This window comes from Methylobacterium dankookense, assembly GCF_902141855.1.
GTDB lineage: Bacteria > Pseudomonadota > Alphaproteobacteria > Rhizobiales > Beijerinckiaceae > Methylobacterium > Methylobacterium dankookense.
Genome location: NZ_CABFVH010000012.1, coordinates 56,956 through 110,960, shown reverse-complemented (window position 1 = coordinate 110,960; position 54,005 = coordinate 56,956). Strand labels below are relative to the sequence as shown.

Below are 54,005 nucleotides of genomic sequence, written 5' to 3'. Positions count from 1 at the left end.
CGCCTGCTGCTGCCCAGGGCACGCTGTCGGCACCGGAACCGGCGCCGCGCATCGTCTACGGGGACGGAGCCCGCGCTCCGGCGATCGTGGTCGATCCGGAGACCGCGGGCACGCCCGGCATGGTCGACGAGAGCGCGCTGCGCTACTACGCCTCCCAGAAGCAGACCGCCCGGATGAAGGCCGAGATCGCGCGCCTGAAGCGGCTCTATCCGGGCTGGACCGAGCCGGCCGACCTCGACAGCCTGCAGCCGAGCCCGCCCGAGGAGGCGCCCCTGTGGGACCTCTTCACGGCCGGCCGCTTCCAGGACCTGCGCGCTGCGATCGCGGCGCGGCGCTCGCTCGAGCCCTCTTGGCAGCCTTCCGAGGAGCTTGCGCGCAAGCTGCGTCGGGCAGAGTTCCGCAGCAGCGTCAGGACCTCCGCGGCTAAGAGCCCGGAGGAGGTCGTCGCCCTCTACCGTGCCGATCCGAGCGCCCTCGATCCGGCGGATGTGGAGAGCATCTGGTCGATCGCGGACGCCCTCGCGGCCGCTGGAGCGTCCGAGGACGCCTTCGCCCTCTACAAGTCCGTCCTCGACGGCAGCAGCGATTCCGGCGCACGGCTCGCGACGATCCAGAAGGCGATGGCCCATCTCAAGATGGATCAGGCCGAGCGCCTCATCGCCATGGGCCGCAAGGAGCCCCAGGGGGGCTCGGAATTCGAGGCGATCCGACTCGACATCACCCGCGCCCGCATCGCCGCCTTTCTCCACGACGAGCCGGCCGAAACGCCGACGCTGGCGGATCTCACGGCCTTCCAGGCCTATGCCCGCAAGATCGGTGACCCGAGCCAGACGGGCCTGCTCGGCTGGTACGCCTACAAGCGCCGCCAGTTCCGCGAGGCTCTGGAGTGGTTCAAGCTGGCGATCGCCCGTGGCGGCGACGCGATGGTCGCACACGGCCTCGCCCACACCCTGCGTGAACTCAACATGCTGCGCGAGGCCGAAGAGGTCGCCTATGCCTGGCGGGACCGCTTCGTGGGCAACGAGCTTCTCTTCATCGACATCCTTGAGCGCAAGCTGACGCTCGCGACGCCGCCCTTCATCGAGCCGGCCCGGATCGAGCGCTACGCCATGGTCGTGATCGCGAGCACGTCCGGCGAGGGTGCCCAGGGTCTGGCGTGGTACGCCTACAATTCCTGCCAGTTCGATACCGCGCTCGAATGGTTCCAGCGCGCGGTCGCCTGGATGCCGAGCGAAACCACGGTGTTCGGCTACGCGCTCACCCTGCAGCGGCTGAAGCGGCAGCGCCCCTATCTCGAGGTGATCAACCGCTACGACGGATTGTTCCCCAAGGTCGTCGACCTTCTGTTCCGCGAGGATCCCGGTGGCCCTCCGCTGCCCTGCGCGCAGCAGGCCGCACCGGCTCGCGCGGCCGCCACCGCGGCGGCCCGGCCCGAGCCGAAGCCCGAGGCCCCCGCCTATGGCCGCGTGCCACGGCCGGACGCGACCAGCATCGGCGCGAAGGCCGAGGTGAAGCCGCCATCCGTGCAGCGCAACGAGTTCCCCCTGGCCGTGCCCCTCGACAATCCCCTGCGGTATCCGCCGGCGTCGGTCCAGCGGGCGCTCGCGGAGGCTGCCGCCGGCGGAGCCTACGCGCGCGATGCCGCGACCGCGCGTCCGCCCCTCGTGGCGCGGCGCGTGCCGGGCGCCGGTGCGATGCCCTACGAGCGGTACGGCTACGCCTTGCTCCCGGGCTACAATGGGCTCGACAAGCCCGAGAGCCTCGGCTCGCCCCCCCAGGGAACGCTTTGGCAGGATCAGCAAGCCGAGCGCGGGCGCGGCACTGCGCCGGAGAGCGACCGCTTCTCCGTTCCGGGGCGCCTCTCCGGTGGCTCCAGCGAGAAGGGCGCGCCGTGATCCGGGATGTAGGGCCCGGCCTGCGCGCCGATACCCTGATCGGCGCCCTTGGATTCCTGGTCGCCTCCCTGGCCGCCACCCAAGCGATGGCCCAGCCCGTGCCGGTCCTGCGTCTTCCCGGAGCGGGGCCGGTCGGCGGCGTGGTGGAGACGCGCCTGCGCGACGGCTTCGACCAGCGCATCCGGTTCGAAGGCGGCGACGGTCGCAACCACGCCGAGATCGCGTTGCGCAACGAGACCGGCGATCTCCTGCTCGCCTTCCCTCCACGGCTCGCCAAGCCGAGCCAGTTCGGGATCGAGGGTGAGATCGCGGTCCGCTTCCCCGGCCAGATTCTGCGCGTCGTTCTCGCTCCGCGGCGAAACGCGTACGGTCCGGTCGGCATGGCGGTCGGCGCGGATTGCCTCTACGCATGGCAATGGTTCGAGCGGCCGAGCGCCGGTCAGCGCTCGGCGGACGGCCCGGGTGCGTTCGGCCCGCTGGTCCAGCCCACCCCCGGTCGTCGCGCGATGTCCCTGCGGATCCGGCTGTGCCGAACGGCCCTGGCGAGCCTCGATGATCTCATTGCGGCGGTCGAGCGCCTGACCATCAGCCTGCCCGACGCGGTGGTGATTCAGCGCCCCAACCGCCCGGTGGTCCGGCGGACGCCCTCTCCCCCCATGCGCGCAGCGAAGCGTCCCGCTCCGACCGAGGCAGAGCCGAAGCCGGCCGCGCAGCAGAAGCCGGCGCCCCTGCCGCCATCCGCGCCGCCGCCGCCCGCGCAACCGGCCCCGCCCAACACGCCGCCGACAACGGCCAATCCCGACGTCTCGGGCCGCCGCTACATCGCCCCGTCGGAGCCCCCCGAGATCGCGCCCTCCGAGCCGTCGGCATCGGGTCGGGCGCAACGCTTCATCACGGATGAGCATCGTTCAGCCGACCCGCCGAGTCGTGCGCTGATGCCGAATCCCGCCTCCGGTCGCGCGACAGGCGAGAGCCTGTCGCGCGACCTGCCGCCAGAAGCCTACAAGCCTCCTCCGGATCGGCGTGGCCGCTAGCTATTTGATCCCATGGTGTGGTGGTACGTTTGACCACCCTGCTGCGAGGGATGCGCTACGGGCCAAACTCTCCACGGCAGCGCCCGCACGACGGAGGCAGTTCGTCGCGCAATACAGCTACGTCAAGAGAGCGTGAGAGCGGCCACCAAGCGCTACGGCGTTAGCCCGACCACGATACATCCGGCCCCCTCTACAGCCGGCACATGCTCGATGTCGTGCTTGCCACGAGCACGACATCGAGCATCGCCTGACCAAGCCCAGCCATCCGTGGACCAACGGTCAAGTCGAGCGGACGAACCGCACCATCAAGGACGCGACAGTCAAGCGCTACCATTACGAGACCCACGAGCAGCTCCGGGCCCATCTCCAGCTGTTCGTGGACGCCTCCAACCACGCTCGTCGGCTGAAGACGCTTCGCGGCCTCACCCCATACGAGCATGGCCTTCAGGCCTGGACGAAAGAACCCGAACGCTTCAGGCTCGACCCGTCACACCACATCCCGGGACCATACACCGACCCAGTCTCGGAGGTTGGGCCGAACCCGACGGACCGGGTTTGATCCGGACACGATGCGGCACCTCGTCGTGGACGCCTGCGGCACGCCATCTGGTCTGCCGCTCACCGAGGCTGGACGGCTTTCTCGCTGCCGCCAAGTCGAGCGAGTACGTTACCTCAGCGACGCCCACCAGTCGGCGAAGATCGTGGATGCGTCTCCTCTGTCCAAATTCACAGCCAGTCCATCGAGGCGCGCCGATCGATAGTCTCCGGGTGTTATGCCGAATGCTGCCTTGAAGAGGCGTGTGCCGTGGCTATTGTTGGAAAATCCGCAATCATAGATCATCTCGGAGATCTTGCGCGTGTCATCGACGCGCCCCAGCACGCGCCGGAGCCTGGCGAGTCGCCGCGTTTGAATGAACTCCGCGATGCCGCCGACCGGCTCGAAAGCGCGATAGAGGCTTGACCGCGATCGGCCGACCGCACGCGCGACCTCGTCCGGCGTGACGCCGAGATGGGCGTCGATGAAGGCCTTGGCTCGAGATCGGCAAACGATGTCGGCCGAGGTTTCCGGCTGAGCTTGTTCGATGGACGATCGATCGGAGAGCGCGAGCCCGAGAAGATCGATCGCAACGCGTTCGATGCGGGGCGAGTCCGCGGGCCCAAGCAACGCCTCGTTGCGAAGACAGGATAGGATGAAATCCTTGAGCAGGACTGCCCGGCCGGGCGGCAGCACTGCGCCGTGGAGGCGCCTGGCTTCGCCCGTCGCGTCGAAGTGCTCGCGCGGCACGCTCAGCGTTATGATCTCGGCGTCGGGCGCATCCGTGCGCATCCACTGCGTCATGTCGATGAGCGCCAGCGCTCCGGGTTCGACCTCCCGCTCGCCATGCACGGTCGTGACCCAGAACGAGCCCCGGAGCGCCAGCTGTACGGTGAAGTGATCGAAGCCGTTGCGGGCCACGCGCTTCGGACTGCGCGCATGGCTGACACTCTTCAGCTTGCGATCGAAGGCCAGGATCTCGCCGAGCCGATGCGCCTCGACTGCAACCGAGAAGTCGTCACCGAGGCGGCTGACATCCGCAACGGGAGCGTAAAGGTCATGGTAGGCCGTGAACCTGGCTTCGCTGAGCTCGCGGCCGGTCGCCGTGGAGAAGGTGACGCGTTGTGCCATTGTTCCAGATGCAACCCTCTACCCGCCACCCTCCGGACCGAACGTCTCATACGACATCCGGGTGATCCCTTCGGATGGCGGATGTCGCCTTCGCTCAAGCGCCGCGCGGGGCTTGCTGCTACCGCGTCCGGTCTGATCAACCGGACGCGGTAGCAGCTGGAGGGGTCGTCAATCAGGCAAGGCCTGTTCCGCTGCTGTAGATCGCCCTAAAGCCGGTCTGTCGGTCCTGCATCTAGACATTTAATTTCGGTTTTGTTTTAAACGAGAAGTCCATTCCCACTTCGGCACATCCTGCCAGCAAGGGGCTACTCATCTGACCCGTCCGCCTTGAGCGTCCCCTTACGGCTTCTCACATCCTCCCAGCACTCTGAGGACGACATGTAGAGGCCGTTGCTGCTTGGGTTGCATTCCATCATTACGGCCGAAGGATGGTCAGAGGATCAGGATCGTGAACCGCATGCCGCGTTGGCACGAGCGCAGTGGCAGTCCCGCCAGCACGAAACCGACACTCGGTGCCGCCTGACTCGGGCGGCCGCAGCCGCCTCACCGTCATCAGTGCGCTGGGCATCGTGGAGATCTTTGCCTGGGGCACGTCGTTCCACCTGCTTGCCGTACTCGCCGGTCCGATCTCGCGAGACACCGGATGGCCTCTGACCTGGATCGTCGGCGGCTTCACCCTGGGCCTGATCGTTGCGGCGCTCGCCTCGCCGCAGGTCGGCGTGAAGATCGATCGCTATGGCGGGCGACCGGTGCTGGCATCGGCTGCGCTTCTCTTCGCATCCGGGCATATCGTGCTGGGTCTCGCGCCGTCCCTGCCCGTCTACCTCGCCGGCTGGCTGCTGCTCGGCCTCGGGATGGCTTGTGGCCTGTACGATTCGGCGTTTGCGGCCCTGGGTCAGCTGTACGGTGCACGGGCACGGATGGCGATCACCTACCTGACCCTCTGGGGCGGGTTCGCGACCACCGTCTGCTGGCCGCTATCGGGCTTTCTCGTCGATCAGCTCGGCTGGCGGGGCACCTGCTTCGCTTACGCCGGGCTGCATCTCGTGATCTCGCTGCCGCTGGTACTCGGGCTGATCCCTTCGGCTCCGGGGCGGGCGCATCGGGCCAGCGCGCCGAGGGCGATGACGGGGTCGCTTTCACCGCGAGAGCAGAGAACGTTCCTGCTTTTTGCGGCCGTCCTGATCCTCAGCGGCGCGATCCTGTCGATCGTCGCGGTGCATCTCCTGATCCTGCTCCAGGGGCACGGCATGCTGATGGCGTCAGCCATCGCCGCTGCGGCTGTGATCGGGCCGGCGAAGGTGGCGACGCGCGTGATGGAGATCGCTGGCAGAGGGCGGCATCATCCGCTCTGGACCCTGACGGCCGCGAGCGCGGCGATCGCTCTGGGTCTGCTTCTCCTCGCCGCCCGTGTCCCGGGCGTCGGAATATGGCTTGCGATCTACGGAGGCGGGAACGGCCTCTACTCGATCGCACGAAGCACAGTGCCTCTGGCCCTGTTCGGGCATGAGCATTACGCCGTGCTCAATGGCCGGCTCGCACGGCCCGCATGGATCGCGCAGGCGTTCTCCCCATCACTCGCGGCCTTCCTGTTGACCCAGGCAGGTCCCGATGCCCTGTGGCGGGTACTGTTCATCCTGGCTTTGACGAATGCCTGCCTCGTCGGCGCGCTCTGGTGGATCCGGAAAGCGTAAGGCCTTGTCGGCGCGCCGTTGCGATCGTGGTTTCGGCCCTGATCCGTCTCTCAGGCCGTCATGCAGCTTCCGAGGCCGGCGATGATCGGCAATTCTTTCGGACGCTCAGGCAAGTCTGCGCACGGCCGAGGCTTGCCTTCGCCATCATCCGCAATCCGGGAATGGGCTGCCCGGTGGCAGGCGCTTCTGATGTCCGCCGGGGGTCAGGAATTCGCGGCAGCCTGCGGTGCAGCCTCGTCGGAGAGGCCGACCTTGACCCAGACGTAGAGCGCGAGCAGCGCCACCGGCAGGCCGATCAGGGACGTCCAGACGAAGAACCAGGTGAAGCCCGTCCGCTCGACGACGAAGCCCGACAGGCCGGCGAGCACGCTGCCCGGGAACGCGCAGAGGGAGGTCAGAAGTCCGAACTGGCTCGCCGCATGCTCGGTCGAGGCGAGCGTCGACATGTAGGTGATGAGCACGACGGAGGCGAAGGCATAGGCGAACCCGTCGATGCCGACGGTGATTGCGAAGGTCCAGAAGGCCGCCCCGCCGTCGCCTCCATGGGCCGCGAGATAGGCGAGGCTCAGGTGAGAGGCCGAGCCCGCCACGGTGCCGATGAGGAGGCTCGGCAACATGCCGATCCGCGGGATCAGAGCGCCGGCCAGGAAGGTCCCGCCGAGCCCGATCCAGAAGCCGAAGAGCTTGGTGACGGTGGCGATGTCGGTGTTGGAGAAGCCCTGGTGCTTGAACAGCGGGATCGCCATAGCGCTCGCGACGTAGCCCGGCATGCGGAAGCCGGCGATGAGAAGCAGGATAGCGGGTGCCATCGGGCCGAGGCGGGTGAGGAGCTCCCGGATCGGGGCCCAGACCGTGTCGACGAAGCCGGCTCGGGGCTGATGGGGGCGCAGGTCCGACGGCGGCTCGGGCGCGAGCACGGCGGCGAGCATGCCGACGGACATCAGTGCGCCCATGCCGAGATAGGCGCCGCGCCAGCCGATCCGGTCGGCCAGGAACAGGGCGCCGGCACCGGCCGCGAGATTGCCGAGGCGCCAGCCGATCTCCGTCCAGGACGACAGCACGGCCTGCTTCTCGGGCGGCCGCACGCTGGTGATGCGCCAGCCGTCGATGACGAGGTCGAGGGTCGCGCCCGCGAAGCCGAGCGCCAGCGAGAAGGCGATCGTCCAGGCGAGCCAGTTCGCCGGATCGCCGAAGGCGATGCCGGCAAGCATCGCCATGACGCTCAACTGCGCCACGACGATCCAGCCGCGCCGTCGCCCGAGCGCCCGCCCGAACAGGGGCGGATCGTAGCGGTCCAGGAACGGCGCCCAGACGAACTTGAACTTGTAGGCGAGGGTCAACTCGCTGAGCAGCCCGATCGTGGCGATCGAGATGCCGATGTCGGACAGCCAAGCGGATTGCGTGGCGTAGACGAGCAGGAACGGGATCCCGGAGGTGAAGCCGAGCCCGACGGCCGGAGCGATCCGCCGGTCGGTGAACAGCGCCGACCAGAACGGCGTCCTCTCGGATCTGGCGACGGTCGGCGCGTTCATGCTCGCTCCATTCTGCTGCCGAGCCGCCCCGGGATGGCCCCGTCGGCGGAACAGGATCAGGGCCTTCGACAGCGTGATCCAGATGCCCCAGAGGATCGGGATGCCGACGATGACCCAGGCCAAGGCCGCGCCGAGGCTGAACCCGCCCCGCCCGATGCCCGCCCCGTCATGCGCGGCGCTGGACCACGATGCCGATCGAGAAGACGAGGACGAGGTCGCTGACGCGCCAGTCGCAGGTCGTGGTGAAGAGCGCCGTGACGAGGCCCATGTCCGGGCAGGTGGCCGGCGCCGGCTGACCCACGCCGAGGGCGCGGGAGAGCGACAGCCAGTCTGGAGCGGGACGCAGGCGCAGCGGATGCATCCGGGAAGCGAGCGGTCATCGGTCCTCCCATGGCGGTCTCGTCAGGGATCTCGGGAATCCGCTCTAAGCCTTTGTCGACAATGCGGCTAGCACGGGTGGGAGGCTCGCCTTAATCCATCCTCATCGCGAGAAATGTCGCCGGGCTTTGCGCTCAGCCCTGCGCGCGGGCCCGCGGGCGCGGGCGGGCGGCCGGGTCGGGCTCGGCCGACAGGCGCGCCAGGAAGGGGGCGGCCGCCGTCTCGGCGGCCTGCTCGATCGCGCGATAGGAGGCGACGACGTCCACGCCGAAGGGCGAGAGCCGCGCCCCGCCGCCGGCCTTGCCGCCGACCTGGGCCTCGACGAGCGGCTGGCCGAAGCCGGTGTTCAGGGCCTCGACCAGCAGCCAGGCCCGGCGATAGGACATGCCGAGCGCCCGGCCCGCGGCCGAGATCGAGCCGTGCGCCGCGATCATCTCGAGGAGCTGCACCTTGCCCGGGCCCAGACGGTTGTCGGGCCCGAGATCGATGCGGATGCTCAAGCGGGCCATTCTGCGCTCCTCCCGGATTATAGGGATTCTAGCCTTTCACCGCAGGGCCGACGAGACCCAGGGCCGGATCAGAAGCCGGGCGCGCGATCGAAGCGGATGATGGAGACCGGTTCGCCCGCCGCGGCAGGCGGCGCGTCGGCCGGGCGCAGCACCAGGGCGTCGGCTTCGGCCAGGCCCGAGAGCATGGCGTTGTCCTGGTCGGCGAGGACCGCGAAGACCGCACCCCCGGCGGGTCCCCGGTCGAGCCGCCCGCGCAGGAAGGTCGTGCGCGGGCCCGTCGCCGGCAGCGGCGTCGCGAGGATCGCCCGCTCCTCGGGAAGAGCCGCCCGTCCGGTCCCGGCCAGCAGCGACAGGGCCGGCCTGAGGAAGACGAGGGCGCTGACGAGTGCGGCCACCGCGTTCCCGGGCAAGCCCAGGACCGGCAGGCCGCCGAACTGTCCGAACAGGGTCGCCTTGCCGGGCCGCATCCGGACCTTGCGGAAGGCCGGCGCGAAGCCGAGCGCGGCAAGCGTCGGGCAGACGAGGTCGAAGTCGCCCACCGACGCGCCGCCCGAGGTCACCAGGAGATCGATGTCGCCGGCATCGAGCACCCGGGCCAGCGCGCTTGAAAGCGCATCCGGCTCGTCGGGCACGATGCCGAGATCGCGCGGCACGCCGCCCCAGGCCTGGACCAGCGCCTTCAGGGCCGGGCGGTTGGCGTCGAGGATCTGCGCGCCCCGATCCACCGCGAAGCGCTCCGACAGCTCGTTCCCGGTGGAGAGGATCGCGACGCGGGGCCGGCGGTGGACCGCGACCTCCGCGTGCCCGGCCGCAGCGAGGAGGCCGACATGGCGGGCCGTGAGGCGCGTCCCGGGGCGCAGGATCGGAGCACCCGTGCGAAGGTTGTCCCCGGCCGCCCGGATGTGCCGGTGCGGCTCGGCGCCGGGCAGGATGCGGACCCGGTCGCCCGCGGCCTCGGCCAGTTCCTGCACGACGACCGTGTCGGCCCCGGGCGGGACCGGCGCGCCGGTGAAGATCCGGAGGCAGGTGCCCGGCGAGACCGGCCCCCCGAGCGGATCCCCGGCCCGCGCCGTGCCGAGGCAGCGCAGGGGCGCACCGGCATCGGCCCAGCGCAGGGCGTAGCCGTCCATGGCGGCGACCGCGAAGGGCGGTGCGTCGAGGCGAGCGGCGAGGGACTCGGCGCAGACCCGGCCGGCGGCCTTGTCGAGGGCGACACGCTCCGTGCCGACCGCGGGCAGCATCCCTTCCATCCGGGAGAGCGCCTCCGCGATCTCCGGCATGTCGGCCCCCTTGGTCGATGCCCCCATATCCGCCTCCCCGGTGCGTTCTTGTCGTGGAGCCGCTCCCGATCGCGCTGCCACCGGGAAGGGCTCCAAGTCCTTGTTTCGACGCGCTCTCCTTCGCCGAGCCGGCTCAGGAGCGTTCCAGCCGCCGACCCAGGGCGAGCGGTCGACCGCTTCGGCAACGCGCGCTGGACGGTGGAAATAGCCCAAAGGCTCTGGTCTGGGATATAACTCACCGTATATAGCGCGGCCGGGGCAACCATCGCGGAGATGACACGCGCATGCTCACCTGCACGGGCTACGCCGCCGCCAGCGCCGAGACGCCGCTCGCGCCCTTCACCTTCGAGCGTCGCGACCCGGGCGCGAACGACGTCGAGATCGAGATCGTCTATTGCGGCGTCTGCCATTCGGACCTGCATCAGGCCCGCAACGAGTGGCGGAACACGCTCTACCCCTGCGTGCCCGGCCACGAGATCGTCGGCCGCGTCACTCGGGTCGGGGCCGAGGTCCGCGACTTCAAGCAGGGCGACCTCGCCGCGATCGGCTGCATGGTCGATTCCTGTCGCACCTGCACCGCCTGCCGCGAGGGGCTGGAGCAATATTGCGAGCCGGGCTTCACGGGCACCTATAACGGTCCCGAACAGGGCACCGGCGCCAACACCTTCGGCGGCTATTCGAGCCACATCGTCGTGGATCGGCACTTCGTGCTGCACGTGCCCGAGGGGCTCGACCTCGCCGGCGTCGCGCCGCTCCTCTGCGCGGGCATCACCACCTATTCCCCACTCCGGCGCTGGGAGGCGGGCCCCGGCAAGAAGGTCCGCATCGTCGGGCTCGGCGGCCTCGGCCATATGGGCGTGAAGCTCGCCCACGCCATGGGCGCCGAGGTCGTGCTGTTCACGACCTCGCCCGGCAAGGAGGCCGATGCCCGCCGTCTCGGCGCCGACGCGGTGGTGATCTCGAAGGATGCCGAGCAGATGGCCCGGCACGCCGAGAGCTTCGACCTGATCGTCGACACGGTCGCCGCCCAGCACGACATCAACGCCTATCTCGGCCTCCTGAAGCGCGACTGCACGCTGGTGCAGGTCGGCGCGCCGGAGAAGCCTCTCGATGTGAACGTGTTCAGCGTGATCTGGCGGCGGCGCAGCTTCGCCGGCTCCCTGATCGGCGGCATCGCGGAGACGCAGGAGATGCTCGACTTCTGCGGCAAGCACGGCATCACGGCCGATATCGAGATGATCCCGATCGATCAGATCGAGACCGCCTATGGCCGCATGCTGAAGTGCGACGTGAAGTACCGCTTCGTCATCGACATGGCGAGCCTGCCCAAAGCCGCCTAAAACCTGTCCTGCCGCATCACGAAGGATCGTTCCCGCATGCGCATGCTCACCCGCGCCGGTGTCCTGGCTGGCCTCGTCGCCTCCGCCCTGCTGGGGGCGGTCCCGACGCGGGCGGCGGAGGCGCCCACCGTCTTCGCCGCCGCGAGCCTGAAGAATGCCCTCGACGACATCGCCGGCTCCTATGCCAAGGAGGGCAAGCCGGCGCCGAAGATCTCCTATGCCGCCTCGAACACGCTGGCCAAGCAGATCGAGCAGGGCGCGCCGGCCGACCTGTTCTTCTCGGCCGACCTCGACTGGATGGACTACCTCGCCAAGAACAACCTCATCCGCCCCGACACGCGGGTGAGCCTGCTCGCCAACAGCATCGTGCTGATCGCCCCGAAGGATTCGAAGGCGGAAGTGAAGATGGGCCCCGGCCTCGACCTCGCGACCGCGCTCGGGCAGGGCAAGCTCGCCATGGGCAATGTCGATGCGGTGCCGGCCGGCAAGTACGGCAAGGCCGCGCTGGAGAAGCTCGGCGGCTGGGCCGGCGTGAAGGACAAGGTCGCCCAGGCCGAGAGCGTGCGCACGGCCCTGCTCCTCGTCTCCCGCGGCGAGGCGCCGCTCGGCATCGTCTACGCCACCGACGCGGCGGCCGACGCCAACGTGCGGATCGTCGCGACCTTCCCGGCCGACAGTCATCCGGCGATCGTCTATCCCGTGGCAATCACCAAGGATTCGGCCAATCCCGACGCGGCGGGCCTGCTCGCCTATCTGCGCGGGCCCACCGCCAAGGCCGCCTTCGAGAAGCAGGGCTTCACGGTGCTGAACCGCGCGGCCACCGCCCAGCAGTGACGGGCTGGCTCAGCCCGGAGGAGTGGCAGGCGCTGCGGCTCAGCCTGCTGGTGGCCACGACCGGCACGCTGGCGAGCCTGCCGCTCGGCCTCGGGGTGGCCTACCTCCTCGCCCGCGGCCGGTTCTGGGGCAAGACGCTCCTCGACATGGTGGTGCACCTGCCCCTGGTGCTGCCGCCCGTGGTGACCGGCTACCTGCTGCTGCTCGCCTTCGGGCGGCGCGGGCCGGTCGGCTCGGTGCTCGCGGAGGTCGGCATCGTCTTCGCCTTCCGCTGGACGGGGGCGGCGCTCGCCTGCGCGGTGATGGGCTTTCCCCTGCTGGTGCGCGCCATCCGCCTGTCGATCGAGGCGGTGGACGCCAAGCTCGAGCAGGCGGCGGGCACGCTGGGGGCGAACCCGCTCCAGGTCTTCGGCCTCGTCACCCTGCCGCTGATCCTGCCCGGCATCCTGGCAGGGCTGGTGCTCTGCTTCGCCAAGGCGATGGGCGAGTTCGGCGCCACCATCACCTTCGTCTCGAACATCCCCGGCGAGACCCAGACCCTGCCATCCGCCATCTACACCCTGACCCAGGTGCCCGGCGGCGAGGCCGGGGCGATGCGCCTGACCCTGATCTCGATCGCCGTCTCGATGGCGGCGCTCGTCCTCTCGGAGCTGCTCGCCCGCGGCGTCGCCCGGAAGCTCGCCGCATGATGGGTCATGCCGCATGATCGGTCATCCCGCATGAGCGGTCTCACGGTCGCGGTCGAGCACCGCCAGGGCGCCTTCCGGCTGGAGGCCGCCTTCGCGGCGGAGGGCGGCGTCACGGCGCTGTTCGGGCGCTCGGGCTCGGGCAAGACCACCCTGGTCAACGTCATCGGCGGGCTGGTGCGGCCGGATCGCGGCCGGGTCGTGCTGGACGGCGAGGCGCTGGTGGACACGGGTGCAAGGCGTTTCGTGCCGCCGCATCGCCGCCGCATCGGCTACGTCTTCCAGGAGAGCAGGCTGTTCCCGCATCTGAACGTCAGGGGCAACCTGCTGTTCGGGCGCCGCCTCGCGAAGGTCTCGGACGGGATCGGCTTCGACGAGGTGATCGACCTCCTCGGGATCGGGCATCTGCTCGGCCGGCGCCCAAACGGCCTGTCGGGGGGCGAGCGCCAGCGCGTGGCGATCGGCCGGGCGCTGCTGGCGCGGCCCCGCCTCCTCCTGATGGACGAGCCGCTGGCGGCTCTGGACGAGGCGCGCAAGGCCGAGATCCTGCCCTTCCTGGAGCGCCTGCGCGATCGCGGCGGCGTGCCGATCGTCTACGTCTCGCATGCCCTCGCCGAGGTGACGCGCCTCGCCGACCGGATGGTCGTGCTGGAGGAGGGCCGCGTCGTCGCGGCGGGGACGGTCGACGTGGTGACCGCGCGGCTCGACGTGGCCCCCCTGCGCGGCACCCGCGAGGCTGGCGCCGTGCTCGCGGCGCGGGTCGAGGCGCATGACCCGGCCTTCGCGCTGACGCGGCTGTCCACCGCCGCCGGCCCGCTGCACGTGCCGCTCCTCGACCGGCCGGTCGGCGCGTCCCTGCGCATCCTCGTCTCGGCCCGCGACGTGACCCTGAGCCTGTCGCGGCCGGAGGGGACGAGCGCGCTCAACGTGGTCGCCGGCACGGTGGCGGAGATCGGGGCGCAGGTGCCCGCCGATCCGACCGCCGAGCTGCGCCTCGATTGCGGCGACGCCCATCTCGTGGTGCGCCTGACTCGCCGCTCCCTCGTCGAGATGGGGCTGGCGCCGGGCCTGCCCGTCTTCGCTGCCGTGAAGACCGTCGCCCTGCTCGATTGATCCGCCGCGCGGCGCGGACGGGGATCAGGACGGCGGCACGCTCCGCGCCGCCGTCCGTCCTGCCTTTACTGCGCGAGCCCGACCTCGACGAGGTTGTCGCTGTAGGTCGGCGAGTGCCCCATCCCGCCATAGGTCGAGGCGCTGATCACGTTGACGGCGCCGTCGCGGTTGAGCGCGTGCCAGTAGCCGAGGGAGGCCACGACGAGGCCAGGCGGCACGTCCTCCGTGACCTTGGCCTGCCCGTGGAAGGCGCCGCGGTCGTTGAACACCCGCACGAGCGCCCCCTCCGTGATCTCCCGGGACTGGGCGTCGTGCGGGTTGATCAGGATCGCCTGGCCGCCCTGCTTGGCGATCTTGTGCTCCTCGTTCGCGTATTGCGAGTTCAGGAAGCCGTGGCTCTTCGGCGAGACGATGTTGAGCGGGTAGCGCTCGGCCTGGGCCGGGTTGGTCTCAGGCCGCTCGTTGGCCGGCACGTAGCCCGGCAGCGGATCGAGCGCCTCGCCCCCCTGCTTCTGCTCGTACATCTGCCGGAAGGGCGGGGCCACGAAGTTGCCGGTGGTCGCGGCGGTCTCCGAGAAGAACTCGCACTTGCCCGAGGGCGTCGGGAAGTTGCCCTCCGCGTGGGGGGTGCGGCTCTCGGGGTCGCCGAGGTTCAGCCGGTACCAGCCGTGCTCGCGGAAATGCTCCATGGTGATGCCGCCGAGCTTGGGGCTGTCCCAGTCGAGGTACCACTCCATCAGCTCGGTCTCGCTCATCGCGAATTGCGGCTCGGTGAAGCCGAACCGCGCTGCCATCCGCCGGAACAGCTCGGCGTTCGAGACCGTCTCGCCCGGCGGCTCGATCGCCTTCTGGTTGAGCGTGAAGAAGAAGTGCCCCCACGAGAACATCATGTCGTCGTGCTCGGCCGCCATGGTCGCAGGCAGCAGGATGTCGGCGTAGCGGGCCGTGTCGGTGACGAAGTGCTCGCTGACCACCGTGAACAGGTCCTCGCGGGCGAGCCCGCGCTTGATCTTGGCCGTCTCGGTGGCGTTGGAGACCGGGTTGGCGTTGTAGACCATCAGCGCGTGGATGCCGGGCTCGATGCCGGCCTCGCCGGTCAGGATCGCGCCGAGCTTGAGCACGTTGAGCGCGCGCGTGCCCTCCGGGATCAGGTCGGGCCGGCAGACCCGGTCCCAGTGCACCGGGAACTCCCAGAGCGGCATCTGGTAGACGCCGCCGCCCGGATCCTTCCACGAGCCGGTGAGCGCCGGCAGAGAGAAGATCGCCCGCAGGGCCTGCGCGCCGCCCGCGCTGCGCTCCACCGCGATGCCGGGCCGCAGCGCCGCGTTGCGCGTGGTGGCGTATTCCCGCGCCAGCCGGCGGATGTCCTCGGCGGGGATGCCGCAGATCTCGGCCGCGTATTCGGGGGTGAACGAGGCGGCGCGCTCCTTGAGCTGGTCGAAGCCGACCGTGTGCCGCGCGATGTAGTCGTCGTCGGTCAGGCCCTCCGCGATGATGACCTGGATCAGCGCCATGGCGAGCGCGCCGTCCGTGCCGGGCTTCGGCGCCAGGTGCCAGTCGGCCTCCTTCGCGGTGCGCGAGCGGTAGGGATCGATCACCACGACCTTCGCGCCGCTGCGCTGCGCCTCCTTCACGATGTGCCAGTGATGGAGGTTGGTCGAGACCGAGTTGCAGCCCCAGATCACGATGTACTTGGACTGCGAGAAGCTGAGCGGGTCGGTGCCGTTGGTCGGGCCTACCGTCAGCAGCCAGGCCGTGCACGAGCCGGAGCCGCAGAAGGTCTTCTCCGCGACCGTGGCGCCGAGCCGGTTGAAGAAGGCGTCGCCGACGGTGAGGCCCTGCACCGTGCCCTCGTTGCCGAGGTAGTTGTAGGGCAGGATGGCCTCGGCCCCGTGCGTCTCGATGATGGCGCTCCAGCGCCGGTGGATCTCGTCGAGCGCCTCCGTCCAGCTGATGCGCTCGAACAGGCCGCTGCCCTTCGGGCCGGAGCGCCGCATCGGGTAGAGGATGCGGTCGGGATTGTAGTGGTGCTTGTCGAAGTCCTTGACCTTCGCGCAGAGCGCGCCCCGGGTCATCGGATGGTCGGGATTGCCGCGGACGTCGGTCAGGTGGCCGTCCTCGACCGTATAGATCATCGAGCAGGTATCGGGGCAGTCGTGCGGGCAGGCCCCGAGCTTGGTGGTTGCCTCTTGCAGCATCGTCTCACTCCCATTTTGTGTTTCTCGTTGTTTATTTTCTTGTTCTTGTTGCTTTGGGTGCGCGCTACTGGAGCGCGCCCCGCAATTTGTCGAGACAGGTCGGCCAGTCCCGCGCGTAGGCGTCGGCGGCCTCCGCCGAGCCGATGCGCGCATGGGTGAGGCGCAGTTCCGTCGCGTCCGCCCCGGCGGGATCGAATGTGACGGTCAGCTGCGATTCCTCTCCGCAGAGGAGGCGGGCCGGCCCGTCATAGGTCCAGGTCATCACCAGCCGGCGGTTCGGAGAGACGTCAAGATAGCGCCCCGCGAAGACGTGCCGGACGCCGTCCCCATCTTCGAATTCGATGCGGAACCGCCCGCCGGTCCACGGATCCGCCTCCGCCGAGACGACGATCGTATTGCCGGGGGCGAGCCAGCGCCGCAGCGTTTCCGGGCGCGTCCAGGCCCGGAACAGCGTCGCGCAGGAGGCTTGGTAGACGCGCACGATCTCGACGGCCGCCGGCTCAGACATCGGCCGTCTCCGGGGTCTCGCCGATCAGGTCGTCCAGGGCGTCGAGCCGTTCGTGCCAGAACGTGCCGTAGGCGTCGAGCCAGTCCCGCGCGTCCCGCAGCCGGCCCGCCTCGAGGCCGCACAGATGGGTCCGGCCCCGGATCGACCGGCGGACGAGGCCGGCCTCCTCCAGGACCTTCACATGCTTCGACACCGCCCTGAAGGACATGTCGAAGGGCTCGGCGAGCTCGCTGATCGAGCGGTCGCGCTCGGACAGGCTGTGGAGGATCGCCCGCCGGGTCCGGTCCGAGAGGGCGTGGAACAGGCTGTCCAGACGGGCGTCTTTTTGCTGAACCATCCGGTTCAGTATGCATGGAAGCGGCGACGGCGCAATCGCCGCGCCCCGTGGGCTCGGCGCCCGCTCCGCTCAGGCCTGTCCCATGACGATGCGCAGCTTGTTCGCGAGCTCGTCGCGCCGGTAGGGCTTGCTGAGCAGCGGCAGGTCTGCCGGCACGCCCTGGCCGTCGAGGGCGGATCCGGTATAGCCGGAGGTCAGCAGCACCCTCAGGCCCTGCCGCAGGCGACGCGCCTCGACCGAGAGCTGCACGCCGTTCATGCCGCCGGGCATCACCACGTCCGAGAACAGGATGTCGACGCGGTCCGGGCCCTGCAGCCGTTCGAGGGCCTCGGAGGCCCGCGCGGCCGTCAGCGTCCGGTATCCGAGTTCGCGCAGGCTCTCGACCGCCATCTCGAGGACGGCCGGCTCGTCCTCCACCACCAGCACCACCTCGCCCACGGCCGCGCGCCGCAGCGGCATCGGCCCGTCCGGCCGGCGGTCCACGGCCCTGTCGCCCGAGCGCGGCAGGTAGAGCTCGACGCAGGTGCCCCGGCCGACCTCGCTTCGGATCCGCGCATGGCCGCCGGCCTGGAGGACGAAGCCGTAGACCTGGCTGAGGCCGAGCCCGGTGCCCCGGCCGACATCCTTCGTCGTGAAGAACGGCTCGAAGACGCGGGCGAGCGTTCCCGCATCCATGCCGTGGCCGGTATCCGAGACCTCCACCAGCACGTAGGGACCGGGCGCGAGGTCCGGCCGGTCCGCGATCTCGCCGGCTTCCAGGGCGGCGTTGCTGGTCCGCACGGTGAGGGCGCCGCCCCCCGGCATCGCGTCGCGCGCGTTGACGGCGAGGTTCAGCACCGCACTCTCGAACTGGCCGGGATCGAGCCGGACGGGGTCGAGGCTCGCCTCGAGATCGAACCGCACCTCGATGGTCTCGCCGACCGCCCGCTGCAGCAGGTCGCGGAAATCCTTGAGCAGCCGGTTCGGGTTGACCGTCTCCGGCCGCAGCACCTGGCGCCGCGAGAAGGCCAGCAGCTTCTCGGTCACCTCGGCGCCGCGGCGGGCGGCCTGCAGGCACGACATCGCCAACCGCGTCACGCGCCCCGAATCCTCGGGGCGGCGCACGATCATGTCGAGGTTGCCCACGATGATCGTCAGGAGATTGTTGAAGTCGTGCGCGACGCCGCCGGTGAGCTGACCGATGGCCTCCATCTTCTGCGCTTGGTTGAGGCGCTCCTCGGCCTCGTGCTGCTTCGTCGTGTCCATGACGATGCCCGCCACCGACAGCGCCCGGTCGTCCTCGCCACGATAGGCCCTGCCGCGTACCGCGATCCACCGGATCGCCCCGTCATCGGCCCGCCGGATGCGGCAGTGCAGGTCCAGGCGCTCCGTCCCGGTCAGGTCCGCGAGGGCCGCCCGCGCGGTCGCGCGGTCTTCGGGGACGACGTGGCGCAGGAAGGTCTCGGCGTCCCATGCGGCGACCGGCGCGTCGTAGCCGAAGATCGCGTCGTGGCGCGGGGTCCGGCGCGAGGCGCCGGTGCGCAGGTCGAGTTCCCAGTCGCCCATCTCCGCCGCCTCGAGCGCCAGGGCGAGGTTGTCGCGCGCGAGCTTCAGGGCCGCCCGCTGCGCCTCGCGCTCGTAGGCCGCGGCCTCGGCCCGGGCATAGAGGAAGTCGACCTCGCGCAGGTAGACCCCGAGCACGATCAGGCCGGCCACCAGCGCCTCCAGGCGGCCGGCGAACCAGCCGACCGTGCCGCGTGCCGCGCCCGGAAGCGTGATCAGGTTGTCGAACACGAGCAGCAGCAGGGAGACGGCGAGCCAGAGCTGGAGGACGGTCCGCAGGCGCGTGGTCCAGCACAGGACGGCGAGCGCCGCCACGGTGAGCGCGACGACGACCGGGCCGATCCCCGTGGTGGTGAGCAGCCAGTAATCGTCGCCCTCGACGCTCTTGGGCAGCAGGTGGACGTAGCGGGTCACCACCACGCAGGCGAGCGCGACCGCTGCCGTGACCACCGCCGCGGCGAGCCAGCCGACCGCCGCGGCGCGGCCAGGCGCGACCGAGCGGCGCCGCCCTTCCATGAGCGCGTAGGGCAGCGCGAAGAGCGGCGGCCCGACATGCCACAGCGTCCAGAGCCAGATCGTGGTGTCCGGCCCGCTGCCGAGCAGGCGCCCCCGCGCCAGCACGTCGGGGAAGGACAGCAACTGGGCGAGGACGATCAGCGCCACGTAGAGGCTGCCCGATCCGAGCACGAGCAGCGGGACCGACCGGGTCCGGCGGAACTGGGCGAAGAACAGGTAGGCGGTCAGGCCGTAGACCACGATGAGCGCCGATTGGTAGACGGGCACGAAGCCCGGCATCGGCGGGATCGGCCGGTCCGCGAAGGGCAGGAGCGCCAGCGTGACCGCGCCGAAGGCGAGGCAGACGAGGCCCGCGAGGAGGCGCTGCGTCCGGCCGGCTTCGGCGCTGACCAGGGTCGGAAGTGCCGCGTCCGGATTGACCGCGCGCATCCTGTGCTCCGTACCGAAGCGCGATATCCGGCCGCGCCGGGAAGCCGCTCGCGAAGGGCGAGGAGATAGCACGGCCCCGCTCGGCGTACCATTCGGCGGCTCGGCACGTCTCGGCGGCAGGCCGTTTCCCGAGAGGTCCGGATCTTGCTTGCCCGGCTGCCGACAGGCGTGCGGGCCGGCATTCCCGCGCCCGGCACGCCTGCTGCAAGCCGCGCAACGGCGCGCGGCCGGAGGGCAGGATCTTTCTCAGCCTCTCCGGCGGGCCTTGCAGGAGCTTCGAACCGAACGGGACACGATATGGCCTATCTCGCGCCTGCAGAATTCGCCACCAAGATGGTGGATGCCGGGGAATCCAAGATCTTCATGTCGACCCGCGACACGGTGATCCGCGCCTACATGGCCGGCGCGATCCTGGCGCTCGCGGCGGTCTTCGCCGTCTCCATCACGCAGCAGACCGGCATCCCGATCCTCGGCGCCGCCCTGTTCCCGGTCGGCTTCTGCATGCTCTACCTGCTGGGCTTCGACCTGCTCACCGGCGTGTTCGTGCTGGCGCCGCTGGCCCTCCTCGACGGCCGCCCGGGCGTCACCTGGGGCGGCGTGCTGCGCAACTGGGGCCTGGTCTTCCTCGGCAACTTCCTCGGCGCGCTGACGGTCGCCTTCATGATGGGCTTCGTCTTCACCTTCGGCTTCACCGGTCCCGCCGACAAGGTCGGCGAGTTCATCGCCCATATCGGCGAGCGCCGCACCGTCGGCTACGCCGCGCACGGCGTGGGCGGGTGGTTCACGATCTTCATCCGCGGCATGCTGTGCAACTGGATGGTCTCCACCGGCGTCGTCGGCGCGATGATCTCGACCACGGTCAGCGGCAAGGTGATCGCCATGTGGATGCCGATCATGGTGTTCTTCTACATGACTTTCGAGCATTCCGTGGTGAACATGTTCCTGTTCCCCTTCGGCCTGCTCATGGGCGGCCAGTTCTCGATCGCGGATTACTTCTTCTGGAACGAGATCCCGACCGTGCTGGGCAACCTCGTCGGCGGCCTCGCCTTCACCGGCCTGACCCTCTACACCACCCACGTCCGCACCGCCCCGAAGCGGAAGGTGATCGAGACGGAGCGCCGCCTCGCCGCCTGATCGCGGCTTGACCGGACGGGCCCCGCGCCGCAAGGCCGGGGTCCGCCCCGCCGGGACCCGCCGATGCCGTCGGACCTCACGCTCTCCCTCGGCCAGCACAGCGAGGCCGGCCGCAAGCCGACCAACCAGGATTTCCACGGCGCCCTCGTTCCGGAGCGCCCGGCCCTCGCGCTCAAGGGCGCGGCCATCGCCATCGCGGACGGGATCGGCAGCAGCGCCGTCAGCCACGTCGCCAGCGAGACGGCGGTCAAGAGCTTCCTCACCGACTACTACGACACGCCCGACACGTGGTCGGTGAAGACCGCGGCGCGGCGCGTGATCGGCGCCACGAATTCCTGGCTCCATGCCGAGACCCGGCGCAACCGGCACCTCCACGATCCGGAGGGCGGCCGCGACAGGGGCTACGTCACCACCTTCAGCGCCCTCATCCTCCGGTCGCGCACCGCCCACATCTTCCATGTGGGCGATGCCCGCATCGCGCGGGTCGTCGGGCGCTCGCTCGAGGACCTCACGGAGGACCACCGCGTCGTCGTCTCGGCCGGCGAATCCTATCTCGGCCGGGCGCTCGGGGCGGCGCCCCATGTGGAGATCGACCACCGCACGGTGGCGATCGAGCGCGGCGACGTCTTCGTCCTGACGACGGACGGGGTGCACGAGCATGTGCGGCCCGACGTCATCGTCGCGGCGATCGCCCGGAACGGCGACGATCTTGGGCAAGCTGCCCGCGACATCGCCCGCCGTGCCTACGAGAACGGCAGCAGCGACAACCTCACCGTCCAGATCGTGCGCATCGATGCCGTTCCGGCGGGCGACCCGTCCGAGCTCGCGGACCGGGTCGAGGACCTGCCGCCGGCCCCGCTGCTCGACCCACCTACGGATTTCGACGGCTACCGTGTCCTGCGCACGCTCCATGCGAGCCCGCGCAGCCACGTCTACCTCGCCCGCGACGCGGAGACCGGGGACACCGTCGCGCTCAAGGTGCCCTCGACGGAGCTGCGCGCCGATCCCGCTGCGCTCCGCCGGCTGGTGATGGAAGAATGGGTCGCCCGGCGCGTCGACAGCCCGCACCTCCTGAAGGCGCCGCCCCAGACGCGGCGGCGCAGCCATCTCTACGCGGTGATGGAGTATGTCGAGGGCCAGACCCTGGCGCAGTGGCTGCGCGACAATCCCGAGCCGGAGCCCGAGGCGGTGCGGCGCATCGTCGAGCAGATCGCCCGCGGCGTGCAGGCCCTGCACCGGCGCGAGATGGTGCATCAGGATCTGCGCCCACAGAACATCCTCATCGACGCGGCCGAGACGGTCCGCATCGTCGATTTCGGCTCGACCCGGGTCGCGGGCCTCGCGGAGGAGGGGGCGGCGGGAGAGCCGATGCTCGGCACGCTCCAGTACACCGCGCCGGAATGCCTGGCGGGCCATCCGGCGAGCCCGGCCTCGGACATCTTCTCGGTCGGCGTCATCGCCTACCAGATGCTCACCGGGCGCCTGCCCTACGGCGCCGAGGCGGCGCGGGCCTTCAGCGCGGCGCGCGGGCGGCGCCTGCACTACGTCTCCGTCGCCGCCGCGCGGCCGGGCCTGCCGCACTATGTCGATGCGGCCCTGCGCAAGGCGGTGCACCCGAACCCGGCCCTGCGCTACGACGCCCTCTCCGCCTTCGTCCACGACCTGCGCCACCCGAACCCGTCGCTGCCGGGGGTGCGCCGGGCCGCGCTCCTCGAGCGCAACCCGGTCCTGTTCTGGAAGCTCGTCTCGCTGGCGCTCGCCCTGACAATCCTCGCCCTGCTCCTCAGCCGGGCGGCCTGATCAGGCCGCAGAGCGCGAGGCGCGGGCCGGCTCGGCACGCTCGGCCACGGCCCCCGAGCGCCGGCCGGCCTTGCGGGCCGCGAGGTGCAGGAGGCCGGCGAGGCCCAGCATCACGCCGTCGAAGGCGAGACCCGACGGCCACCGGGCCTCCCCCGCGCCGAGAGCGGTCCCCAGGAGGCGCGGGCCGTCCGCGACGCAGACGATGGCGTAGAGGGCCGCGGCGGCGGAGAGCATCTCGGGCCAAGCCCGTTGCCGGGGCCGGAACGGGGCGATCAGGGCGACCGCGAGCCAGACGCCGAAGAAGGCCCGGACCTCCCAGGCCGCGCGGTCCGGCAGGCCGACCGGCAGGAGGCGGTTGGCCAGGAAGTAGGCGGCGATCGCCATCGGCAGGCCGGCGATGGTCGCGATGTTGAGCCCCTCGACGAGGCGCAGGTTCCGCGAGAGCCGCTGGCCGGGCTTCGGAAGGCGCGCGACCGTCCAGAGCAGCAGGCCCGTCGCGACCATGGCGCAGCCGCCGAGGCCGCAGAGGAAGAAGAGCAGCCGCAGGACGGGACCGGCGAAATGCGCTTCGTGCAGGCCTACCATCGTGGTGAAGGTCTTCGAGGCGGGTTTGAGGCCGCCCTTGCGGATCTCGCGGATAGCACCCGTGGTGCCGTCGAAGGCGACCTGCGGGTGCTCGTGGGAGAGCCCGTGCGGCTCCTCGAACACCGCGACGACCGAGGCGTGCGCGTCGCGCGGATTGACGATCGAGAGGCGCTCCAGCGGCTCCGGCACCGCCTCCATCGCCTGCCGCACCATCGGCCCGACCGGGGCCAGGGTGCCGGGCCGGCCGGCGGGCGGGCGCGGCGCGGTGATCTGGCCGGTCTCGGCGAAGAAGCGCTGCTGGTCGCCCTTGTAGGCGGTCTGCACGCCCCAGGGCATGTACATCAGCGCCAGCGTGACGAGGCCCGTATAGGTGATCATCAGGTGGAAGGGCAGCGCGAGCACGCCGGACACGTTGTGCGCGTCGAGCCAGCCGCGCTGGGCCGATTTGGCGTGGCGGCGGAAGGTGAAGAAGTCCGCGAAGATGCGCCGGTGCGTGACGATGCCCGAGACGAGCGCCACCATCATGATCAGGGCGCAGATGCCGACGACCCAGCGGCCCCAGAGCGGGGCCATGTGCAGCTCGAAGTGGAAGCGGTAGAGGAAGTCGCCGCCGCGCGTCTCGCGCACGGCGGCCGGATTTCCGGTCGCGGGATCGAGGAGGACCTGGTTCGGCGGCAGGCCGGGACCGTTCCGCCAGAACAGCCCCGTCAGCGGCTTCTCGGCGCTCGGCAGCGTGATGAACCACGCCCGCGCCTCCGGCGCGTGCTGCTGGAGGTAGGCGACGGCGCGGTCCGCCGCCGCCGCCATGGCCTCGGGACCGAGATCGCCGCCCTGCTGCAGCTCGGGCTGCATCCAGCGCGAGATCTCGGGCCGGTAGTAGCTCGCGGTGCCGGTGACGAAGACCGCGAACAGGACCCAGCCGACCACGAGCCCCGACCAGGCGTGCAGCCATGCCATGGACTGGCGGAAGCCGTTGCGCATGAGCCGCCTCCTACCAGCGGTAGCGCAGGGTGGCTAGGACCGTGCGCGGCAGGCCGTAATAGCAGCCGGAATAGCTGAAGCAGCCCGTCACGTAGCGCTCGTCGAGCAGGTTCTGCGCGTTCACCTGGAGCTGGAAGCCCTGCAGCGTCGGGTTGAGATACTTCAGGTCGTAGCTGAGGACCGCGTCGACGAGGACGCTCGGCGGCACCTTGAAGGTGTTGGCCGGATCGCCCCAGGAGGGGCCGAGATAGCGCACGCCGCCGCCGAGCCCGAGGCCGGCGAGCGCCCCCTCCGTGAAGCGGTAATCCACGAAGAGCGAGGCGGTGGTGTCCGGCACCAGCACGGGCCGTCGGCCGACGAGGGGGACCTGCTGGCCGGTCAGGTCGTTGCTGGTGGTGCCGATGTCGCGGGTGTTGCGGATGTCGAGGAAGGAGAAGCCGCCGACCAGCGAGAGGGACTCGGTGACGTTCGCCCGCGCCTCGAACTCGACGCCCTGCACGCCGACCTCGCCCGTCTGCAGGACGAAGCTGGGATTGGCCGGGTCGGTGTTGGTCGCGTTCGAGCGCCGGATGTCGAAGAAGGCGGTGGTGAGCAGGATGTCGGTGCCGGGCGGCTGATACTTGATGCCTGCCTCGTACTGGTTGCTGGTGATCGGGGCGGGGATGCGCCCGGCGGCGCCGAAGGCCGGATCGAAGATGCGGCCGGAGACGATCGGCTCGAAGGCCTCGCTGTAGGCGACGTAAGGCGCGATCCCGCTGTCGAACAGGTAGAGCAGGCTCGCGCGGCCCGTGAAGGCCTCGGCCGGCACGTCCTGGTTGGTGACGAGATTGGTGGTGAGGTTGCGGGTCGGCCCGGTCTGGCGCGCCCAGTCGTAGCGCCCGCCGAGGGTCAGGACGAGGCGGTCGAACTTGATCTGGTCCTGGAAGTAGATGCCGGTCTGCTCGGCGGTGATGCGCGCATCCGCCGTGAAGGGGACCTGCGGGATGTTCGTGAAGTAGTTGGGCGCGAGCGCGTTCAGGCTGGGCGCCGTCGGGAAGGGGCCCGACAGCGTGCGCGTCTCGATGGAGCGGTAATCCACACCGACGAGGGCCGTGTGCCCGAAGATGCCGGTATCGAAGTTCGCCACGACGTTGTTGTCGAAGGTCAAGGCATCGATGTCGACATTCGTGCCGCCGCGCGAACGGCTGATGATCGGCCCGCTGGTGAAGGGGCCGTTGGCGGTGTTGAAGGCGCTGTAGACGCTCCGGTAATCGCCCTGCGAGGTCAGCCAGCGCCCGGCCGAGTGGAAGCGTAAGGCTTCGTTGAAGCGGTGGTCGAACAGGTAGCTGACCGAGGCCTGCGTGCGGTCCGAGCGCTCGAAGTTGCGGTCGCCGTCGTAGAAGTCGACCGGCAGGCGGCCGACGATGCCGTTGCCGAAATTGCGCGGGAAGACCGTGCCGACGGCCGGGAAGCCGCCGTAGAAGCCCGAGAAGGGATCGCGCTGGTAGTTGCCGATCACGGTGAGCTGCGTGTCGGCCGACGGCCGCCAGGTCAGGCTCGGATTGATGAAGGCGCGCTCGACCCGGGTCGTCACGGCCGGCCCGTCGGCGTTCCAGCCGGAGGCGATCAGGCGGTAGGCGAACTGGTCGGCGAGCGGCCCGGCCTCGGCCGGGATCGGGCCGCCGACATCGACGCCGCCGCGCACGGTGTTGAAGTCGCCGCCCTGGATGAAGATCTCGCCGTGGCTGACGAATTGCGGAATCTTCGAGGTGAGGTTGACGATGCCGCCGGCCCCCGCCTGCCCGTAGAGCACCGAGGTCGGTCCCTTGATGATGTCGATGCGCTCCACCCGATAGGGATCGACCGTGGGGAAGGCGTCGCGGCTGCCGGGCAGCACCATCCCGTCGAGGAAGATCGGCGCCTGGAAGCCGCGGATGTAGAACTGCTCCAGCCGGGTCGAGCCCGCGCCGCCGCGCTGCTCGGTGGTGACGCTCGGCGTGTAGCGCAGGGCCTGGTTGATGCTGAGCGCGTTCTGGTCCTCGATCTGCCTGCGGCCGACCACCGAGATCGACTGCGCCGTCTCGATGATCGGCGTGTCGGTCTTGGTGGCGACGGTGCTGCGGCTCGCCACATAGCCCGGCACCGCGCCCGAGGCGCCGCCCGGCCCGTACAGGCTCCCGCCCAGGCTGCGCCCCTCGCCGGTGACGCTCAATTCCGACAGCTCGATCGCCGGCGCCGACGCGTCCTGGGCCCGGGTTGCGGCAACGAGGCTGAGGCTACAGGTCGTCGACAGAAGGGCGACGTACAAAGGTCCGCGAAAAAGGCATCCCAGCACATGCACCTTCGGTGTTGCGCAAGATAGTATCATTGTAAAGTGCCCTCAGCGCGGCATAGGACCGGCAGCTTATTTACGCTCTACATTCGCATCACGGCGATGTGATCGTGTTGATAGCGCGTTGCATGCAATTGCCAAGCACTATGTTATGTAATTATTCTAAGTTGAAGGACTTGCTTCTCGCCTCTTTCGGTTGTGCGACCAGCCGGCCGTAAGGCCGTGGCCGGCGCGTGCCGGGGTGGCTGGCGAGACGCCGCAGGTCCATCGCCTTGAACATCCCCGGTCGCTCGACTAATCGGGAAAGATGAAGCGCACCAATAGTTTAGTGTGATTATAAACTGCTGCCGCATCGGGCTCTCACGCCCTCCGGCCCGCTGCGGGCGCGCCGGAACGCGATCCCCAGGCATGCGATCCCCAGGCATGCGATCCCCAGGCATGCGATCCCAATGAGCGGATCCGCCGCCATCCGGCTCGGCGAGCGGGCCGGGGCCGCACTGACGGGCCTGCGCCCGCTGGCGCCGTTCTTCTGTCTCTATGTCACCTTCGGCGCGACGATCGGCTTCCTGGCCGGCGGCGCCCCGTTGATCCTGCGGGCGCGCGGCATGGTCCTCGCCGAGGTCGGCCTGCTGCAACTCATCAACCTGCCGGTCGGGCTCACCTTCCTGTGGGCGGCGGCGCTCGACCGCCTGCGCCTGCCGGTCCTCCCGCACCGGGTCGGCTGGATCGCGGCGGCGCAGGGGCTGACCGTCGCACTGCTCTGCGTCCTGAGCTTCGGCGAGCACTGGCCGCTGCCGGCGCTGCTGGCGCTGGCGATCGGGGCCTGCGCCTGCGTCGCGACGATGGACATCGCCCTCGAAGCTCTGGTGGTCGAGACGGTGCCGGCGGAGCGGCGCGCCTTCGTCGCCTCGGCCAAGCTCTGCGGCGCCTCGCTCGGCGGCATCCTCGGCGTCGGCGTCCTGGTTGGATCCTACGATGTCCTCGGATGGCGTCTCGCGGTCCTCGCCTGCGCCGGGCTCGACGCGCTCTGCCTGCTGCCGATCCTGGCCTATCCGGAACGGCGCCTGCGCGGGGCCGGCGGCGCGCCGGAGCGCTGGTCGGGCTCGTTCGCGCGCCTGCGCGCCCTGGTCTCGCGGATCCTGGTGCTCGGCGCCTATTTCGCCGCCGCCTACCTCCTGTCGGGGCCCAACACCCTGGCGCTGCTCGATCTCGGCGTGCCGCTGGGCCAGGTCGGGTTCCTGACGGGCAGCGTCCTGCCCGGGGTCAACCTCGTCATGGCGCTGGTGGCGGGCGCCCTCGCCGCGCGCTTCGGCACGGCCCTGCTGATCGTGCTGGGCGGGATCGGCGTCCTCGCCTCGGGCGGCCTCATGGCCGCCGCCTGCGCCGCCGGGGCCCCGGCCCCGGCCATCGTCGCCACCGTCATGAACTTCGTCTGCGGCGGTCTCATCGGCGTGCCGGTGTTCAACATGATCTACCGCTGGGCGCAGGGGCCGCGGCCGGCCACGGACTACGCGCTGCTGTTCGGGGCGGCCTTCTTCGCGGCGATGCCGCTGCGCGTGGCCGCGCCCGCGCTCGCCGGCTGGGCCGGCTGGCCGGCCTATTTCCTCGCCGCGATGCCGCTCTACGCCGCCGCGATCGCTTGGCTCGCGCTCGCGGTCTCCCGGACGCGGCGGACGGTTCCGGGGGGCGCGCGATGATCGCGGAGATCGCCTGCCGCGTGCCCGACTCGCTCGGCGCCTATCGCGGCGGCGTGGCCGCGGGTCCCGGCGGCCCGGCGGCGACCCGGCTGGTCGCCCTGCGCGACCCGGCCGTGTTCGACGCGGCGCTCTCGGCCTTCAGCGCAGGGCTCGGGGAGACCGGGGAGCCGCGCGACCGCCGCGCCCTCGTCTCCTACTGGAGCCAGTTCTACTTCGCCGTCCTCGCCACCCCCGCGCTGACCGCGCTCCTGCGCCTCGGGCGCCCCCTGCCGCTCGCCTTCGACCGGACGAGCCTCGAGCTCGACGCGGCGGGGCGCCCCGCCCGCCTGCTGGTGGAGCCCGACACGCGGGCGCCCTCCGCCGGCCCGCCGCCCGGCCTCGCGGGGCTGATCGAGGACCATCTGAACCCCTTCGTGGAGCTGTGCCACGCCCGCTGCGGCATCGCCCGCCGCGTCCTGTGGGGCAATGCCGCGGTGATCCTCGACTACGTCGCTCGCGAGTTCGGTGAGGCGGACGCGCCGGCCCGCGCGGAGGTCGCCGCCTGCCTCGGTTGGTGCGCGGGGCCGGCCTGCGCTACGAGAGGCCCCCTGGCGCAGGCCCTGTGCCCGGGCGCCTCCGGCTGCCGGCGGCGCACCTGCTGCCTGCGCCAACGCCTGCCGGGCGTTCCCTCCTGCGGAGCGCTCTGCCCCCTCGAATGTTCGACCGGTCGCTGTTCCGAATCCCGATGCTGAAGGCCTTCCTCGCCTATTACCGGCCGCACCGGACGCTGTTCCTGGTGGATTTCGGCTGCGCCGTGCTCTCGGGCCTGCTCGAACTCGGCTTCCCCGTCGCCGTGAAGGCCTTCGTCGACCGGCTGCTGCCGCAGCAGGATTGGGGCCTGATCGTGCTCGCCGCCGCCGGTCTCGCGGCTCTCTACGTCGCCAATGCCGGCCTGATGGTCGTCGTCACCTATTGGGGACACGTGCTCGGCATCAACATCGAGACCGCGATGCGGGCGCGCGCCTTCGACCACCTGCAGAAGCTCTCCTTCCGCTTCTACGACGGCCAGAAGACCGGGCACCTCGTCGCCCGCGTCACCAAGGATCTGGAGGAGATCGGCGAGGTCGCCCATCACGGGCCGGAGGACCTGTTCATCGCGGTGATGACGCTCTTCGGCGCCTTCGGCCTGATGATCTGGGTGCATCCGCCGCTCGCCCTGATGACGGCGGCGATCCTGCCGGTCATCGCCTTCGTGACCCTGCGCTACGGCGGCCGCATGACCCGCAACTGGCAGGCCCAGTACGGCCGCGTCGGCGCCTTCAACGCCCGCATCGAGGAGAATGTCGGCGGCGTGCGCGTGGTGCGCGCCTTCGCCAACGAGGCGCATGAGCGCGCGCTCTTCGCGGTCGACAACGCCCGCTACCGCGCCACCAAGCTCGAGGCCTACCGCATCATGGCGGCGAGCCTGTCGATCAACTATCTCGGCATGCGCCTCGTCCAGATCGTGGTGCTGCTGGGCGGCGCCGCCTTCGTGGTGCGCGGCGATCTCACGGCGGGCGGCTTCGTCGGCTTCCTGCTGCTGGTGGGCGTGTTCTACCGGCCGCTGGAGAAGATCGGCGCGGTGGTCGAGACCTATCCCAAGGGCATCGCCGGATTCCGGCGCTACATGGGCCTCCTCGGCACCGAGCCCGACATCGTGGACCGGCCGGACGCGGTGGCGGCAGGCAGCTTGCGCGGCGACATCCGCTTCGAGGACGTCTCCTTCGGCTACAGCCCGGACCGGCCCGTCCTCGCGGGCCTGAACCTCGCGGTGGGCGCGGGCGAGACGGTGGCGCTCGTCGGCCCCTCCGGCGCGGGCAAGACCACGCTGTGCTCGCTGATCCCGCGCTTCTACGAGGTCGGGGCCGGACGCATCACGATCGATGGGCGCGACATCCGCGACTACACGCTCGCCTCCCTGCGCGGTCAGATCGGCATCGTGCAGCAGGACGTGTTCCTGTTCGCAGGCACGATCCGCGAGAACGTCGCCTATGGCCGGCTCGATGCCGGCGAGGCCGAGATCCTGGAAGCGGCGCGGCGCGCCCGCCTCGGCGACCTGATCGCGGGGCTGCCGGACGGGCTCGACACCGTGGTCGGCGAGCGCGGCGTGAAGCTCTCCGGCGGGCAGAAGCAGCGCCTCGCCATCGCGCGGGTCTTCCTGAAGAACCCGCCGATCCTGATCCTCGACGAGGCGACCTCGGCCCTCGACACCGAGACCGAGCGGGAGATCCAGGCCGCGCTCGCCGAACTCGCTTCCGGCCGGACCACCCTGGTCATCGCGCATCGGCTCGCCACGGTCCGGCATGCCGACCGCATCGTGGTGGTGACGCAGAGCGGCATCGTCGAGGAGGGCCGGCACGAGGCGCTGCTGGCGGCGGGCGGATACTACCGGCGCCTGCACGCGGCCCAGTTCGCCGCGGCCGGGGCGGACGTGCCGCGGACCGCCGCCGAATAGGGGGCGGCTCCCGCGCTACCAGCCGTTGATGCGGGGCCACACCCCGGAGACGCGGCCGGCCTCGTCGAGAACGTGGTAGCATTCGTGCTGCGCGCCGGTGGCGCAGGCATGGTTCGGCAGGATGCGGATCCGCGATCCGACCGGCAGATCGGGCAGCCTGGCCCCCGATCCGCGCCGGAGCGCCACGATGCCGTGCTCCTGGTTCGCGTCGGCGACGAGGAGATCCGGGTAGGCCTGCCCCGCGAGGTCGCAGACCACGCCGTAGCCCTGGTCCACCGCCTGTTTCGCCGTGCCGCGGTCGCGCGAGAGCGCCATCCAGCCGGCATCCACGATGATCCAGCCCTTCGCCCGCTGATGGCCGATCACGGTGGCGAGCACCGACAGGGCGATGTCCGCCACCGCCACCGCGCCGGTGCCGGCCTGGTACAGGTCGCCGAACATGAACACGCCGGCGCGGACCTCGGTGACGCCGGTGAGGTCGCGGGCGAAGCGCGCGGTCGGGGTCGAGCCGATGCTGACCACGGGGCAGGGCAGGCCAGCGCCCCGCAGGGCGTCCGCTGCCCGAACCGCCGCGCGGCGCTCGGCCTCGGCGGCGTCCGCGAGCGCGGCGGGATCGCTGAGGGCGTAGCTGTCGCCCGCATGGAGCAGCACCCCGCGCAGGGCGGCACCGCCCTCCGTCAGGCGCCGGCCGATCGCCACGAGCGTCGCCGTGTCGTCCGGCGCGACGCCCGAGCGGTGGCCGTCGGCATCCACCTCGATCAGGACCGGCAGGGCGTCGCCGGCCGCCCGGGCCTGCGCGGCCACGGCGTCCGCCTGTTCGAGGCTGTCGAGGATGACGGCGAGATCGACCCCGCGCGCGCGGATGGCCGCGACGCGATCAAGCTTCGCCGGGGCGATGCCGACCCCGTAGATCATGTCGCGCACCCCGCCCTCGGCGAAATACTCCGCCTCGCGCAGGGTGGAGACCATGGCGGGGCCCTCGGGCGCCGTCATGGCGATGCGGGCCACGTCGAGGGACTTGGCGGTCTTCAGATGCGGCCGGAAGGCGACGCCGAGGCCGGTCAGATGCGCGCGCATCCGGTCCACGTTCGCCCGGACCTTCGCCGCGTCGAGGAGGAGGCAGGGCGTCTGCAGGCCGTCCCGTGCCGGATCGGCCGGCTGCGTCCGCTCTGCGTTGCCGGGTTCGTTGGACTGCATGGCGTGTCTCTCCGGCGCGGGTGCCGCCGCGCCAGAGATCACGGCCGGAGGCGGATGGCCACCGGCATCCGCCGCGCCCGGCCCGGAGAAGCCCCCGCTGTCAGCCCTCCCCGGCCGCCGCGCGCTCCAGGGCCGCGATGTCGAGCTTCACCATGCCCTGCATGGCGGTGAAGGCCCGGCCCGAGACGCCAGGATGCGGATCGGCGAGGAGGCGCAGCATGGCCTCGGGCACGATCTGCCACGGCACGCCCCAGCGGTCGCGCAGCCAGCCGCAGGCGATCTCCTGGCCGCCATCCGCGGTGAGGGCGGCCCAGAGCCTGTCCACCTCGGCCTGGTCGGCGCAGGAGATTGAGATCGAGGCCGCCGTCCCGTAATCGGCCGCCATGCCGCCATTGAGCGCCTGGTAGCTTTGCCCGCCCAGCGTGAAGGCGAGCAGGATCGCGTCGCCGGTCTCGCCGCCGGGCCACGGCCCCGGCGCGCGCTGGATGTGATCGATCCAGGAATCCGGCACGAGCGAGACGTAGAGGCGGACCGCCGCCTCGGCGTCCCGGTCGAACCAGAGGCAGGTGCTGACCTTCGGCATGTGTCGTTCCGTCCTGTTCGCGGAGGGGCGGGATCCGATCCCGTCAGAGGGTGGCGGCGAGTTCCGCGAGCTGGTCGGCGCAGCGGCCCCAGCCCTCGTGGAAGCCCATCGCCTCGTGCGCGGCGCGGTCCTCCGCCGTCCAGTGCAGCGCCCGCGCCGTGTAGCGGGTGCCGCCCTCCACCGGCTCGAAGGTGATGATGCCGGTGAAGAAGGGCTTGGCCGCCGGCTCCCAGGCGCGGGTATAGGCGTCGGTGAAGACGATGCGCGCGTTCTCCACCACGTCGAGATAGACGCCCGCGCTCGGGAACTCGGTGCCGTCCGGCCCGCGCATGACGATGCGGCTGGAGCCGCCGGGGCGCGGATCGGTCTCGGCCTCGGCCACCGACCAGGGCTTGGGGGCGAACCAGCGCTTCAGGAGCTCCGGCTCGGTCCAGGCCCGGTAGAGGGCGGCGGGGGAGGCGGGGATGATGCGCGTGAGGACGAGCTCGCGCGCGCTCGGATCGGTCATGGTCGGCCTCGTCGGGTTCGGGGAGGGGGCGTCTCAGCGCTTCTGCTGGTTCATCGCCCAGAGGATGCCGAACGGGTCGCGCAGCTGCCCGTAGCGGTCGCCCCAGAACATCTCGGTCGGCGGCATCACGGCAGTCGCCCCGGCCTCGACGGCGCGGGCGTAGCGGGCGTCGATCTCGTCCACCATCAGCGTCAGGTTGAAGCCCTGGGGATCCCGGAACGGGTGGCCGTGCTCCGGATAGGCGTCGCTCAGCATCAGCGAGGAGCCGTTCACATGGAGGTGAACATGCATCGTCCGGCCCTGCTCGTCGGCGGGCATGGCAGTGACGGTCTCGGCGCCGAAGGCACGGGCGTAGAACTCGGCGGCCTTCAGGGCGCCATCCACGGTCAGGTAGGCGACGACGCCGCCCTTCACGGGGGCCGGCGCGGTCTCGGAATTCTGGCTCATGCGGGTCCTCTCCTCCTCGGCCGCATCCCCTGGTGTTCCCTGCGGCCTCACCCCAAGGACGCGCGGGCCGGGCGGCCCCCGACACCCGCGCGGATCTTTTTTTTCAGATTCGTTCGGCGGCGTCCCGGCTCAGCCGGTCGAGCTGCATGCGGATATGCGCCGCCTCGGCCGCGGTGCCGGCGAGCGCGATCGCCCGGCCCATCGCCTCGCGCGCCTCGCCGTCCCGGCCGAGCTGCATCAGCAGGGCGCCGCGCAGGCCGTGGAAGTGGAAATAGCCGTCGAGCGGGCCGGCCAGCGGCTCGACGCGGGCGAGCCCCGCCGCCGGCCCGCCGACCTTGGCGGTCGCGACCGCGCGGTTGAGGCTGACCACCGGCGAGGGCTGCAGCCGCTCCAGCGTCGCGTAGAGCGTGTCGATCCCCGCCCAGTCGGTGTCCTGCGGGCACGCGGCGCGGGCGTGCAGGGCGGCGATGGCGGCCTGGACCTGGTAGGGACCCGGCGCGCGGTGGCGCATCGCCTTGTCCACGAGGGCGAGCCCCTCGGCGATCATCGGCCCGCGCCAGAGGCCGCGGTCCTGGTCGTCGAGGAGCACGATGTCGCCCTCGGCGTCGAAGCGGGCGGGCGTCCGGGCGTGCTGGAGGAGCATCAGGGCCACGAGCCCCATCACCTCCGGCTCGCTGCCGAACAGGCGCAGCAGCAGGCGCCCGAGGCGGATCGCTTCATCGCAGAGCGCCGCCCGCTCGGTGCCGGTCCCGGCGGAATAGCCGGCGTTGAAGACGAGGTAGACCATGGCCGAGACGGCCCCGAGCCGCTCCGCCCGCTCGGCCGGCCCCGGCGCCTCGTAGGGCACCGCGCTCCGGGCGATCCGCGCCTTGGCGCGGGTGATGCGCTGCTCCATCGCGGCCTCCGAGGCGAGGAAGGCGCGGGCGATGCGCGCGACGCTCAGGCCGGAGACGATGCGCAGCGCCAGCGCGACCTGCTGCGTCGCCGGAAGCTCCGGATGGCAGCAGATGAAGAGGAGCCGCAGGATGTCGTCGCGGTAGGCGGAGGCGTCGATCCGCTCCGCGAGCGGCGCCTCGGCGTCGTCGCGGTCGGACAGGGCCTCCTCCGGCGGCAGCGGCTCCTCCCGGGTGCGGCGGCGCTTGCCGTCGAGCGCGGCGTTGCGGCCGACGAGGATCAGCCAGGCGGCCACGTCCCGCGGCGGCCCGTTGCGCGGCCAGGTCCGCAGGGCGCGCAGGGCCGCCTCCTGATAGGCCTCCTCGGCCGTGTCGAGGTCGCGGAAGGCGCGCAGCAGGGCGGCGAGCACCCGCGGGCGGGACGCGGCGAGCGCCGCCGCGATCCAGGCGCTGTCGGGATCGGTGGCGCTCATCCGGCGGCCACGCGCGGATCGGGATTGTAGAGCAGCACCGGCCGCAGCTCGTAGGCGCCGCCGGGATTGGCGGCGGCGAGGTCGCGGGCGATGGCGAGCGCCTCGTCGAGGTCGGCGACGTCCACCACGTAGAAGCCGAGGAGCTGCTCCTTGGTCTCGGCGAAGGGGCCGTCGATCACCAGCGGCGGCTCGCCGCCCTTGCGCAGGGTGGTGGCGGCGGTGGTCGGCAGCAGGCGCAGCGACGGCCCGAGCTTGCCTTGCCGCGCGAGCGTCTCGTGGACCACGCCGAGCCGGGTCATGACGGCGGCGTCCTCCGCCTCGCTCCAGGCGGCGACGACGTCCTCGTCCTTGTAGCAGAGGATTGCGTAGAGCATGGCGTCTCCTTGACATGAGCGAGGACGCGGATCGCGGCCGGGATCCGACAGGGGCGGGACGGCTTTTTTGCGCGGCGGGCGCGATTCGTCACCGGGGAACGGGTCCGATCCGGACCTTTCGGATCTGCGGCTCTCCGGCGATGCTTCGGCCGGGGCCGAAGCGTCGGGGCGTGATCGGCCGGGCGCGGGGGCCTATGCTGCCGCGATGACGACCGCAGCAAGCCTTGCCGGAACCGCCGCGCTGGTCGGCGACCCCGCCCGCGCCGCCATGCTCGGCGCGCTCCTCGACGGGCGCGCGCTGACCGCGACGGAGCTCGCCTTCACCGCCGGGATCACGGCCCCGACCGCGAGCGGGCATCTCGGCCGGCTGGTCGCGGGCCGCCTGCTCGGGGTCGCCCGCCAGGGGCGCCACCGCTATTTCCGCCTCGCCTCGCCGGAGGTCGCGCGCATGCTGGAGAGCATCCTCGTGGCCGCGGCCGAGCCGGTGCCGGAGCCGCCGCGGGCGACGCCCAGGATCAGCCCGGCGCTGCGCGAGGCCCGCACCTGCTACGACCACCTCGCCGGGCGGCTCGGGGTCGGCCTCGCCGATGCGCTGGTGGCGCGCGGGCTGATCGTGCTCGGCGAGGAGGCCGGCGAGGCGACCGAGGCGGGCCGCGCCTGGCTCGATGCGTTCGGCCTGCCGACGGAGCCCGCGCGCACGCGGCGCCTGTTCTGCCGGCCCTGCCTCGACTGGAGCGAGCGGCGCCCGCACCTCGCCGGGCAGATCGGCGCCGCGCTCTGCCGCCGCTGCGAGGAACTCGGCTGGATCGCGCGGGTGCGGGACAGCCGGGCGGTCACGGTCACCCCGGCCGGCCGGCGCGGCTTCGCGGAGGCGTTCGGGCTGGTGCTGGCGGACGACCGGGACTCCGGAGGGACGGGGCTTTCCGGCGGGCTTCGGGGGCGATCCCAGGGCTCTGCCCTGGACCCGCCAAAGGCCTGAGGCCTTTGGAAACCCGGAGCGTCGTCGCTCAGGTCCCGCAGAAGGTCCGGTAGCCGATGCCCCGGTCCGCCGGCGGCTCGGCATAGGCGGCTTCCTCCGGCTGGTCGTCGTAGGGGCGGGCGAGGACGGCCAGCATCCGTTCGAAGGGAGCGAAATCCTCCCGCTCGACGGCCGCCTCGATCATCTCTTCGACCCGGTGGTTGCGCGGGATGAAGGCCGGGTTGACCGCGCGCATGGCGCGGGCCGTCTCGGTTCCGTCCCGCTGCTCCTTCCCGAGGCGCTCGCGCCAGCGCGCCGCCCAGTCGTCGTAGGCGGTGGGGTCGACGAAGAGGTCGCGCACCGCCCCGTCGGCCTCCGGCCGCTCGGCCGCGGCGCAGAGGTTGCGGAAGGTCAGGGTGAAGTCGGCCTGGTTCTCGGCCATGCGCTTGAGCAGGTCGCCCGCGAGCGCGGCGTCGTCCTCGCGCAAGTCCTCGCGCAAGCCGGAGAGACCGATCTTCCGGCCGAGGCCGCCGTGATAGGCGGCCTCGAAGCGCGCCCCGAATCCCTCCAGCACGCTCTCCGCCTCGGCCACCGCCTCGCCCTCGTCGGCGGAGAGCAGCGGCAGCAGGGTCTCGGCGAGGCGGGCGAGGTTCCACAGGGCGATGCGCGGCTGGTTGCCGTAGGCGTAGCGCCCGTGCTGGTCGATGGAGCTGAAGGCGGTGCGTGGGTCGTAGGTGTCGAGGAAGGCGCAGGGACCGTAATCGATCGTCTCGCCGGCGACCGACATGTTGTCGGTGTTCATCACGCCGTGGACGAAGCCGACGAGCAGCCAGCGCGCCACCAGCTCGGCCTGCCGCGCCACCACGCCCGCGAGGAGCGCGCGATAGGGTTTTTCGGCCCGCGCCGCCTCCGGGTCGTGCCGGGCGAGCACGTGGTCGGCGAGGGTGCGCAGGCCCTCGACGTCGCTGCGCGCGGCGAAGAACTGGAAGGTGCCGACCCGGATGTGGCTCGCCGCCACGCGGGTGAGGACCGCGCCGGGCAGGAACCGCTCGCGCGCCACGTGCTCGCCGGTCGAGACCGCCGCGAGCGCCCGGGTGGTGGGGATGCCCAGCGCCGCCATCGCCTCGCTGACGAGATATTCGCGCAGCACCGGGCCGAGCGCCGCCCGTCCGTCCGCGTGGCGGGAGAACGGTGTCGGCCCGGACCCCTTGAGCTGGATGTCGCGGCGTCCGTCGCGGCCGATCACCTCGCCGAGCAGGATCGCCCGCCCGTCCCCGAGCTGCGGCACGAAGTTGCCGAACTGATGCCCGGCATAGGCCGCGGCGAGCGGCTCGGAGCCCTCGATCACGCGGTTGCCGGCAAGCGCCGCGACGCCGTCCGGGCTCGCGAGCCAGTCGGGATCGAGGCCGAGATCGCGGGCGAGCGCCCGGTTGAGCCGGATCAGCCGCGGCCGCTCGACGGGGGTCGGCGCGAGCCGCGCGTGGAAGCGGGCCGGCAGGCGGGCATAGCTGTTGTCGAAGGCGATCGGTGCCGTCATGCGCGGGCGTGTTCCTCGGAATCGGTCTTGAGGCGAACGGATGCGGGCGCGTCCGGTTCACGCCTGCGGGATCTCGGGCTCGATCCGGCTACCGCGACCGGGCGGTCCGCGATAGGCTTCGCCCCTGCCGGACGGGGGAAGACGCCGTGCGACGCCTCATGAAGTTCCTCCACACGATGGGGGCCATCGGTTTGATGGGCGCGATGGCCGCGCTCCTCGTGCTGCTCAGCGTCGCGCCGCCGCCGTCGTCCCTCGCCGGCTACGCCCTGATCCGGGGCGCGATGGGCGCCATCGCCACCTGGATCTTCCTGCCCTCGCTCGCGCTCGTGCTGCTCGCCGGCCTGCTCGCCATCGCCGTGCATCGCGGCTTCCACAGCGCCGGCTGGGCCTGGGTGAAGCTCGCCACCGGCATCCTGATCTTCGAGGGCGGCTTCGTCGGGATCCAGGGGCCGATGCAGGAGGAGGCCAAGCGCAGCGCCGCGGCCCTCGCCGGCCAGGCCGATCCGGCGACGCTTGCCGCCTCGCTGGGCCCTGAGCGCAACACGCTCTGGGTCCTGCTCGCGGTGGCGACGGCCAATGTCGTGCTCGGCGTGTGGCGGCCGCGGATCGGCTTGCGGATCCGGTAGAGCCTTTTCCGTGATCCCTGGATCACGGGAAAAGGCTCTCTCTGATTGCGTGGGCCGCATTTTCTTTCGCGGAACCGGCAACCACGTCCGCGGAAAATGCTCTCGGGATTCAGCCGGCGAGCGCCGCCTGCTCCTGCACGAAGGCGTCCATGGCATCCGCGACGACGCGGCTCAGGATCGCGGCCCGCCGCTCGTGCTGCAGGATGCGCCGCGCCGCCGTGCGGGCGGTGGCCGCGCGCAGAGCCCCGTGGGGCATGCCGTCGCGGAGCGCCACCCAGGCGAGCGACCGGAGCTGCCGGGCATGCGCGATCGCCTGCCCGCGGCGCTCCCGCACGTCGTCGGCCTCGGTCCGGTTCTCGGGGAATGCAATGACGGCCATGGAAGCGCGCCTCCACGCTTGGCAGCCCAGTGTTTCACTATGAGACGGACACTGCCACGCTTTTGTCACTGTGGCAAGATTGCGGCCGAGATCGGGCGACGATTGGTGCGGGCGCCGTCGATGCAGGCGTCCCGGAACGAGGCATGTCCGGGGTGGACCCGGACCAAGCGCGGCCGGCCGCTTGTGTGATCCCTGAGCACGGGACAATCACCGCGCTCCCGTCCATCATGCGGCCAAGGTCCTGCCGTGGGATGGGCGGCAATTGCGGAGGAAGCGCATGACCGTCCTGAGAGCGATCGGCCTCGCAGGGCTCCTGCTCGCGGCCGGCGCCGCCTATCTCGGCTGGGCCTTGACCAGCGATGACGGCTATGCGGCCGGGGGCCGCGCCATCAAGGCGCGCTACGGCTTCCTCTCCATGCCCCATGTCGAGCGCCAGAGCCTGCGCAAGCTCGCGCTGATGAAGGCGGCGGCGACCTGCGAGTGGGAGCTCAACGAGGCGTACTGGGATCGGGTCTACGGCCTCTATGTCGGCGACGCGCATGGCGTGCGCGCGGCCGTGTTCGACACCCTGCTGGAGGAGCAGCAGCGCTACTTCCGGGCCGATCCCGACCACAGCCGCTGCCGGGCCGCATGGTCGCGCTTCGGCGCGCAGGGGGCCGATCTGCCGGGCATCCTGCACCTCTCCGGCGCCCTCGCGCCGGAGAAGGCCGTCTCGGTCGTCGTCGACGCCGAGGGCCGCTGAGAACGCGGCTCAGAACGAGGCGCGCACCCCGCCGAACACCGCCCGCCCGACGCCGGGATAGAACGCCACCGGCGCCGTCGCCGAGGCCGCCGCGTTGGCGAGCACCGAGATGTCGGAGACGTAGCGCGCATCCGTCAGGTTGCGGGCATCCACGAAGAGCGAGACGCCGTTGGCGAAATCGATCCCCGTCTGCAGGTTGAAGAGCGCGTAGCCCGGCACCTTCAGGGTGTTGGCGTGGTCGGCGAAGGCGCCTTGCGGCACCCAGTCCACCGAGGGGCTGATGTAGAAGCCGCTCGGATGGGTGTAGCTCACCACGGTCCGCAGCACGTCCTGCGGGATGCCGGCGATCCGGTTCGACCCGTAGACGGGGTCGCGCACGAAGCGGAAGTCGTTGTGCGTCCAGATCTGGGTGACGCTCAGGGTGTCGCCGATGCCGGAGAGGTCGCGGGCGATGTCGAGGCCGATCGCCGCCTCCACGCCCTGATGCAGGGTGCGCGGCGCGTTGAAGGTCGCGGCCGGCAGATTGATCGCCGCGCCCGACGCCGTGTTGAAGTTGATCAACTCGTCGCGGATCTCGGCCCGGTAGAGGGTCACGTCGAAGCTCAGGCGGTCGACGCGCCCGCGCGCGCCCGCCTCGTAGGTCCAGGCGCGCTGGGCTTGCAGCGGCACGAAGGTGGTGCGGAGCGTGTTCGTCTGCACGAGATCGGAGAAGTCCGGCACATCGCGCGAGCGGGTGATGTCGCCGAAGACCTGGATCTCAGGGAGCGGCTGCCAGAGCAGGCCGATCTTCGGGTTCACGCCCTCGTAGGTCGTGTTGGCGAACTGCACGTTCGGGCTCGCGGCGAGGCCGCCCTTGTTGCTGTAGGTGCGGTTCGAGGAGAACAGCTTCACGCCGGTCATCAGCGCGACCTCGGGCAGGAACCAGAAGCGGTTCTCGCCATAGGCCTCGAAATTCGCAGCACTCTGGAGCGCGTTCAGCGTCTGCGCGCCGCGGTTACCGGCGATGTTCACGAATTGCCGCGCCGCGTTCTGCCCGGCGAAGGCGCGCAGGCCCAGGATCGTGTCGTTGCGGAAGCCCCCGATGTCGAAGGTGCCGGCCCAGTGCGGGCTGATGCCGTAGGTCCAGCCGTCCTGGTCGATCACCTGGAAGATCGGGTGGTAGAGCGATTTGTGGATCGCCCAGCTGTCGATGTCGAGCTTGCCGACATCCAGCACGAAAGAGGTGCGGTTGGCGATGCGCTCGGCCTCGACCTGCCGGGACTGGTTCTGGGTGATCGCGGTCGGGTTCGCCCGGGTCGGGTTGCCGAAGACGTCGGTCAGGCTCAGCGTGCCGGGCAGCTTCTGGTCGGTGAGGAAGACGCCCGCGTAGAAGCGCGTCTCGACGCCCGGCGCGATTTTGTAGCCGAGATTGGCGTTGAAGTTCTGCGTGCGCTGGGTCTCGTGGGCCCGGTAGCTGTCCGAGTTGGTGATCGTGCCGTTGAGCAGCACGTCGACCGGCCCGGAGATCCGCGAGACCTGGAAGTTCTCGCGGATCGTGTTGAAGGCGCCGCCGTCGATGCGCAGGATGTTGGGCGCGAGCGCCGTGTAGGCGGTGGGCGTCACGAAGTTGACCGCGCCGCCCAGGGTGGTGGCGCCGAAGGTGAGCGCGTTGCCGCCCTTGTAGACCTCGACCGAGCGTAAGGAGAGCGGATCGATCTGGTAGAAGTCGCCGCTGCCGTCGGCGAGGTTCACCGGGATGCCGTCCTGCAGGAGCTCGAGGCCGCGCAGGTGGAAGCCGCGGCTGATGCCGGAGCCGCGGACCGAGAGGCGCAGCTCCTGCCCGTAGCGGCTCTGCACGAAGACGCCCGGCGTGTCCTTGAGGACGTCGCGCAGGGTGTTGGCGTAGCGGTTCTGGAAGCTCGCCGCATCGACGAAGGCGACCGAGCCCACCGTCGCATTCAAAGCGGTGCGCTGCTCGGCGACGCTCGGCACCGTGGCCGAGCCGCGCGGCGGCGCGCCGGCGCTCCCCGAGACGGAGAGTTCGGAGAGCTGGACCTCGGCGGCGGCGCCCTGCTGCGCGAAAGCGGGGGCGGGCAGGGCGAGGGAGGCCAGGAGGGCGGCGAGTGCCGGCGGGGCGCCGCGGGGCGGGAACGGCATGGGACGGACTCCGGACGGGCCACGGCTCATGGGCGGGCACGCGTCGACAGAGGGACGAGGAGCGCGCAGCGCAGAGCCGCGCGGCGAACGGGTCGGCGCGCCCGTCCGGACACCGCCCCGGCGGGGCGGCCCGGACGGCGCGGCGTCAGTGGTTGTGGTGGCCGCCGCCCGCGGCCCCCGCGGGGGCACCGGGGCCCGCCGCACCGATCGGGGCGACCGCGAAGGTCACCGGGACCGTGCCGGCGCGGGCGAAGGTGAGCGAGCCCTGCACGCTCTCGCCAGCCTTCGGGGCGCCCGTCAGACCCTCGAACATCAGATGGAACCCGCCGGGCTTCAGCTCGACCGTCTCGCCGGGCTTGATGGTCAGGCCCTCGGGGAGGGGGGCCATCTTCATCACGCCGTTCTCGGTCGACATGCTGTGGATGTCGCCGCGGCCCGCGAGCGGGATCGCGGCGGCCGTCAGCGTGTCGGGGCTGGTGCCGGTGTTGGTGATGCGGACATAGCCGCCCGCCACCTTGGCGCCGGCCGGCGTCGCGCGCAGCCACGGCGTCTCGATGGTGAGGTCGCCCGCCTTCACGGGGGCGGGCGCGGCCGCGGCCTTCTGGGCGGCAGCCACGATGCGCACGGACGGGGCCGGTGATTTCAGGTCGCGCGCGCTCCGGCCCTCGCCGGGGATCTCGCTCCAGCGATGGCCGCCCTGGGCGCAATCCTGCTCGACGGGGAAATAGGCGGTGGCGCCGGGCGCGAAGGCGTCGGTGACGCGCACGAAGAAGGTGAACTCGTCCACCTCGTCGTCGGACAACTCGCCGCCGCTCCAGGTGATGGTCTTCACCCCCTCCGACACGGTGCCGTGGAAGGATTGGTAGGGCCGGTCGTAGGCGCCGCGGGCGGTGGAGACCACCCAGCCCGGCTTCGGCATGGGCTTCGCGCCGATCATCCCCTCGGGGATCGTGACGCTGACGCGGGTGGTCGGCTTCCCGTCGCAGCCGTGCATGATCTGCACGACGCCGCGATAGCTCGATCCGGGCGCGGCTTCCTTGCGCTCGAGGACGGCGTGGGCGTGGGCGCTGGCGAGGCCGGAAAGCAGGAGCGCGGCGCTGAGGCCGGCGCGGAACAGGGTGGTCATCGAGGAGGTCCGTTGTCCGAGGGATCGAGGAAGGGCGACCGGCTCAGGCGACGGGAGGACCTCGCGGATGGGGCAGGGCGCGGGGCGGCGCCCGCGGGTTGAAATCGGCGGCCGCCGCCCAGGCGACGGAGGCTGCGGCCGGGCGGGGCCGCGCCAGCATGGCGGCGGGCTCCCGGCCCGGCAGGGCCGTGGCGACGGCCTGCGCCGCCACGCAGCAGGCGGCGTGGTCGTGGGAAGCCTTGTCCGGGGCCTGCCCGGCCGCCTCGATGGGCGCGCAGTGGACGCCGCCGGATCCGGCCAGGGGCATCAGGCCGCCGAGGAAGCCCTGCAAGACGAGCGCGTAGAGGGCGAGCACCGCGATCACCGCGCGTGCGCCTCTCCAGTTCTCGCGTGCGTCTCTCCGGCGCTGTGCCATGGAATGCCGTTATCCCAACGGAGGCGGGCGCGCCATATCTGCCACGGCCCCGCTTGGATTTCTGTCGCCGCCCGGCATCACCGCCGCGCGGCGTGCGCCCGCGCACCTCCGTGCCACATTCTGGCCCGGTCCACATGGGTTCTTAACGGCACCTCGACACCTTGGCGGTCACGAGGACCTGCGGCCGATCCGGGCCGCCGATCCGGTTATCGCCTCCAGAACAGACCAGAGCCACTTAAAGCCATGCTGAAACTGGCCAATTTGCGGGTCTCCGCGAGCCTCGCGCTCCTCGCCACCGCTGCCGCCGCCACCGGCGCCCTCGCTCGCGATTCGGGCGGCTTCGCCCAGGCGGAGTGGGCGCAGGACTACGCCTCGCCCGCCGCCATGCAGGTGCAGCGCTCGCTGACGCCGATCCTGTCGCCGCAGACGGTGGCCGCCACCGAGCAGATGGTGGAGCGCTACAAGGAGATCGTGTCCCGCGGCGGCTGGCGCCCGGTCAGCGGCGCCGACCGCCTGCGCGTCGGCGCCAAGGGCCCGGCGGTGGCCTCCGTCCGCCAGCGCCTGATCGTGACGGGCGATCTCGATCCGGCGGCCGGCACCTCCGGCGTGTTCGACTCCTACGTCGCGGCCGGCGTGAAGCGCTTCCAGGCCCGCCACGGCCTCAGCCAGACCGGCGCGATGAGCCTCGCCACGCAGCAGGCCATGAACGTGCCGGCCGACATCCGCCTGCGCCAGCTCGAAATCAACGCGATCCGCCTGCGCTCCTATTCGGGCGATCTCGGCCGCCGCTTCGTCATCACCAACATTCCGGCCGCCCTGGTGCAGACCGTGGAGAACGGCCAGGTCGTGACCCTGCACGCCGCGGGCGTCGGCAAGATCGACCGCCAGTCGCCGATCATGAACACCAAGGCGACGCAGATCAATTTCAACCCGACCTGGACGGTCCCGGCTTCGATCGTGAAGAAGGACCTCATCCCGAAGATGCAGAAGGATCCGAACTACCTCACCGACAACAAGATCCGCATCCTCTCCGGTGGCGGCGAGATCTCCCCGAAGTCGGTGAACTGGTTCTCGGACGAGGGCACCCGCTACACCTATCGCCAGGATTCGGGCGCCGACTTCAACTCGATGGGCATCGTGCGCATCAACATCCCGAACCCGTACGGGGTGTTCATGCACGACACGAACACCAAGGGCGTGTTCGGCGACGACTTCCGCTTCATCTCGTCGGGCTGCGTGCGCGTGCAGAACGTGCGCGAGTACATCACCTGGCTCCTGAAGGACACGCCCGGCTGGGGCCGCGAGCAGGTCGAGCAGGCGATCGAGAGCGGCAAGCGCGTCGACGCGACGCTCACCCAGCCGGTTCCGGTCTACTGGACCTACATCACGGCCTGGTCGACCCCGGACGGCCTCGTCCAGTTCCGCGACGACATCTACAAGCGCGACGGCGTGAACGTGCCCTCGACGATCAGCGCCCCGACCCCGGTGGCGAGCGCTGAATCGACCGTGCCCGAATCCTTCGAGCCGGGCGACGAGGAAGCCAACTAAGGTCTGCGGAGGTTCCAGTCCCCGGAACCTCCGCGGTCCGCCGCGCGCGCGGCGAACCGGTATCTCGATAGGGAAAAGGCCCGCACGCCACGGCGTGCGGGCCTTTCTCGTTTCCGGTGCGGAGATGTCAGGCCGCGAGCTGGCGCGGCTCGTGGCGGCCCTCCCGGACCTCCTCGATGATCTTGGCGCAGAAGGCGTCGAGGTCGCCGGGGTTGCGGCTGGTGATGATGCCGTGGTCGGTCACCACCGCCTTGTCGTGCCAGCGGCCGCCCGCATTGACCATGTCCGTCCGGATCGAGCTGAACGAGGTCACGTCGCGGTCCTTCACCGCGCCCGCCTCGATCAGCAGCCAGGGCGCGTGGCAGATCGCGGCCACCACCTTGCCGGAGGTGAGGAAGCCCTTGATCACCTCCAGCGCCTTCGCCTCGAGGCGCAGCTTATCCGGGTTGATCTGGCCGCCCGGCAGGACGAGCACGTCGTAGGCCGAAGGATCGATCTCCTCCAGATCGTGGTCGACCGCGACGTTCTTGCCCCAATCGGTCTTGTCCCAGCCGCGGATCGACGGCTTCGCCTCGCGCGATTTCGGGGCGACCACATGCACCGTGGCGCCGGCTTCCTTGAGCTTCGCCTGCGGCACGGTCAGCTCCGTCTCCTCGAAGCCGTCGGTGGCGAGGATGAGGACCTTGGCCTGTCTGATGTCGGGCATTCTGGCGTCTCCTGTCGGTCGTGTCCGGTGCAACGAGGCGGGACACGGCCCGTTCCGCCTGTTCCCGGCAGGCCTGCCCTGCAGAGGGGCGGACCCTGGAACCCCTCGGAGCGCCGATCCGTTGATTCGGCATCCCCCGACAGCCACGGAGATGCGCGCATGGCCAATCCCGGCCTTCCGACGCCCGATCCCACGCCCGGCGACCTGCCGCCCCCGCCCCAGCCCGACGAGCTGCCCGATATCGGGCCGACCGGGCCGCGCACGCCCTATCCGGTCAACGATCCCGGCATCGACGAGCCCGGCGGGCCCGGCTCCGAGCCCGACGTGTTCCCGGGCCAGCCGACCGATCCCGGCCCGCGGATGTAGCCAACCGGCCCTTTCCCCTCGGCGGGGAAGGGGCATTCGCCGTCAGTGGCCGCCGTGCGAGGCGCGCACGTCGCGCGGGGCGTTCAGGATCTCGGAGAGGCTCGTCGCGACGTGGCGGGCCTCTTCGTCCGTCAGGCGCAGCTGGAAGGGCGGCAGGGCGCCGGCCTGCAGCGCGACGACGGCCTGGCCCTGCTCGTCGGTGCCGACCTCGATTGCCGAGGAGGTGACGTCGAGCATGGCGACCTCCTCCTCGCTCAGGTCCTCGGGCAGGTCGGGTTCCTCGGTCTCGTCGATGGCGGTGAGAAGCTGGCCCACGGCGCGCACCAGCGCGCGGGCTGCCCGGGCATCCATCACCACCGCCGTCGCCTGATCGTCCTTCTGGAAGGAGAGCTGGATGTTGGCCCCTTCCAACGAAACCGAGATGCCTGCCATGGACCGCCTGAGAGATCGTCTAACTGCCTGAACGCGTGCCCCAATATGCACCGCGCCAGCGCCGATTCACAGGGCCGGGCGCCCCCGGGCGGCCGAAAGGCCGCAGCCGCGCCGGGAAATTGGATCGGGCCTTCGCCTTGTTGCAGCCGCAAGGAACGCCTAGATAAGGCTCCGGGGGGCCAAGCACCGAGACCGACGCTTCTGAAGGTTGAGCGTCTCGTGCCCCGCCAGCTCTGCAAGACTTTCTGAGGACGTCGAACCGCGCGCTCCCGGGCGAGCGAACGATCGTCTCATGGACGACACGAGGTACTATACGTGAATACTGGCACCGTGAAGTGGTTCAACGAGACCAAGGGCTTCGGCTTCATCCAGCCGGACGATGGCGGCAAGGACGTGTTCGTCCACATCTCCGCCGTCGAGCGCGCCGGGATGCGGAATCTCGTCGAGGGCCAGAAGATCTCTTACGAGATCGTGCCCGACAAGCGCAGCGGCAAGGACGCGGCCGGCAACCTCCAGGCTGCCTGAGCCTCCGGCCACTGAGGCGGGCCCCCTGGCGGGGCCCGACCCACGGCCTGAGCCAAGGCCGGCGCCACGCCACGAAAACCATCCGACGCTGCCGTCCTCCGGGACCGGTCGCGCCGGACGGCACATCAGATACAAAACGCTGACGTCGCAGGGTCCGGCCGCATGACGGCCCGGGTATCACCTGCGCCACACGAAAGAGAATCAAGAAAAGACATGTTGTTCGAGTTCACGCGCCGTCGCGGCGCGCGGTCGCCCGTCACCGACGCGCCGACCTTCCGGGTGCGCAGCCTCAACGAGGCGGCCCAGCCCGGTCATCGCAAGGCTGATCTCAGCCATCTCATCGACCGTTCCTACGACTACCACTCGCAGCGCGAGCTGCGCTGGCATCTGGCCGAGCGCCTCGGCCTCGCCCCCGCCGCGCTCACCTTGCGCGAGGCGGCCTGACGGTCGGTCTTCTTTCCGAAAAATCGGGAATCCGCGGCTCGCGGCGCCCTCAGGCGCCGCCGGCCCAGGCCGCCAGCGCCGGATCGCGCAAGGGGCCCGTCACCGCGACGAGCTCCCCGTGCACCGGATCCGGCTGGTTGTAGGCCGGCATGCGGCCGGCGAGGTCGCAGACGAAGCCGCCGGCCTCGCGCAGGATCAGGTCGGCCCCCGCGAGATCCCAGTCCCGGGCATTGGCGGTGACGAGCCCGACATCGATCGCGCCCTCGGCCACGCGCACGAGGCGCAGCGCCAGCGAGGGAATCCGCTCGATCAGGTGGAAATCGGCCGGCGCGCCGCCGCGGTCGACGCCGCGCTGCAGCCGGTCGAACATCGGCTTCGGCCCGGTCACGCGCGCGCCGTTCAGGCCCTCCCGCGCCGAGACTGCGATCGCCGCGCCGTTGCGCGTGGCGCCTTGCCCCCGCACCGCCTCGTAGGAGACCTGAAGCGCCGGCGCGTTGACGACGCCGAGCAGCGGCTCGCCCCGCGACAGCAGCGCCACGGCGATCGACCAGTCGGGATGGCCCGAGAGGAAGGCCCGCGTCCCGTCGATCGGGTCGACGATCCAGACGAGGTCCTGCCCGATCCGGGCGGGGTCGTCCTGCGTCTCCTCGGAGAGCCACGCGGCCTGCGGCACCAGCTCGCTCAGGCGGATCTTCAGGAAGGTGTCGACGGTGACGTCGGCCTCGGTCACCGGCGAGCCGCCGGCCTTCGACCAGACCCGGGCCGTGGTGTGGCCGCCCTCGCGGAAATAGGGCAGGGCCAGGTCGGCCGCCTCGCGGATCACGTCGCGCAGCGCCGGCATCAGGTCGGATACGGCGTCGGCGGGGAGCGGTTCGGTCATCGCGGTCCGTATCGTGTTCGAGGGCATCGGCGGCGACCTGACACGGAAGGCCGGGTCGACCGGTCGCCCGGCGCGGGGCCTGGAACGGGACGGGAATCCGGCGCTGCACCCGTTCTAAGGTGCGCTGCGAAGGGTCACAAGGATCGCGATGCCACACGCGGCCGCGGCACCGATGCCGCGCATCCGCCGGATCGGGGCAAGGAAGCGTTGAGCATTCCGCGCATCAAGCGCCAGTCCAGACTCGCTTAACTCTGGCTCTTAAGCCGCCCGGAGGAGATCTGAGGGCAATCTCCCCTGCATAACGGACGGCCCGACAGAGGTCGCCACTTGCAACAGGGCATCAGGCAGATGAACACTGAGCGCATGATCGACCGGAGCCGGCACGAACATCTCTGCCAGGACGGCGTCGTCGGTCCCCTCCCGGAGCTGACCGTGAGCCGCCTGCCGATCTTCGGCGGCGGGCAGGGCCCCAAGCCCGCCGGCATCGCCCTCGCCTTCGCCACGGAGGAGAGCGAGGAATGCGGCGAGGACCGCTTCGTCCTCCTCCTCACCGATGCGGAGGGCGCGACCTTCTCCGAGCTCGGGCCGTTCGGCGAGGACGAGGTCGTGGCCGTGTGGCGCGACGCCGCCGCCAAGGCCGGCCTCGTGCGGATGATCGTCCGCGAGGACGGCGCCCTGAGCCCGGTCTCGCAGCAGGTCGGCCGGCTCGCCCTCGGACGCACCCGCATGCGCCGCCGCCACGGCTCGCTCTGCGACCGCCGCCCGCGCTTCCTCGTGCGCCGCAAGACCGGCCGGTTGCCGGTGCGCCCGCTGATCCACCGCGGCGAGAAGGAGATCATCGCCCGGAACTGAGCCTCTTCGAGGCGGGGCCTACGGCATCCAGCCGCGGGCCAGCGTGTCGGCGGCGAGGCCTGCGAACAGGATCAGCCCCGCCCCGCGATTCGAGCGGAACAGCGTGAGCGCGCCCAGGCCGTCGCGCGGGCGCAGATGCCCGACCTGCCAGGCGAGATGCCCGGCGAAGGCGAGGGCACCCGCCCAGGCCAGTGCCCCGCCGCCCGCGGCGTGCACCGCCAGCGCCACGAGGAGCGCGGCAAGCCCGTAGCACAGGGCGACCATCGTCTTCAGGTGATCCCCGAACAGGCGGGCCGAGGAGCGGATCCCGGCGATCTCGTCGTCCTCGATGTCCTGCACCGCGTAGATCGTGTCGTAGCCGATCACCCAGGCGACGCTGCCCGCGTAGAGCAGCAGGGGCGCCGCATCGAGCCGGCCGAACACCGCCGCCCAGCCCATCAGCGCGCCCCAGGCGAAGGCGAGGCCGAGCACGGCCTGCGGCATCGACATCACCCGCTTCATGAACGGGTAGACCGCCACCGGCAGCAGCGAGCACAGGCCGATCAGGATCGCGCCCGCATTGAACTGCACCAGCACCGCGAGGCCGACGAGCGCCTGGGCGACCAGGAACAGCGCGGCGGCGCGCGGCCGCACCTGGCCCGAGGGCAGGGGCCGCGAGCGCGTGCGCTCGACCTGCGCGTCGAGGTCGCGGTCGGCGATGTCGTTGTAGGTCGAGCCCGCGCCCCGCATGGCCACGGCGCCGACGAGGAAGAGCAGCAGGTGCCAGGGGTCCGGCCAGGGCCGGCCGGCATGGGTCGCCGCGAGCGCCGCGGACCACCAGCAGGGCAGGACCAGCAGCCACCAGCCGATCGGCCGGTCGATCCGGGCGAGCCGCAGATAGGGGCGGGCGCCCCGCGGGGCGAGCCGGTCGACCCAATGGCCCGCCACCGCATCGGCGACGCGACCGTCGCCCGCCTCGCTCACGCCGCTAGAGCACGTTCCACGATCCTTGGATCACGGAACATGCTCTCTCTGATGGATTGTGCCGCATTTTCTCCCACGGAACCGGCAACCACCTCCGTGGAAAATGCTCTCGCGGCAGGCACGTCCGATCCCGGATCCGGCTCAGAGCGCGCCCTGCGGCAGCTTGAAGGCGCCGGTCAGGCCGGGGCCGCCGAGGAGGCCGCCGCCGCCGCCATTCGCCGCCTGGGCCTTGGCCTGGGCCTCCATCTTGGCGGCCTGGGCGGCCATGCCGCAGATCTTGGTCTTGATGCCGACGACCTTCTGGTGGTCGGCCTTGAAGCCGTCCGTGAAGGAATCGGGGATCTGGCACCATTCCTTGTTGGCCTCGATCCACTTGATGCCCGCCAGGCCGTTCGCCTGCATCTTGCCGAACAGGGCGCAGGCCTCGCCGGGCGTCATCTTCTTCTTCGCGCTCGAGGCCGTGTTCGCCCGCTGGACGAGAGTCTTGCGCTCTTCCAGCGTCTTCTGGATGGCGCCGCACTCCGCCGACTGGGCGAAGGCCGCAGCGTTGAGCAGGGTGCAGCCGGCGAGCGCCGCAGCCGCCAGTGCGAAGGTCCGGAATGCCATGCGCCTCGTCTCCTGATCCGCCCGCCGGGGCCGTTTCTCGTGCCGGATCCGCGGGACGCGGGGCCCCGGCCGGATCCTCCGGCGGCTGCCGGCCGTGTTGTCTCGGTTGCGTTGTCTGGGCTTTGCTTCGCCATAGGAATGTGGCGTCAATCGAGCGGCGAGCCCCACACGCGCCCCCGCACGCGTGCTGCTGTTGGCAAGGCCTTCAAATTCCGGCCGCGTAACCTTTCGGCAACATCTCGATCGGTGCGTTGACAGGGCGGCCCCCGCGCGCGACCAGACCGCCATGCCGGCCTACGATTTCACCGCGCCCCGCCTCTTCGTGGAGGCGGACCTGCGCGCGGGCGCGCGCCTGCCCCTCGACCGGGCGCAGGCGAACTACCTCCTCAACGTCCTGCGGCGGAAGCCCGAGGACCCGGTGCTGCTGTTCAACGGCCGCGATGGCGAGTGGCGGGCGAGCCTCGCCCCCTCCGGCCGCAAGAGCGCGGATCTCGACGTGGCGGAGCGGGTCCGGGCGCAGACCGCGCGGGCCGACCTGCATTACCTGTTCGCGCCCCTGAAGAGCGCGCGGCTCGACTATCTGGCGCAGAAGGCGGTCGAGCTGGGGGCGGGCACGATCCGGCCGGTCTTCACCCGCTACACGCAAGGGGAGCGGATCAACCTGGACCGCCTGCGCGCCAACGCGATCGAGGCGGCCGAGCAATGCGGGATCCTGGCGATTCCCGACCTCGCCGAGGCCGTGCGCCTGCCGGACGCCCTCGATGCCCTCTCGCCAGAGCGCCTTCTCGTGTTCTGCGACGAGGACGCGCCCGTCTCCGATCCGGTCGCGGCGCTCCGCGGCGCGGCGGATCCGGCGGCGCCCCCGCCGCTCGCCGTGCTCGTCGGGCCCGAGGGCGGGTTCTCGGAGGAGGAGCGTGCGCGCATCCGGGAGCGCCCGAACACGGTGGCCCTCTCGCTCGGTCCCCGCATCCTGCGGGCGGACACGGCGGCGGTCGCGGTGCTCGCCCTCGTCCAGGCGGTGCTCGGCGACGCGCGCTGACCGCCTCATGTGCGCGAACGCACACCGCGCGGCCCGGCGGGAGCCCGCCCCTGCGCCGCGGAGCGTGGTGTGCCTGGGCGCCCGCGTTGTCCCGCCTTGTCCGCTGGATTAAGCGCACGACATCCCGTGCGACGGGCATGACCCTGGCTCGCCGGTGCGTGTCCCTTCCCGCACACCACCGACGTTACGGACGGGCGGCGCATGGCGCGCGACACCTCAGATTCGACCCCGATCACCACGCGTGCCGAATTGGTCGCGTGGTTCGCCGAAGGCGAGAAGCCGCGCGAGCGCTTCCGGATCGGCACCGAGCACGAGAAGATCCCCTTCTACCGCGAGACCCGCGAGCCGGTGCCCTATGCCGGCGAGCGCGGCGTGCGCGCGCTCCTCGACGGCCTCGCCCGCGAGACCGGCTGGGAGCCGATCACCGATCTCGGCACCATCATCGGCCTGCATTCCGAGGCCGGCGGCGCGATCTCGATCGAGCCCGGCGGCCAGTTCGAGCTCTCGGGCGCGGCGCTCCCCGACGTCCACGCCACGGTGCGCGAGCTCGACGAGCACCTCGCCGCCGTGAGGCGCGTGGCCGAGCCCCTCGGCATCGGCTTCCTCGACCTCGGCATGAGCCCGAAATGGCGGCGCGAGGAGACGCCCGTCATGCCCAAGAGCCGCTACCGCATCATGGCGGCCTACATGCCGAAGGTGGGCACGCTGGGCCTCGACATGATGCTGCGCACCTCCACCGTGCAGGTGAACGTCGACTTCGCCTCCGAATCCGACATGGTGCGCAAGCTGCGCGCCTCGCTGGCGCTTCAGCCGGTGGCGACCGCGCTCTTCGCCAACTCCCCCTTCACCGACGGGCGGCCGAACGGCTACCTCTCCCGCCGCTCCGAGATCTGGCGCGACACCGATGCCGACCGCACCGGCATGCTGCCGCGGGCCTTCGAGGCGGGCTTCGGCTACGAGGGCTATGTCGACTGGCTGCTCGACATGCCGATGTACTTCGTCAAGCGCGGCGACATCTACCACGACGTCTCGGGCGCCTCCTTCCGGGACCTGATGGCCGGCAAGCTGCCGCAACTGCCCGGCGAGTACGCCACCGTCTCGGACTGGGCGAACCACGCCTCCACCGCCTTCCCCGAGGTGCGCCTGAAGCGCTTCTTGGAGATGCGGGGCTCCGATGTCGGCGGGCCCGGCATGATCGCCGCCCAGGCCGCCTTCTGGACCGGGCTGCTCTACGATGAATCCGCCCTCGACGCTGTCCTCGACCTCGTGAAGGGCTGGAGCGCGCAGACGCGCGAGGCGATGCGCGCCACGGTGCCGCGCCTCGGCCTCGCCACCCCGGTCTGCGGCTGCGGCGGGCGCAGCCTCGGCGCCGTCGCGGCGGAGGCGCTCGCCATCGCCCGCGCCGGGCTGCAGGCACGGGCGCGCCGCGACGAATCGGGCCGCGACGAGACGCAGTACCTGCAGCCGCTGGAGGCGATCGTCGCCGCCGGCCGCTCGCGGGCGGAGGAACTGCTCGCGGATTACGAGGCCCGCTGGCAGCGCTCCGTCGAACCCGCCTTCGCGGAATGCGTTTTCTGAGGCCAGCCGCGGCGCTTAGGCGAGCAGGCGGAGAGAGGTTGAGCGTGCGCGGCCGCGTGCCGCCGCGCACGCCGGCGCGTGGCCGGACGGATTACCCCGGAACGGAACGGCAGCGAGGCCGTTTTTCAGGGCAACTCAACCTCAGGAGACAGCGATCATGTCGCGTTTCATGGCTCTCGCCCTCGCAGGCACGACCGCCCTCGGCATGTCCGCCGGGACCGTCGGTACCGCGGAGGCCGCCCCGCTTCCGGCTCTGACCGGCGCCCAGGTTGGCGGCGCCGCCGCCACGGTGGACAATGTCGGCTGGCGCCGCGGCTATTACGGCGGCGGCTACGGCTATCGGGGCTACGGCTATCGTGGCTATGGATACCGCCGCAACGTCGGCGGCGCGCTCGCGGCCGGCGCGGCGCTCGGCCTGATCGGGGGCGCCATCGCGGCGAGCTCCGCGCCGCGCTACGGCTATTACGGCGGCTACGGATATGACTACCCGGCCTACGGGTACGGCTACGCCCCGGCCGGCTACGGTTACAGCTACGGCTACCCCGCCTACGGCTACCAGGGCTACGGCTGGTAGGACGGCCCGAGCCGAACAGGATACGAAGCCCCGCCGGGCCCTCCCGGCGGGGCTTTTCGCACGAGACCATGACCGACGAGACCGCCCTCGACCTCGATCTCAGCGGCCTGAAATGCCCGCTGCCCGTGCTGCGCACCGCCAAGGCCCTGCGCGGCCTGCCCGAGGGCGCGCGCCTGCGCGTGAGCTGCACCGACCCGATGGCGGCCATCGACATCCCGAACCTCGTGCGCGAGACCGGCGACCGCCTCGACGCCACCGAGCGCGACGGCCCGCTCCTGCGCTTCACCATCCGCCGCGGCGGCGCGGGGCCCGATCCCGCTGGATAGTACCAAGTGCGTCGATCCCGGCCCCTGGTCGGGATCGACGCGCCCGGCGGACGACCGCCGCCGCGCCGTCGCGCGGGCAGACGGCGATGAGTCGCGCTCAGCGCCGTCTGGTATAAGTCCGGCGGAATCCACGAATCGCCCCGAGCCGTTCGTGCTGGTGCCGCATTCCCGCTTCATGCGGCCCGGGCTTCCCGGGGCCGGCATGCCCCTTCTCCAGAGGATGCGCATGGCACCCATCATCGGCGGAACCCGCCTCATCCACGACGGCTGGGCCCGTTTCCTCGTCGCCGAGGTGACGAT

The 54,005-nt window shown here is 71.2% G+C and carries 52 protein-coding genes and 1 pseudogene (2 of these 53 only partly in view); 26 read left to right on the top strand and 27 right to left on the bottom strand.

Translation table 11 applies throughout. From position 1 onward, the window contains the following. The 3 genes and pseudogenes from MTDSW087_RS12025 to MTDSW087_RS12015 all read left to right on the top strand — a co-directional run. Positions 1 to 1,895: the 3' portion of a hypothetical protein gene (locus MTDSW087_RS12025; protein WP_144764105.1), read on the top strand. Its footprint begins 67 nt before the window's first position; the window shows 1,895 of its 1,962 coding nt (coding positions 68-1,962); its start codon lies beyond the left edge, outside the window; the stop codon is at positions 1,893 to 1,895. 86 nt (positions 1,896 to 1,981) lie between these two features. Further along, a complete protein-coding gene (gene bcsN, locus MTDSW087_RS12020) occupies positions 1,982 to 2,929 on the top strand; it encodes a cellulose biosynthesis protein BcsN (protein ID WP_186383818.1) in 948 nt (315 codons plus the stop codon). Between the two features lie 214 nt (positions 2,930 to 3,143). Continuing rightward, positions 3,144 to 3,488: pseudogene (locus MTDSW087_RS12015) on the top strand (integrase core domain-containing protein); the annotation flags it as partial. A gap of 108 nt (positions 3,489 to 3,596) precedes the next feature. Here the strand turns inward: MTDSW087_RS12015 and MTDSW087_RS12010 are convergent. Beyond that, complete coding sequence (locus MTDSW087_RS12010; RefSeq protein WP_144764103.1) at positions 3,597 to 4,595, bottom strand: helix-turn-helix domain-containing protein; 999 nt, start codon at positions 4,593 to 4,595, stop codon at positions 3,597 to 3,599. Between the two features lie 512 nt (positions 4,596 to 5,107). Here MTDSW087_RS12010 and MTDSW087_RS12005 point away from each other — a divergent pair. Further along, on the top strand, positions 5,108 to 6,289 hold the full coding sequence (locus tag MTDSW087_RS12005; protein WP_144764101.1) for an MFS transporter: 1,182 nt from the start codon (positions 5,108 to 5,110) through the stop codon (positions 6,287 to 6,289). 203 nt (positions 6,290 to 6,492) lie between these two features. On the opposite strand, the gene MTDSW087_RS12000 is transcribed toward MTDSW087_RS12005, so the two are convergent. The 4 genes from MTDSW087_RS12000 to MTDSW087_RS11985 form a co-directional block, all read right to left on the bottom strand. Beyond that, entirely contained in the window at positions 6,493 to 7,944 is a 1,452-nt protein-coding gene (locus MTDSW087_RS12000; RefSeq protein WP_425324720.1) for an AmpG family muropeptide MFS transporter, read from the bottom strand. A gap of 43 nt (positions 7,945 to 7,987) precedes the next feature. Then, entirely contained in the window at positions 7,988 to 8,182 is a 195-nt protein-coding gene (locus tag MTDSW087_RS11995) for a hypothetical protein (RefSeq protein WP_144764099.1), read from the bottom strand. 151 nt (positions 8,183 to 8,333) lie between these two features. Beyond that, positions 8,334 to 8,708, bottom strand: coding sequence for a winged helix-turn-helix domain-containing protein (locus MTDSW087_RS11990; RefSeq protein WP_144764097.1), 375 nt, complete (start codon positions 8,706 to 8,708; stop codon positions 8,334 to 8,336). A 68-nt stretch (positions 8,709 to 8,776) separates the two neighbouring features. Further along, positions 8,777 to 10,015 carry a molybdopterin molybdotransferase MoeA gene (locus MTDSW087_RS11985; protein ID WP_144764095.1) on the bottom strand — a complete coding sequence of 413 codons (1,239 nt, stop codon included), beginning with the start codon at positions 10,013 to 10,015 and terminating at the stop codon, positions 8,777 to 8,779. 257 nt (positions 10,016 to 10,272) lie between these two features. Between MTDSW087_RS11985 and MTDSW087_RS11980 the strand changes: the two genes are divergently transcribed. Genes MTDSW087_RS11980 through modC form a run of 4 tightly spaced genes read left to right on the top strand, consistent with a single transcriptional unit; the run spans position 10,273 to position 13,961 of the window. Further along, positions 10,273 to 11,328, top strand: a complete 1,056-nt coding sequence (locus MTDSW087_RS11980; protein WP_144764093.1) for an NAD(P)-dependent alcohol dehydrogenase — start codon at positions 10,273 to 10,275, stop codon at positions 11,326 to 11,328. A 42-nt stretch (positions 11,329 to 11,370) separates the two neighbouring features. Beyond that, on the top strand, positions 11,371 to 12,162 hold the full coding sequence (gene modA, locus MTDSW087_RS11975; RefSeq protein ID WP_186383819.1) for a molybdate ABC transporter substrate-binding protein: 792 nt from the start codon (positions 11,371 to 11,373) through the stop codon (positions 12,160 to 12,162). Further along, positions 12,159 to 12,851: a molybdate ABC transporter permease subunit gene (modB, locus tag MTDSW087_RS11970; protein ID WP_144764089.1), complete on the top strand. Its 693-nt coding sequence runs from the start codon at positions 12,159 to 12,161 to the stop codon at positions 12,849 to 12,851. The genes modA and modB overlap by 4 nt, the downstream gene beginning before the upstream one ends. Positions 12,852 to 12,881: 30 nt before the next feature. Beyond that, positions 12,882 to 13,961, top strand: coding sequence for a molybdenum ABC transporter ATP-binding protein (modC, locus tag MTDSW087_RS11965; RefSeq protein ID WP_144764087.1), 1,080 nt, complete (start codon positions 12,882 to 12,884; stop codon positions 13,959 to 13,961). A gap of 65 nt (positions 13,962 to 14,026) precedes the next feature. Here modC and MTDSW087_RS11960 read toward each other — a convergent pair whose 3' ends face one another. From MTDSW087_RS11960 to MTDSW087_RS11945, 4 genes are all read right to left on the bottom strand, one after another. Beyond that, complete coding sequence (locus MTDSW087_RS11960; protein WP_144764085.1) at positions 14,027 to 16,159, bottom strand: molybdopterin-containing oxidoreductase family protein; 2,133 nt, start codon at positions 16,157 to 16,159, stop codon at positions 14,027 to 14,029. 64 nt (positions 16,160 to 16,223) lie between these two features. Further along, positions 16,224 to 16,667, bottom strand: a complete 444-nt coding sequence (locus MTDSW087_RS11955; protein WP_144764083.1) for an SRPBCC family protein — start codon at positions 16,665 to 16,667, stop codon at positions 16,224 to 16,226. Further along, positions 16,660 to 17,004: an ArsR/SmtB family transcription factor gene (locus MTDSW087_RS11950; protein WP_144764081.1), complete on the bottom strand. Its 345-nt coding sequence runs from the start codon at positions 17,002 to 17,004 to the stop codon at positions 16,660 to 16,662. Before MTDSW087_RS11950 ends, MTDSW087_RS11955 begins: the two co-directional genes overlap by 8 nt. 69 nt (positions 17,005 to 17,073) lie before the next feature. Continuing rightward, the gene (locus MTDSW087_RS11945; RefSeq protein ID WP_144764079.1) at positions 17,074 to 19,491 is read right to left on the bottom strand and encodes an MASE4 domain-containing protein; all 2,418 of its coding nucleotides are present in this window, start codon (positions 19,489 to 19,491) and stop codon (positions 17,074 to 17,076) included. Positions 19,492 to 19,788: 297 nt separating this feature from the next. Between MTDSW087_RS11945 and MTDSW087_RS11940 the strand changes: the two genes are divergently transcribed. Then, positions 19,789 to 20,625: a formate/nitrite transporter family protein gene (locus tag MTDSW087_RS11940; protein WP_144764077.1), complete on the top strand. Its 837-nt coding sequence runs from the start codon at positions 19,789 to 19,791 to the stop codon at positions 20,623 to 20,625. 63 nt (positions 20,626 to 20,688) lie between these two features. Then, complete coding sequence (locus tag MTDSW087_RS11935) at positions 20,689 to 22,425, top strand: bifunctional protein-serine/threonine kinase/phosphatase (protein ID WP_144764075.1); 1,737 nt, start codon at positions 20,689 to 20,691, stop codon at positions 22,423 to 22,425. Here MTDSW087_RS11935 and MTDSW087_RS11930 read toward each other — a convergent pair whose 3' ends face one another. After that, positions 22,426 to 23,991, bottom strand: a complete 1,566-nt coding sequence (locus MTDSW087_RS11930) for a PepSY-associated TM helix domain-containing protein (RefSeq protein ID WP_144764073.1) — start codon at positions 23,989 to 23,991, stop codon at positions 22,426 to 22,428. 10 nt (positions 23,992 to 24,001) lie between these two features. Beyond that, complete coding sequence (locus tag MTDSW087_RS11925; protein ID WP_144764071.1) at positions 24,002 to 26,338, bottom strand: TonB-dependent siderophore receptor; 2,337 nt, start codon at positions 26,336 to 26,338, stop codon at positions 24,002 to 24,004. Between the two features lie 413 nt (positions 26,339 to 26,751). Here MTDSW087_RS11925 and MTDSW087_RS11920 point away from each other — a divergent pair, with 413 nt between their 5' ends. Genes MTDSW087_RS11920 through MTDSW087_RS11910 form a run of 3 tightly spaced genes read left to right on the top strand, consistent with a single transcriptional unit; the run spans position 26,752 to position 30,472 of the window. After that, a complete protein-coding gene (locus MTDSW087_RS11920; RefSeq protein ID WP_144764069.1) occupies positions 26,752 to 27,999 on the top strand; it encodes an MFS transporter in 1,248 nt (415 codons plus the stop codon). Next, positions 27,996 to 28,730: a siderophore-iron reductase FhuF gene (fhuF, locus tag MTDSW087_RS11915; RefSeq protein ID WP_144764067.1), complete on the top strand. Its 735-nt coding sequence runs from the start codon at positions 27,996 to 27,998 to the stop codon at positions 28,728 to 28,730. The genes MTDSW087_RS11920 and fhuF overlap by 4 nt, the downstream gene beginning before the upstream one ends. Further along, positions 28,724 to 30,472 (top strand): ABC transporter ATP-binding protein, encoded by a 1,749-nt coding sequence (locus tag MTDSW087_RS11910; RefSeq protein WP_144764065.1) that lies wholly within the window; start codon positions 28,724 to 28,726, stop codon positions 30,470 to 30,472. The genes fhuF and MTDSW087_RS11910 overlap by 7 nt, the downstream gene beginning before the upstream one ends. A gap of 15 nt (positions 30,473 to 30,487) precedes the next feature. Here MTDSW087_RS11910 and MTDSW087_RS11905 read toward each other — a convergent pair whose 3' ends face one another. The 6 genes from MTDSW087_RS11905 to MTDSW087_RS11880 all read right to left on the bottom strand — a co-directional run bounded on the left by MTDSW087_RS11905 (position 30,488) and on the right by MTDSW087_RS11880 (position 34,947). Then, positions 30,488 to 31,669 carry an alanine racemase gene (locus MTDSW087_RS11905; protein ID WP_144764063.1) on the bottom strand — a complete coding sequence of 394 codons (1,182 nt, stop codon included), beginning with the start codon at positions 31,667 to 31,669 and terminating at the stop codon, positions 30,488 to 30,490. A gap of 100 nt (positions 31,670 to 31,769) precedes the next feature. Continuing rightward, complete coding sequence (locus MTDSW087_RS11900; protein WP_144764061.1) at positions 31,770 to 32,252, bottom strand: VOC family protein; 483 nt, start codon at positions 32,250 to 32,252, stop codon at positions 31,770 to 31,772. Between the two features lie 43 nt (positions 32,253 to 32,295). Next, positions 32,296 to 32,760 carry an SRPBCC family protein gene (locus MTDSW087_RS11895; RefSeq protein ID WP_144764060.1) on the bottom strand — a complete coding sequence of 155 codons (465 nt, stop codon included), beginning with the start codon at positions 32,758 to 32,760 and terminating at the stop codon, positions 32,296 to 32,298. Between the two features lie 33 nt (positions 32,761 to 32,793). Further along, a complete protein-coding gene (locus tag MTDSW087_RS11890; RefSeq protein ID WP_144764059.1) occupies positions 32,794 to 33,207 on the bottom strand; it encodes a VOC family protein in 414 nt (137 codons plus the stop codon). A 103-nt stretch (positions 33,208 to 33,310) separates the two neighbouring features. Beyond that, positions 33,311 to 34,573, bottom strand: coding sequence for an RNA polymerase sigma factor (locus MTDSW087_RS11885; RefSeq protein WP_144764058.1), 1,263 nt, complete (start codon positions 34,571 to 34,573; stop codon positions 33,311 to 33,313). Next, a complete protein-coding gene (locus MTDSW087_RS11880; RefSeq protein ID WP_144764057.1) occupies positions 34,570 to 34,947 on the bottom strand; it encodes a YciI family protein in 378 nt (125 codons plus the stop codon). Before MTDSW087_RS11880 ends, MTDSW087_RS11885 begins: the two co-directional genes overlap by 4 nt. 205 nt (positions 34,948 to 35,152) lie before the next feature. On the opposite strand from MTDSW087_RS11880, the gene MTDSW087_RS11875 reads away from it, so the two are divergent. After that, the gene (locus MTDSW087_RS11875; RefSeq protein ID WP_144764055.1) at positions 35,153 to 35,926 is read left to right on the top strand and encodes an ArsR/SmtB family transcription factor; all 774 of its coding nucleotides are present in this window, start codon (positions 35,153 to 35,155) and stop codon (positions 35,924 to 35,926) included. Positions 35,927 to 35,954: 28 nt separating this feature from the next. Here the strand turns inward: MTDSW087_RS11875 and MTDSW087_RS11870 are convergent, their stop codons facing one another. Further along, a complete protein-coding gene (locus tag MTDSW087_RS11870) occupies positions 35,955 to 37,442 on the bottom strand; it encodes a protein adenylyltransferase SelO (RefSeq protein ID WP_144764053.1) in 1,488 nt (495 codons plus the stop codon). A 146-nt stretch (positions 37,443 to 37,588) separates the two neighbouring features. Between MTDSW087_RS11870 and MTDSW087_RS11865 the strand changes: the two genes are divergently transcribed. Next, a complete protein-coding gene (locus MTDSW087_RS11865; RefSeq protein ID WP_142582088.1) occupies positions 37,589 to 38,068 on the top strand; it encodes a hypothetical protein in 480 nt (159 codons plus the stop codon). 109 nt (positions 38,069 to 38,177) lie between these two features. Here the strand turns inward: MTDSW087_RS11865 and MTDSW087_RS11860 are convergent, their stop codons facing one another. Further along, entirely contained in the window at positions 38,178 to 38,447 is a 270-nt protein-coding gene (locus tag MTDSW087_RS11860) for a hypothetical protein (RefSeq protein WP_144764051.1), read from the bottom strand. 277 nt (positions 38,448 to 38,724) lie between these two features. Between MTDSW087_RS11860 and MTDSW087_RS11855 the strand changes: the two genes are divergently transcribed. Then, positions 38,725 to 39,189, top strand: coding sequence for a hypothetical protein (locus MTDSW087_RS11855; RefSeq protein ID WP_186383817.1), 465 nt, complete (start codon positions 38,725 to 38,727; stop codon positions 39,187 to 39,189). Between the two features lie 9 nt (positions 39,190 to 39,198). Here MTDSW087_RS11855 and MTDSW087_RS11850 read toward each other — a convergent pair whose 3' ends face one another. From MTDSW087_RS11850 to MTDSW087_RS11840, 3 genes are all read right to left on the bottom strand, one after another. Beyond that, entirely contained in the window at positions 39,199 to 41,325 is a 2,127-nt protein-coding gene (locus MTDSW087_RS11850) for a TonB-dependent receptor family protein (protein WP_144764049.1), read from the bottom strand. A 145-nt stretch (positions 41,326 to 41,470) separates the two neighbouring features. Further along, the gene (locus MTDSW087_RS11845) at positions 41,471 to 42,451 is read right to left on the bottom strand and encodes a DUF1775 domain-containing protein (protein ID WP_144764047.1); all 981 of its coding nucleotides are present in this window, start codon (positions 42,449 to 42,451) and stop codon (positions 41,471 to 41,473) included. Positions 42,452 to 42,494: 43 nt separating this feature from the next. Next, positions 42,495 to 42,866, bottom strand: coding sequence for a hypothetical protein (locus MTDSW087_RS11840; RefSeq protein WP_144764045.1), 372 nt, complete (start codon positions 42,864 to 42,866; stop codon positions 42,495 to 42,497). A 243-nt stretch (positions 42,867 to 43,109) separates the two neighbouring features. Here MTDSW087_RS11840 and MTDSW087_RS11835 point away from each other — a divergent pair, with 243 nt between their 5' ends. Further along, positions 43,110 to 44,414, top strand: coding sequence for a L,D-transpeptidase family protein (locus MTDSW087_RS11835; RefSeq protein ID WP_144764043.1), 1,305 nt, complete (start codon positions 43,110 to 43,112; stop codon positions 44,412 to 44,414). A gap of 127 nt (positions 44,415 to 44,541) precedes the next feature. On the opposite strand, the gene MTDSW087_RS11830 is transcribed toward MTDSW087_RS11835, so the two are convergent. Beyond that, entirely contained in the window at positions 44,542 to 45,120 is a 579-nt protein-coding gene (locus MTDSW087_RS11830; protein ID WP_144764041.1) for a type 1 glutamine amidotransferase domain-containing protein, read from the bottom strand. Between the two features lie 159 nt (positions 45,121 to 45,279). Here MTDSW087_RS11830 and MTDSW087_RS11825 point away from each other — a divergent pair, with 159 nt between their 5' ends. Continuing rightward, the gene (locus MTDSW087_RS11825) at positions 45,280 to 45,486 is read left to right on the top strand and encodes a hypothetical protein (RefSeq protein WP_144764039.1); all 207 of its coding nucleotides are present in this window, start codon (positions 45,280 to 45,282) and stop codon (positions 45,484 to 45,486) included. Between the two features lie 42 nt (positions 45,487 to 45,528). Here the strand turns inward: MTDSW087_RS11825 and MTDSW087_RS11820 are convergent, their stop codons facing one another. Beyond that, positions 45,529 to 45,918 carry a hypothetical protein gene (locus MTDSW087_RS11820; RefSeq protein ID WP_144764037.1) on the bottom strand — a complete coding sequence of 130 codons (390 nt, stop codon included), beginning with the start codon at positions 45,916 to 45,918 and terminating at the stop codon, positions 45,529 to 45,531. Positions 45,919 to 46,233: 315 nt separating this feature from the next. Here MTDSW087_RS11820 and MTDSW087_RS11815 point away from each other — a divergent pair, with 315 nt between their 5' ends. Next, positions 46,234 to 46,443, top strand: coding sequence for a cold-shock protein (locus MTDSW087_RS11815; protein ID WP_144764035.1), 210 nt, complete (start codon positions 46,234 to 46,236; stop codon positions 46,441 to 46,443). A 213-nt stretch (positions 46,444 to 46,656) separates the two neighbouring features. Beyond that, on the top strand, positions 46,657 to 46,887 hold the full coding sequence (locus MTDSW087_RS11810; RefSeq protein WP_144764033.1) for an AsnC family transcriptional regulator: 231 nt from the start codon (positions 46,657 to 46,659) through the stop codon (positions 46,885 to 46,887). A 49-nt stretch (positions 46,888 to 46,936) separates the two neighbouring features. On the opposite strand, the gene MTDSW087_RS11805 is transcribed toward MTDSW087_RS11810, so the two are convergent. After that, a complete protein-coding gene (locus tag MTDSW087_RS11805) occupies positions 46,937 to 47,767 on the bottom strand; it encodes an inositol monophosphatase family protein (protein ID WP_144764031.1) in 831 nt (276 codons plus the stop codon). Positions 47,768 to 48,115: 348 nt separating this feature from the next. On the opposite strand from MTDSW087_RS11805, the gene MTDSW087_RS11800 reads away from it, so the two are divergent. Next, the gene (locus MTDSW087_RS11800) at positions 48,116 to 48,619 is read left to right on the top strand and encodes a DUF6101 family protein (protein ID WP_238179184.1); all 504 of its coding nucleotides are present in this window, start codon (positions 48,116 to 48,118) and stop codon (positions 48,617 to 48,619) included. An 18-nt stretch (positions 48,620 to 48,637) separates the two neighbouring features. On the opposite strand, the gene ubiA is transcribed toward MTDSW087_RS11800, so the two are convergent. Both ubiA and MTDSW087_RS11790 read right to left on the bottom strand, forming a co-directional pair. Then, positions 48,638 to 49,582, bottom strand: a complete 945-nt coding sequence (gene ubiA / locus MTDSW087_RS11795; RefSeq protein WP_144764028.1) for a 4-hydroxybenzoate octaprenyltransferase — start codon at positions 49,580 to 49,582, stop codon at positions 48,638 to 48,640. Between the two features lie 141 nt (positions 49,583 to 49,723). Next, entirely contained in the window at positions 49,724 to 50,188 is a 465-nt protein-coding gene (locus MTDSW087_RS11790; protein ID WP_144764026.1) for a hypothetical protein, read from the bottom strand. A 286-nt stretch (positions 50,189 to 50,474) separates the two neighbouring features. On the opposite strand from MTDSW087_RS11790, the gene MTDSW087_RS11785 reads away from it, so the two are divergent. From MTDSW087_RS11785 to MTDSW087_RS11765, 5 genes are all read left to right on the top strand, one after another. Further along, the gene (locus tag MTDSW087_RS11785) at positions 50,475 to 51,227 is read left to right on the top strand and encodes a 16S rRNA (uracil(1498)-N(3))-methyltransferase (protein WP_144764024.1); all 753 of its coding nucleotides are present in this window, start codon (positions 50,475 to 50,477) and stop codon (positions 51,225 to 51,227) included. 201 nt (positions 51,228 to 51,428) lie between these two features. Then, on the top strand, positions 51,429 to 52,805 hold the full coding sequence (locus MTDSW087_RS11780; protein ID WP_144764022.1) for a glutamate--cysteine ligase: 1,377 nt from the start codon (positions 51,429 to 51,431) through the stop codon (positions 52,803 to 52,805). A 157-nt stretch (positions 52,806 to 52,962) separates the two neighbouring features. Further along, on the top strand, positions 52,963 to 53,379 hold the full coding sequence (locus tag MTDSW087_RS11775; RefSeq protein ID WP_144764020.1) for a hypothetical protein: 417 nt from the start codon (positions 52,963 to 52,965) through the stop codon (positions 53,377 to 53,379). Positions 53,380 to 53,447: 68 nt separating this feature from the next. Then, positions 53,448 to 53,705, top strand: a complete 258-nt coding sequence (locus MTDSW087_RS11770; protein WP_144764018.1) for a sulfurtransferase TusA family protein — start codon at positions 53,448 to 53,450, stop codon at positions 53,703 to 53,705. 226 nt (positions 53,706 to 53,931) lie between these two features. Continuing rightward, positions 53,932 to 54,005: the beginning of an NUDIX domain-containing protein gene (locus MTDSW087_RS11765; protein WP_144764016.1), read on the top strand. It continues 499 nt past the right edge of the window; the window shows 74 of its 573 coding nt (coding positions 1-74); its start codon is at positions 53,932 to 53,934; its stop codon lies beyond the right edge, outside the window.

What these genes read in the sequence shown, in the direction of transcription:
- bcsN (WP_186383818.1), top strand. Translation starts at nt 1,982, where the DNA reads ATGGCCCAGCCCGTGCCGGTCCTGCGTCTTCCCGGAGCGGGGCCGGTC.
- MTDSW087_RS12010 (WP_144764103.1), bottom strand. Translation starts at nt 4,595, where the DNA reads ATGGCACAACGCGTCACCTTCTCCACGGCGACCGGCCGCGAGCTCAGC.
- MTDSW087_RS11995 (WP_144764099.1), bottom strand. Translation starts at nt 8,182, where the DNA reads ATGCATCCGCTGCGCCTGCGTCCCGCTCCAGACTGGCTGTCGCTCTCC.
- MTDSW087_RS11990 (WP_144764097.1), bottom strand. Translation starts at nt 8,708, where the DNA reads ATGGCCCGCTTGAGCATCCGCATCGATCTCGGGCCCGACAACCGTCTG.
- MTDSW087_RS11985 (WP_144764095.1), bottom strand. Translation starts at nt 10,015, where the DNA reads ATGGGGGCATCGACCAAGGGGGCCGACATGCCGGAGATCGCGGAGGCG.
- MTDSW087_RS11980 (WP_144764093.1), top strand. Translation starts at nt 10,273, where the DNA reads ATGCTCACCTGCACGGGCTACGCCGCCGCCAGCGCCGAGACGCCGCTC.
- modA (WP_186383819.1), top strand. Translation starts at nt 11,371, where the DNA reads ATGCTCACCCGCGCCGGTGTCCTGGCTGGCCTCGTCGCCTCCGCCCTG.
- modC (WP_144764087.1), top strand. Translation starts at nt 12,882, where the DNA reads ATGAGCGGTCTCACGGTCGCGGTCGAGCACCGCCAGGGCGCCTTCCGG.
- MTDSW087_RS11960 (WP_144764085.1), bottom strand. Translation starts at nt 16,159, where the DNA reads ATGCTGCAAGAGGCAACCACCAAGCTCGGGGCCTGCCCGCACGACTGC.
- MTDSW087_RS11955 (WP_144764083.1), bottom strand. Translation starts at nt 16,667, where the DNA reads ATGTCTGAGCCGGCGGCCGTCGAGATCGTGCGCGTCTACCAAGCCTCC.
- MTDSW087_RS11950 (WP_144764081.1), bottom strand. Translation starts at nt 17,004, where the DNA reads ATGGTTCAGCAAAAAGACGCCCGTCTGGACAGCCTGTTCCACGCCCTC.
- MTDSW087_RS11945 (WP_144764079.1), bottom strand. Translation starts at nt 19,491, where the DNA reads ATGCGCGCGGTCAATCCGGACGCGGCACTTCCGACCCTGGTCAGCGCC.
- MTDSW087_RS11940 (WP_144764077.1), top strand. Translation starts at nt 19,789, where the DNA reads ATGGCCTATCTCGCGCCTGCAGAATTCGCCACCAAGATGGTGGATGCC.
- MTDSW087_RS11935 (WP_144764075.1), top strand. Translation starts at nt 20,689, where the DNA reads ATGCCGTCGGACCTCACGCTCTCCCTCGGCCAGCACAGCGAGGCCGGC.
- MTDSW087_RS11930 (WP_144764073.1), bottom strand. Translation starts at nt 23,991, where the DNA reads ATGCGCAACGGCTTCCGCCAGTCCATGGCATGGCTGCACGCCTGGTCG.
- MTDSW087_RS11925 (WP_144764071.1), bottom strand. Translation starts at nt 26,338, where the DNA reads ATGATACTATCTTGCGCAACACCGAAGGTGCATGTGCTGGGATGCCTT.
- MTDSW087_RS11920 (WP_144764069.1), top strand. Translation starts at nt 26,752, where the DNA reads ATGAGCGGATCCGCCGCCATCCGGCTCGGCGAGCGGGCCGGGGCCGCA.
- fhuF (WP_144764067.1), top strand. Translation starts at nt 27,996, where the DNA reads ATGATCGCGGAGATCGCCTGCCGCGTGCCCGACTCGCTCGGCGCCTAT.
- MTDSW087_RS11910 (WP_144764065.1), top strand. Translation starts at nt 28,724, where the DNA reads ATGCTGAAGGCCTTCCTCGCCTATTACCGGCCGCACCGGACGCTGTTC.
- MTDSW087_RS11905 (WP_144764063.1), bottom strand. Translation starts at nt 31,669, where the DNA reads ATGCAGTCCAACGAACCCGGCAACGCAGAGCGGACGCAGCCGGCCGAT.
- MTDSW087_RS11900 (WP_144764061.1), bottom strand. Translation starts at nt 32,252, where the DNA reads ATGCCGAAGGTCAGCACCTGCCTCTGGTTCGACCGGGACGCCGAGGCG.
- MTDSW087_RS11895 (WP_144764060.1), bottom strand. Translation starts at nt 32,760, where the DNA reads ATGACCGATCCGAGCGCGCGCGAGCTCGTCCTCACGCGCATCATCCCC.
- MTDSW087_RS11890 (WP_144764059.1), bottom strand. Translation starts at nt 33,207, where the DNA reads ATGAGCCAGAATTCCGAGACCGCGCCGGCCCCCGTGAAGGGCGGCGTC.
- MTDSW087_RS11885 (WP_144764058.1), bottom strand. Translation starts at nt 34,573, where the DNA reads ATGAGCGCCACCGATCCCGACAGCGCCTGGATCGCGGCGGCGCTCGCC.
- MTDSW087_RS11880 (WP_144764057.1), bottom strand. Translation starts at nt 34,947, where the DNA reads ATGCTCTACGCAATCCTCTGCTACAAGGACGAGGACGTCGTCGCCGCC.
- MTDSW087_RS11875 (WP_144764055.1), top strand. Translation starts at nt 35,153, where the DNA reads ATGACGACCGCAGCAAGCCTTGCCGGAACCGCCGCGCTGGTCGGCGAC.
- MTDSW087_RS11870 (WP_144764053.1), bottom strand. Translation starts at nt 37,442, where the DNA reads ATGACGGCACCGATCGCCTTCGACAACAGCTATGCCCGCCTGCCGGCC.
- MTDSW087_RS11860 (WP_144764051.1), bottom strand. Translation starts at nt 38,447, where the DNA reads ATGGCCGTCATTGCATTCCCCGAGAACCGGACCGAGGCCGACGACGTG.
- MTDSW087_RS11855 (WP_186383817.1), top strand. Translation starts at nt 38,725, where the DNA reads ATGACCGTCCTGAGAGCGATCGGCCTCGCAGGGCTCCTGCTCGCGGCC.
- MTDSW087_RS11850 (WP_144764049.1), bottom strand. Translation starts at nt 41,325, where the DNA reads ATGCCGTTCCCGCCCCGCGGCGCCCCGCCGGCACTCGCCGCCCTCCTG.
- MTDSW087_RS11845 (WP_144764047.1), bottom strand. Translation starts at nt 42,451, where the DNA reads ATGACCACCCTGTTCCGCGCCGGCCTCAGCGCCGCGCTCCTGCTTTCC.
- MTDSW087_RS11840 (WP_144764045.1), bottom strand. Translation starts at nt 42,866, where the DNA reads ATGGCACAGCGCCGGAGAGACGCACGCGAGAACTGGAGAGGCGCACGC.
- MTDSW087_RS11835 (WP_144764043.1), top strand. Translation starts at nt 43,110, where the DNA reads ATGCTGAAACTGGCCAATTTGCGGGTCTCCGCGAGCCTCGCGCTCCTC.
- MTDSW087_RS11830 (WP_144764041.1), bottom strand. Translation starts at nt 45,120, where the DNA reads ATGCCCGACATCAGACAGGCCAAGGTCCTCATCCTCGCCACCGACGGC.
- MTDSW087_RS11825 (WP_144764039.1), top strand. Translation starts at nt 45,280, where the DNA reads ATGGCCAATCCCGGCCTTCCGACGCCCGATCCCACGCCCGGCGACCTG.
- MTDSW087_RS11820 (WP_144764037.1), bottom strand. Translation starts at nt 45,918, where the DNA reads ATGGCAGGCATCTCGGTTTCGTTGGAAGGGGCCAACATCCAGCTCTCC.
- MTDSW087_RS11810 (WP_144764033.1), top strand. Translation starts at nt 46,657, where the DNA reads ATGTTGTTCGAGTTCACGCGCCGTCGCGGCGCGCGGTCGCCCGTCACC.
- MTDSW087_RS11805 (WP_144764031.1), bottom strand. Translation starts at nt 47,767, where the DNA reads ATGACCGAACCGCTCCCCGCCGACGCCGTATCCGACCTGATGCCGGCG.
- MTDSW087_RS11800 (WP_238179184.1), top strand. Translation starts at nt 48,116, where the DNA reads ATGAACACTGAGCGCATGATCGACCGGAGCCGGCACGAACATCTCTGC.
- MTDSW087_RS11790 (WP_144764026.1), bottom strand. Translation starts at nt 50,188, where the DNA reads ATGGCATTCCGGACCTTCGCACTGGCGGCTGCGGCGCTCGCCGGCTGC.
- MTDSW087_RS11785 (WP_144764024.1), top strand. Translation starts at nt 50,475, where the DNA reads ATGCCGGCCTACGATTTCACCGCGCCCCGCCTCTTCGTGGAGGCGGAC.
- MTDSW087_RS11780 (WP_144764022.1), top strand. Translation starts at nt 51,429, where the DNA reads ATGGCGCGCGACACCTCAGATTCGACCCCGATCACCACGCGTGCCGAA.
- MTDSW087_RS11775 (WP_144764020.1), top strand. Translation starts at nt 52,963, where the DNA reads ATGTCGCGTTTCATGGCTCTCGCCCTCGCAGGCACGACCGCCCTCGGC.
- MTDSW087_RS11770 (WP_144764018.1), top strand. Translation starts at nt 53,448, where the DNA reads ATGACCGACGAGACCGCCCTCGACCTCGATCTCAGCGGCCTGAAATGC.